Origin of the sequence: Chitinophaga sp. GbtcB8, from assembly GCF_019091455.1 — a bacterium.
GTDB lineage: Bacteria > Bacteroidota > Bacteroidia > Chitinophagales > Chitinophagaceae > Chitinophaga.
Window position 1 is genome coordinate 57672 of the sequence record NZ_JAGXJN010000022.1, and the last position, 57671, is coordinate 115342.

General features: G+C 48.3%; 45 protein-coding genes (2 of these 45 cut by a window edge). 31 read left to right on the forward strand and 14 right to left on the reverse strand.

The window, feature by feature from the left end:
- Nucleotides 1-1672 carry the 5' portion of a TonB-dependent siderophore receptor gene (locus KVT36_RS18925; RefSeq protein WP_217605026.1) on the reverse strand. Its footprint begins 266 nt before the window's first position, so 1672 of the gene's 1938 nt are visible here — the first part of the coding sequence; its start codon is at nucleotides 1670-1672; its stop codon lies beyond the left edge, outside the window.
- A gap of 67 nt (nucleotides 1673-1739) precedes the next feature.
- Nucleotides 1740-2057 carry a DUF6660 family protein gene (locus KVT36_RS18930; protein ID WP_217605027.1) on the reverse strand — a complete coding sequence of 106 codons (318 nt, stop codon included), beginning with the start codon at nucleotides 2055-2057 and terminating at the stop codon, nucleotides 1740-1742.
- Between the two features lie 162 nt (nucleotides 2058-2219).
- Here KVT36_RS18930 and KVT36_RS18935 point away from each other — a divergent pair, with 162 nt between their 5' ends.
- The 4 genes from KVT36_RS18935 (at nucleotide 2220) to KVT36_RS18950 (ending at nucleotide 8285) form a co-directional block, all read left to right on the forward strand.
- Complete coding sequence (locus KVT36_RS18935; RefSeq protein WP_217605028.1) at nucleotides 2220-3731, forward strand: biopolymer transporter TolR; 1512 nt, start codon at nucleotides 2220-2222, stop codon at nucleotides 3729-3731.
- A 21-nt stretch (nucleotides 3732-3752) separates the two neighbouring features.
- Nucleotides 3753-4301: a gluconate 2-dehydrogenase subunit 3 family protein gene (locus KVT36_RS18940; RefSeq protein WP_217605029.1), complete on the forward strand. Its 549-nt coding sequence runs from the start codon at nucleotides 3753-3755 to the stop codon at nucleotides 4299-4301.
- A 7-nt stretch (nucleotides 4302-4308) separates the two neighbouring features.
- Nucleotides 4309-6009, forward strand: coding sequence for a GMC oxidoreductase (locus KVT36_RS18945; RefSeq protein ID WP_217605030.1), 1701 nt, complete (start codon nucleotides 4309-4311; stop codon nucleotides 6007-6009).
- 320 nt (nucleotides 6010-6329) lie between these two features.
- Entirely contained in the window at nucleotides 6330-8285 is a 1956-nt protein-coding gene (locus tag KVT36_RS18950) for a glycoside hydrolase family 19 protein (RefSeq protein WP_217605031.1), read from the forward strand.
- Nucleotides 8286-8334: 49 nt separating this feature from the next.
- Here the strand turns inward: KVT36_RS18950 and KVT36_RS18955 are convergent, their stop codons facing one another.
- The gene (locus KVT36_RS18955; RefSeq protein WP_217605032.1) at nucleotides 8335-9078 is read right to left on the reverse strand and encodes an SDR family oxidoreductase; all 744 of its coding nucleotides are present in this window, start codon (nucleotides 9076-9078) and stop codon (nucleotides 8335-8337) included.
- A gap of 61 nt (nucleotides 9079-9139) precedes the next feature.
- Complete coding sequence (locus KVT36_RS18960; protein WP_217605033.1) at nucleotides 9140-9742, reverse strand: TetR/AcrR family transcriptional regulator; 603 nt, start codon at nucleotides 9740-9742, stop codon at nucleotides 9140-9142.
- 255 nt (nucleotides 9743-9997) lie between these two features.
- Here KVT36_RS18960 and KVT36_RS18965 point away from each other — a divergent pair, with 255 nt between their 5' ends.
- A complete protein-coding gene (locus KVT36_RS18965; RefSeq protein ID WP_217605034.1) occupies nucleotides 9998-10786 on the forward strand; it encodes a DUF4350 domain-containing protein in 789 nt (262 codons plus the stop codon).
- Between the two features lie 109 nt (nucleotides 10787-10895).
- Nucleotides 10896-13442 (forward strand): hypothetical protein, encoded by a 2547-nt coding sequence (locus tag KVT36_RS18970; protein WP_217605035.1) that lies wholly within the window; start codon nucleotides 10896-10898, stop codon nucleotides 13440-13442.
- Between the two features lie 303 nt (nucleotides 13443-13745).
- On the opposite strand, the gene KVT36_RS18975 is transcribed toward KVT36_RS18970, so the two are convergent.
- Nucleotides 13746-13982 (reverse strand): hypothetical protein, encoded by a 237-nt coding sequence (locus tag KVT36_RS18975; RefSeq protein WP_217605036.1) that lies wholly within the window; start codon nucleotides 13980-13982, stop codon nucleotides 13746-13748.
- 144 nt (nucleotides 13983-14126) lie between these two features.
- Here KVT36_RS18975 and KVT36_RS18980 point away from each other — a divergent pair, with 144 nt between their 5' ends.
- The 12 genes from KVT36_RS18980 to KVT36_RS19035 all read left to right on the forward strand — a co-directional run bounded on the left by KVT36_RS18980 (nucleotide 14127) and on the right by KVT36_RS19035 (nucleotide 30000).
- Entirely contained in the window at nucleotides 14127-16112 is a 1986-nt protein-coding gene (locus KVT36_RS18980; RefSeq protein WP_217605037.1) for a hypothetical protein, read from the forward strand.
- Between the two features lie 11 nt (nucleotides 16113-16123).
- On the forward strand, nucleotides 16124-16366 hold the full coding sequence (locus KVT36_RS18985) for an SxtJ family membrane protein (protein ID WP_217605038.1): 243 nt from the start codon (nucleotides 16124-16126) through the stop codon (nucleotides 16364-16366).
- A 107-nt stretch (nucleotides 16367-16473) separates the two neighbouring features.
- Nucleotides 16474-16623: a DUF5989 family protein gene (locus KVT36_RS18990; protein WP_217605039.1), complete on the forward strand. Its 150-nt coding sequence runs from the start codon at nucleotides 16474-16476 to the stop codon at nucleotides 16621-16623.
- 6 nt (nucleotides 16624-16629) lie between these two features.
- On the forward strand, nucleotides 16630-18483 hold the full coding sequence (locus tag KVT36_RS18995; protein WP_217605040.1) for a carbamoyltransferase: 1854 nt from the start codon (nucleotides 16630-16632) through the stop codon (nucleotides 18481-18483).
- Between the two features lie 179 nt (nucleotides 18484-18662).
- Nucleotides 18663-21656, forward strand: a complete 2994-nt coding sequence (locus KVT36_RS19000; protein WP_217605041.1) for a TonB-dependent receptor — start codon at nucleotides 18663-18665, stop codon at nucleotides 21654-21656.
- Between the two features lie 114 nt (nucleotides 21657-21770).
- Nucleotides 21771-23312, forward strand: a complete 1542-nt coding sequence (locus KVT36_RS19005; protein ID WP_217605042.1) for a RagB/SusD family nutrient uptake outer membrane protein — start codon at nucleotides 21771-21773, stop codon at nucleotides 23310-23312.
- Between the two features lie 181 nt (nucleotides 23313-23493).
- Nucleotides 23494-24669, forward strand: coding sequence for a glycoside hydrolase family 71/99-like protein (locus KVT36_RS19010; protein ID WP_217605043.1), 1176 nt, complete (start codon nucleotides 23494-23496; stop codon nucleotides 24667-24669).
- Between the two features lie 207 nt (nucleotides 24670-24876).
- Nucleotides 24877-26607, forward strand: a complete 1731-nt coding sequence (locus tag KVT36_RS19015; RefSeq protein WP_254640089.1) for a lectin — start codon at nucleotides 24877-24879, stop codon at nucleotides 26605-26607.
- A gap of 304 nt (nucleotides 26608-26911) precedes the next feature.
- Nucleotides 26912-27241 carry a circadian clock KaiB family protein gene (locus KVT36_RS19020; RefSeq protein WP_217605044.1) on the forward strand — a complete coding sequence of 110 codons (330 nt, stop codon included), beginning with the start codon at nucleotides 26912-26914 and terminating at the stop codon, nucleotides 27239-27241.
- A 16-nt stretch (nucleotides 27242-27257) separates the two neighbouring features.
- The gene (locus KVT36_RS19025) at nucleotides 27258-28541 is read left to right on the forward strand and encodes an ATP-binding protein (RefSeq protein ID WP_217605045.1); all 1284 of its coding nucleotides are present in this window, start codon (nucleotides 27258-27260) and stop codon (nucleotides 28539-28541) included.
- A 117-nt stretch (nucleotides 28542-28658) separates the two neighbouring features.
- Nucleotides 28659-29048, forward strand: a complete 390-nt coding sequence (locus KVT36_RS19030) for a DUF2809 domain-containing protein (protein WP_217605046.1) — start codon at nucleotides 28659-28661, stop codon at nucleotides 29046-29048.
- Between the two features lie 43 nt (nucleotides 29049-29091).
- Entirely contained in the window at nucleotides 29092-30000 is a 909-nt protein-coding gene (locus KVT36_RS19035; RefSeq protein ID WP_217605047.1) for a glycoside hydrolase family 43 protein, read from the forward strand.
- Nucleotides 30001-30008: 8 nt separating this feature from the next.
- Here KVT36_RS19035 and KVT36_RS19040 read toward each other — a convergent pair whose 3' ends face one another.
- The gene (locus tag KVT36_RS19040) at nucleotides 30009-31133 is read right to left on the reverse strand and encodes an ankyrin repeat domain-containing protein (protein ID WP_217605048.1); all 1125 of its coding nucleotides are present in this window, start codon (nucleotides 31131-31133) and stop codon (nucleotides 30009-30011) included.
- Between the two features lie 148 nt (nucleotides 31134-31281).
- On the opposite strand from KVT36_RS19040, the gene KVT36_RS19045 reads away from it, so the two are divergent.
- Together KVT36_RS19045 and KVT36_RS19050 are read left to right on the forward strand one after the other, a co-directional pair.
- Nucleotides 31282-33123 (forward strand): cytochrome c peroxidase, encoded by a 1842-nt coding sequence (locus KVT36_RS19045; protein WP_217605049.1) that lies wholly within the window; start codon nucleotides 31282-31284, stop codon nucleotides 33121-33123.
- A 24-nt stretch (nucleotides 33124-33147) separates the two neighbouring features.
- Nucleotides 33148-34725 (forward strand): metallophosphoesterase family protein, encoded by a 1578-nt coding sequence (locus tag KVT36_RS19050; protein ID WP_217605050.1) that lies wholly within the window; start codon nucleotides 33148-33150, stop codon nucleotides 34723-34725.
- A 37-nt stretch (nucleotides 34726-34762) separates the two neighbouring features.
- On the opposite strand, the gene KVT36_RS19055 is transcribed toward KVT36_RS19050, so the two are convergent.
- Together KVT36_RS19055 and KVT36_RS19060 are read right to left on the reverse strand one after the other, a co-directional pair.
- Nucleotides 34763-34903, reverse strand: coding sequence for a hypothetical protein (locus KVT36_RS19055; RefSeq protein WP_217605051.1), 141 nt, complete (start codon nucleotides 34901-34903; stop codon nucleotides 34763-34765).
- 24 nt (nucleotides 34904-34927) lie between these two features.
- Nucleotides 34928-35338: a hypothetical protein gene (locus tag KVT36_RS19060; protein ID WP_217605052.1), complete on the reverse strand. Its 411-nt coding sequence runs from the start codon at nucleotides 35336-35338 to the stop codon at nucleotides 34928-34930.
- Nucleotides 35339-35570: 232 nt separating this feature from the next.
- Between KVT36_RS19060 and KVT36_RS19065 the strand changes: the two genes are divergently transcribed.
- The gene (locus KVT36_RS19065; protein ID WP_217605053.1) at nucleotides 35571-37943 is read left to right on the forward strand and encodes an ABC transporter permease; all 2373 of its coding nucleotides are present in this window, start codon (nucleotides 35571-35573) and stop codon (nucleotides 37941-37943) included.
- Nucleotides 37944-38086: 143 nt separating this feature from the next.
- On the opposite strand, the gene KVT36_RS19070 is transcribed toward KVT36_RS19065, so the two are convergent.
- Nucleotides 38087-38473: a VOC family protein gene (locus tag KVT36_RS19070; protein ID WP_217605054.1), complete on the reverse strand. Its 387-nt coding sequence runs from the start codon at nucleotides 38471-38473 to the stop codon at nucleotides 38087-38089.
- Between the two features lie 374 nt (nucleotides 38474-38847).
- Between KVT36_RS19070 and KVT36_RS19075 the strand changes: the two genes are divergently transcribed.
- Nucleotides 38848-40257, forward strand: coding sequence for a sorbosone dehydrogenase family protein (locus KVT36_RS19075; RefSeq protein WP_217605055.1), 1410 nt, complete (start codon nucleotides 38848-38850; stop codon nucleotides 40255-40257).
- Between the two features lie 138 nt (nucleotides 40258-40395).
- Here the strand turns inward: KVT36_RS19075 and KVT36_RS19080 are convergent, their stop codons facing one another.
- Complete coding sequence (locus tag KVT36_RS19080; RefSeq protein ID WP_217605056.1) at nucleotides 40396-42282, reverse strand: T9SS type A sorting domain-containing protein; 1887 nt, start codon at nucleotides 42280-42282, stop codon at nucleotides 40396-40398.
- Nucleotides 42283-42551: 269 nt separating this feature from the next.
- Between KVT36_RS19080 and KVT36_RS19085 the strand changes: the two genes are divergently transcribed.
- From KVT36_RS19085 to KVT36_RS19095, 3 genes are all read left to right on the forward strand, one after another.
- Complete coding sequence (locus KVT36_RS19085) at nucleotides 42552-42950, forward strand: ACT domain-containing protein (protein ID WP_217605057.1); 399 nt, start codon at nucleotides 42552-42554, stop codon at nucleotides 42948-42950.
- Between the two features lie 28 nt (nucleotides 42951-42978).
- Complete coding sequence (locus tag KVT36_RS19090) at nucleotides 42979-43881, forward strand: AraC family transcriptional regulator (RefSeq protein ID WP_217605058.1); 903 nt, start codon at nucleotides 42979-42981, stop codon at nucleotides 43879-43881.
- A gap of 72 nt (nucleotides 43882-43953) precedes the next feature.
- The gene (locus KVT36_RS19095; RefSeq protein WP_217605059.1) at nucleotides 43954-44739 is read left to right on the forward strand and encodes an SDR family NAD(P)-dependent oxidoreductase; all 786 of its coding nucleotides are present in this window, start codon (nucleotides 43954-43956) and stop codon (nucleotides 44737-44739) included.
- A 113-nt stretch (nucleotides 44740-44852) separates the two neighbouring features.
- On the opposite strand, the gene KVT36_RS19100 is transcribed toward KVT36_RS19095, so the two are convergent.
- The gene (locus KVT36_RS19100; protein WP_217605060.1) at nucleotides 44853-45575 is read right to left on the reverse strand and encodes a DUF4197 domain-containing protein; all 723 of its coding nucleotides are present in this window, start codon (nucleotides 45573-45575) and stop codon (nucleotides 44853-44855) included.
- Between the two features lie 436 nt (nucleotides 45576-46011).
- Here KVT36_RS19100 and KVT36_RS19105 point away from each other — a divergent pair, with 436 nt between their 5' ends.
- The 5 genes from KVT36_RS19105 (at nucleotide 46012) to KVT36_RS19125 (ending at nucleotide 54203) form a co-directional block, all read left to right on the forward strand.
- The gene (locus tag KVT36_RS19105; RefSeq protein ID WP_217605061.1) at nucleotides 46012-46602 is read left to right on the forward strand and encodes an RNA polymerase sigma factor; all 591 of its coding nucleotides are present in this window, start codon (nucleotides 46012-46014) and stop codon (nucleotides 46600-46602) included.
- A gap of 204 nt (nucleotides 46603-46806) precedes the next feature.
- On the forward strand, nucleotides 46807-47733 hold the full coding sequence (locus tag KVT36_RS19110) for a FecR family protein (RefSeq protein ID WP_217605062.1): 927 nt from the start codon (nucleotides 46807-46809) through the stop codon (nucleotides 47731-47733).
- Between the two features lie 108 nt (nucleotides 47734-47841).
- Entirely contained in the window at nucleotides 47842-51234 is a 3393-nt protein-coding gene (locus KVT36_RS19115) for a TonB-dependent receptor (protein ID WP_217605063.1), read from the forward strand.
- Nucleotides 51235-51256: 22 nt separating this feature from the next.
- A complete protein-coding gene (locus tag KVT36_RS19120; RefSeq protein ID WP_217605064.1) occupies nucleotides 51257-53053 on the forward strand; it encodes a RagB/SusD family nutrient uptake outer membrane protein in 1797 nt (598 codons plus the stop codon).
- A gap of 31 nt (nucleotides 53054-53084) precedes the next feature.
- A complete protein-coding gene (locus tag KVT36_RS19125) occupies nucleotides 53085-54203 on the forward strand; it encodes a glycoside hydrolase family 76 protein (RefSeq protein ID WP_217605065.1) in 1119 nt (372 codons plus the stop codon).
- Nucleotides 54204-54246: 43 nt separating this feature from the next.
- On the opposite strand, the gene KVT36_RS19130 is transcribed toward KVT36_RS19125, so the two are convergent.
- Together KVT36_RS19130 and KVT36_RS19135 are read right to left on the reverse strand one after the other, a co-directional pair.
- Complete coding sequence (locus tag KVT36_RS19130; protein ID WP_217605066.1) at nucleotides 54247-55212, reverse strand: MBL fold metallo-hydrolase; 966 nt, start codon at nucleotides 55210-55212, stop codon at nucleotides 54247-54249.
- Between the two features lie 194 nt (nucleotides 55213-55406).
- Nucleotides 55407-56015, reverse strand: coding sequence for a dihydrofolate reductase family protein (locus tag KVT36_RS19135; RefSeq protein ID WP_217605067.1), 609 nt, complete (start codon nucleotides 56013-56015; stop codon nucleotides 55407-55409).
- A 243-nt stretch (nucleotides 56016-56258) separates the two neighbouring features.
- Here KVT36_RS19135 and KVT36_RS19140 point away from each other — a divergent pair, with 243 nt between their 5' ends.
- Entirely contained in the window at nucleotides 56259-57239 is a 981-nt protein-coding gene (locus tag KVT36_RS19140) for a GlxA family transcriptional regulator (RefSeq protein WP_217605068.1), read from the forward strand.
- Between the two features lie 113 nt (nucleotides 57240-57352).
- Here KVT36_RS19140 and KVT36_RS19145 read toward each other — a convergent pair whose 3' ends face one another.
- A protein-coding gene (locus KVT36_RS19145; RefSeq protein WP_217605069.1) for a hypothetical protein crosses the window boundary here: on the reverse strand, nucleotides 57353-57671 show its 3' portion. The gene runs 782 nt beyond the window's last position; the window shows 319 of its 1101 coding nt (coding positions 783-1101); its start codon lies beyond the right edge, outside the window — the gene reads right to left on this strand; the stop codon is at nucleotides 57353-57355.

Consider the following 57671-nt stretch of genomic DNA (forward strand, 5'->3'; position numbering starts at 1 on the left):
AGCTATCCTCAATTTCATACATCAGCACATTATTCAGGCGGTGCCGTGCCGTTAAGGGATTCTCTTTTTTAATGCCGCCTTCAAGCAGCCGGGCATCTGTAAAGGTGTATCCAATAAACAGTTTAAAATTCCCGTAACTTGCTTTTACATTGGTTTCCCATCCTTTGGTATCCACGTAGCCAGCTGCGTTTTTAAGCTGCTGCAAGCCGCCGGTTGCGTTTTCCAGTATTAAAGGGTTGTTGATACGGGTGTAAAAGAAAAGCTGGTTTATACTTATACTCAGCTTATTGAATAAAGCAATACGGTAGTTTACATCAAAGTTAACACCGTAAGATCTTTCCAGCTTATTCACATCCGGGTTAACAGGTAGTACAGACCGGAATTGTATGCGCTCTGTTTCTTCGGTAAAAATGGTGGGCGTTTTATAACCAAGTCCGCCGCCCAACCGGGAAGTAAGCCGGGGTGATATTTTAAAGAGGGCAGAGATGCGCGGCAGCCATACAAGCCCATAATCTGTTACATAATCGCAGCGCAGGCCGGTTTCCATTTGCAGCCACTCAGCAGCGCTGAAAGTGTTTTGTACAAACCCGCCAATAGTTTGCTGATCATAGTTCCTTTTAGGAAAGCTGTCTTTAGGCAGCTCTTTAAAATGATCTGTATATAAATTAATACCGCCCACCCAATCTGACCGCTCCCGGTTATTATTAAAGGTGATCTCTGAATAGGTAGACCATTGTTGACCATCAAAGGTATAATCAGGAATGGTGATGGTTCTGTTGAAATGACTGATGGAATTTTTTACAGCCAGGCTGCTTTTTTCGCTGAGCTGGTGTTCCAGTAAGAATTGTGTGGAGAACCGGCTACTCTTATTTTTTTCAAAATAGCGGTGGGTGCTGTCGCCCTTTCCTTTAATATACTGAATATCTCCGCCCGTGCGGTCTTCAAAGGTGGTATTTACCCCAAGGTTCATTTTTGTACGGGGGCTGAAATAAAGGAACAGCCTGGGATTAAATACATAACGCGCGGTTTGTGGAATAGCAGTAAAACCTGTATTGGACGGATCATAGGGTTTGCTGCTGTTGCGGGACACAAAGAGGGTTACTCCTGCCTTTTCAAACTTCTGACCATAGAAGCCGCTTAGATCCAGGCCGCCGGCAGAGGTGCCATTTACTAAGAACCGCAATTCCCTTTCTTCCGTTGGCACTTTGGAGATCAGGTTCACCAAACCGGCAATGGCGCCCCCACCGTATAAGGTGGAGGATGCGCCTTTAATTACTTCCACCTGCTTCAGATCTAAAGGGACTGTTTGCAGCAGGCCCAGGCCGCCGGAAAATCCTGCATACATGGGAAAACCATCTTTGAGCATTTGCGTATAACGCCCGTCCAGCCCCTGAATGCGGATGCTTGAATTTGCGGAAGTGGCGGATACCTGCTGCGTTTGTATACCGGTGCTTTCATTGAGCAGCATGCGTATATCCCCTGGTTTCATATTCCCTTTTTCTTCCAGCTCTTCGCCACCTATAAATTCAACGCGGGTAGGAATGTTCTGGATAGTGCGGCTGCTGCGGGTGGTGGAGATGATCACTTCGTCCAGCTCTTTCACCGTGCTGTCTTGCGCCATGCATAGCTTACCCATGCAAAGCAATAGCATGAAGCCCATAATTCTTTTCATTATAGTGTAGGATGTATGAATAAATAAGGTTGTAACCTGCTACCGGCTGGCAGCAGTTATGAGGTGCTTATGCTAATTGGGGCGGCTGCCAGATGGAGGCGGGGAAATCAGGCAGGGAAGGCGTTATATAAAAAAAATGCAGGTTTTCAACTGTGGGTAATTGCCTGGGCAGCTTTATCTGCACGGTTGGTATTATAATACTATGGCAGGAGCCGCAGGCAAAAAAGGGAGAGCAGGGGCAGGCCGGCTGATGGTCATGCTCCCCGGTGGTACGGTTGGATGTTGTTTGTGTTATCTCATCTGCACAGCAGTCGCTATCCGTATCGCAGGGGACACCGGATAAAAGCAGTACGTATAATGAGAACAGGTAAACAAGAAATTTCATCCTTACAAAGATATTCAATTTTTAAAAGGATCAGGGTAAGGGCCGGGAAAGCCAGCACCGGTGGTTTTAGGATTATGATGTGGTGTTGATGTGGTGAAAAATAACCTCCCTAAGCCCGCAGCCGCTAAATTCGTTCCGCATCCATTACCATAATATATACAAATGAAAAAACTGATCATCCACGTCCTGCTCACCATTTTAGCTTTTAACACAAACGCGCAAAACGGGCCTTTAGGCATTTTTGAAGGCCACGGGGATGTGGGCAACCACGTAAAACCCGGCGCCGCCACCTATATTCCGCAAACGCAGCAATATATTATCTCCGGTGCAGGTTATAATGTATGGTTTGATCACGATGAATTTCATTATGTATACAAACGCCTGAAAGGTGATTTTATCCTCTACACCCGCGCCGCCTTTGTTGGCGCAAAAGGGGTGGAGGAACACCGCAAGGTAGGCTGGATGGTGCGTAAAAGCCTGGACAGCAATGCCGCCCATGTGAATGTGGTGGAGCATGGCGATGGCCTTACTTCCCTGCAATACCGCAAAACAGCCGGCGCCACCACAGAGGAAGTACGCTCCACCCTTACCCATGCCGATGTGCTGCAGCTGGAACGTAAAGGCAATACCTACACCATGCGGGTAGCCAGGTTCGGAGAGCCGTTTGTAACCGCGCATGTAGCAGACCTGGACCTGGGAGAGGAAGTATATGTGGGCCTGTTTGTAGGTTCCCACAATGCTGATGTGCTGGAAACCGGCGTGTTCCGTGATGTACGTATCACCGTGCCCTTTAACGGGGAATCAGACCAGAACACCCGTATGACCCTGGGCAGCCACCTGGAGCTGCTGGAAGTGGCTACCGGCAACCGGGAGATCATTTATACCGTACCCTACTCCATACAAGCCCCTAACTGGATGACCAACGGGAAATCGCTTGTTTTTAATGATAACAAAGGGCTGATGTACACCTTTGACCTGGCCACCCGGCAGCCGGTGCAGCTAAATACCGGGGATATAAAAAACAATAATAACGATCATGTGCTTTCCTTTGATGGCGCCATGCTGGGGCTAAGCAGTAATGTACGGGAGCTGGGTGGATCAATCATTTACACGGTACCCGTAACCGGCGGCACGCCAAAACAGGTAACGCCCAAAGGGCCATCGTACCTGCATGGCTGGTCGCCGGACGGGAAATACCTGGTTTTCTGCGGGCAGCGGGATGGGGAATTTGATGTGTACCGCGTGCCGGCAGCCGGGGGAAAGGAAGAAAAGCTTACTAACACAAAAGGTTTGGATGATGGGCCTGAATATTCGCCGGATGGGAAGTATATTTACTTTAATTCCGTACGCTCCGGCACCATGCAGATCTGGCGTATGCAGCCAGATGGCAGCGGGCAGGAGCAGGTTACAAATGATGATTTCAATAACTGGTTTGCGCACATTTCGCCGGATGGGAAGTGGATGGTATTCCTCTCTTTCCTGAAAGAAGAAGTGCAGCCAGGTATACACCCGCCTTACAAGCATGTATACCTGCGCCTGATGCCGGTTGCCGGGGGCACACCCAAAGTGATCGGGTATGTGTATGGCGGGCAGGGCTCTATTAATACGCCCTCCTGGTCGCCGGACAGCAAACGTATTGCCTTCATCAGTAATTCGGATATGAGCAGTAAATAAACAGACCTTTAGCTAATGAACATGAACAGACGTTCGGCCCTCCGCACCCTGATGGTAGTAACCGCAGGCGTTACGCTGCTGCCTTCATGCGTGCAGCGGCCGCGAAAAGCGGCAGTGGCCTACAAACACTTACAGCTGAATGGGGAAGAGGAAGATATGCTGGCTGCCATGGCCGCTATCATTATCCCCACCACCACAACGCCCGGTGCAAAGGAAACCGGGGCGCACCGTTTTGCCCTTACTATGATAGATGATTGCTGCAGCGCCAAAGACCAGGAGCAATTCCAGGACGGGCTGCACAAATTTCAGGTTATGGTAAAGGAAAAGGATGGCAGCGCCTTTGGGAAATGTACCCCTGCACAGCAGCAGCAATGGGTAGCCGCGCTGAATGATGGTAAAAGCTTACCGCATAATGTGGATGCCTTTTACCATATGCTGAAAAGGTATACCATTGAAGGTTTTACGGGCTCTCAATATTTTTTAACCAAAGTAAGGGTGTATGAGCTGGTGCCCAGCCGTTTTCATGGCTGTATAGCAGTGAATAAAGTATCGCCCTCCATAGATAACTGATAGTAGTATGAGTAATAGTAAGCAGGCCAATACTTTTGACGCCATTGTAATAGGTGCAGGCATGAGCGGCGGATGGGCAGCAAAAGAGCTGTGCGACAAAGGATATAAAACATTGCTGCTGGAACGCGGCCGTAATGTGCAGCATTTAAAGGATTACCCCACTACCAACATGTATCCCTGGGAGTTTCGCCACCATGGCGAGGTACCGGCGGAGATCCAGGCAGCCAATCCTTCCATTAGCCGCTGTTATGCCTACCGGGAAGATGCCATGCATTTTTTTGTAAAGGATACGGAGCACCCGTATGTGCAGGATAAACCGTTTGACTGGATCCGCGGTTACCAGGTAGGCGGCAAATCCATTATGTGGGCGCGGCAAACGCAGCGCTGGAGCGATTATGATTTTGAAGGCCCGCAGCGGGATGGGTTTGCAGTAGACTGGCCTATCCGTTATAAAGACCTGGCGCCCTGGTACAGCTATGTTGAGAAATTTGTGGGCATCAGCGGTAATAAAGACGGCATTCCCAACCTGCCGGATGGCGAATTCCTGCCTCCCTGGGAGCTGACCTGTGTGGAAGATTATTTTAAAGGTGTGGTAGCAAAAAATTATGAGAACCGCCACGTGATCTATGCACGCTGCGCGCACCTCACCAAACCGCAGGATATTCATAAGGAGCAGGGCCGCAATCAATGCCAGGGCCGCAGCCTTTGCCAGCGTGGCTGCCCGTTTGGCGGTTACTTTAACAGTAATTCCACCACCATTCCCTGGGCACAAAAAACAGGTAATCTTACTTTGCAGCCATTTTCAGTGGTGCATAGTATTATATACGATGAGCACAAGGGCAAAGCCGGTGGCGTACGTGTGATTGACGCTAACACCAAAGCAGTAACAGAGTACTACGCCCCGGTTATTTTTTTAAATGCAGGTGCTTTAAACACCAATCTTATCCTTATGCATTCCACCTCATCCCGCTTCCCGGATGGTTTGGGAAATGAGAATGGTTTGCTGGGTAAGCATGTAGCCTTTCACAATTACCGCGCACGCATTTCCGGCACGCATGATGGGTTTAAGGAATTTACAACAGACGGGCGCCGCCCTACCAGCGCGTATGTGCCGCGCTTCCGGAATGTATTTAAACAGGAAACGGATTTCCTGCGCGGGTATGCCGCCTCCTTTTACTCCGGCCGTTTTCCGCAGCGGGATACCTCCGGTTTTGGAGAAGCGCTAAAACAACAGCTGGGCAATGCCACATTAGGCCCCTGGTATGTATCCTCCCAAATGATGGGCGAAACCATTCCAAAGGAAAGTAATACCGTAAGCCTGCATGCGCAGCAGAAAGATGAATGGGGCATTCCCTTGTTACGCATCAATATTGATTATGATGATAATGATGAGAAGATGATCAGGGATTTCTTTGAGCAGTTCAAAGATATGTTCGGCAAAGCAGGTTTTGCCAATATAGAAACCTACGATAGCAAACAGGCGCCGGGCCTGGATATTCATGAAATGGGCGGCGTACGTATGGGGCACGATCCTAAAACATCGCTGTTAAATAAATGGATCCAGCTGCATGCCTGCAAAAATGTGTTTATTACAGATGGCGCCTGCATGACCTCTACTTCAACACAGAACCCATCGCTCACTTATATGGCATTAACTGCCAGGGCAGTGGATTATGCGGTGTCTGAAATGAAGAAAGGGAATTTGTAAAGCGCTTATCAGCATGTTTATAAAGCCATGGCAGGTACGGTAACCTGCCGGGGCTTTTTTATTTTCTGAAACGGGTAGTACTATTTCCCTCCTGATCCGTCTTAGCCTGTACCTAAAATGCACACATCACAATTATGATTAACTATATAATTGATCTCAAAGCCATTAAACCATGATCGCCACACATTAGATCTGTCAGCATTAATCATTGAAAACCTAAATTGAAAAGACCTATGAGAAGCCTGTCCTGTACAAAAGGACGCATGAACCTTATGCAAAGGTGCAAGCGAAGTTTTATTGTTGTTTTATTCCTGTGCTGTATGACCACAGCATTTAAAGGCGCTGCCCAAAACCTGGCAGATGTAATGACCAGCGCAGACTGGAGCACTTTTTTTCCACACCGTTTTAACCCTGATGACCGTACCGGGGCTGGCACACCGCCTGCTACGCCCGCAAAAGATTTTTATTCCTACGCAAATTTTGCAGAAGCCGTGCGCCGCATGGGCAACATTAAAATTATAGTAGAACGCCGCTGTGCTACCAACGCTTACCGCCTTACCCGTGTGGATAAAACCACCGGTGCCTCCGTAGTGTTCCGCACAGATGCAGATTTCAATATCAGCCCTAACATGATCCTCACAGAAACAGTGGATTATGCTTCCTTTGCCGGGGAAGGCGACCTGGCAGCACGTAAACGTGAGCTCATGGCTTTCCTGGCCAATATTTCCCAGGAAACTACCGGTGGCTGGCCTACGGCGCCGGGCGGCCCTTACGCCTGGGGACTGTACTTCCGGGAAGAAGTAGGCTTTGAAGGCACCAATAATATTGGCTACCGCGATGAAAGTAATGCGCAGTATCCGCCTGCGCCGGGTAAATCATACCATGGCCGCGGTCCTATACAACTCAGCTATAATTATAACTACGGGCAGGCAAGTGAGTTTATTTTTGGCGATAAGAACGTGCTGCTGGCTAACCCGGAAAAAGTGATCCAGGATGGAGTGGTCGCATTTGAAACGGGTATATGGTTCTGGATGACGCAGCAATATCCCAAACCTTCCTGCCATGAAGTAATGATCCCCGGCAAATGGACGCCCAGCGCCGAACAAGCCGCCCTTAACCTGAAACCGGGTTTTGGCGCAACAGTAAATATTATTAACGGTGGGGTAGAGTGCGGTGGCAGCATAGAGAATGCAAAGGTATTAAGCCGTATTGGCCATTACCAGCGCTACACCGGCCTTAAGCAGGTAAGCCTGGAATTAAATGGCGGTAACAATGCGGTGAGCTGCGGCTGTGCCAACATGGGCCGTTTTGCTATTGATGCTGCAGAGTGCAGCAAAGTAACCTCTCTTTCCTTCACTGCGCCTGCCAATGGTATTTTGAATGTAACCAGCTTATCGCCGGTAACATTAACCGTTGCTAAGAATGATCCGCGCAGCGAGATCACGCAGGTGTTCATTAAAATAGATGGTCAGCGCCTGGCCGGTACATCTGTGCAATGGACGCCATCTGCATATAAAGCCTATACTGCAACAGCCGTAGGCATCAGAAGCGGAAAAGATTCTGTGGTAACCACCACTACCTTCGCTATCTGGAACAGCCAAACCCTTGACGGCTGCAGCGGCCTGCCTTTGTGGGATGCCAATAAGGTATACGATAAACCCAACAACATAGTACGTTATAACAATACTATTTACCGCAACCAGTGGTGGGCCGGTGCTGCAGATGTACCGGGCAGCAATACCACCTGGGGGGTGGTAGGCACCTGTAATGGCACTACGCCTAATGATCCGCCGCCATCTAACCCGCCTGCCAATGTGCCGGTAGGCCAAATCGTATGGCTGCGTGGTTTTAACGGGCAGTATGTAAGCTCCAAGAACGGCGTTGGCCCCATGTGGTGTAATGCTCAGGCTATGACCTGCAACCGCGCTACTGCCCAGGGCTGGGAAGCCTTTAACGCAGGCATCGCAGGCCAGGCAGCAACGGTTGCTAAAATTACCGCTACGCCGGTTGTGAAAGCAGCAGATGCTGCAACGGAAACAACCGTGTATCCTAACCCGTTAGTAAAAGGTGGCACGCTGTCTGTCAAGGTGGCAAAGTATGATGCGGCCAAACCGGTACAGGTAAGCATCCTGGATATCAACAAAAAAGTAGTAGCCTTCCATAAAGGCAATGCTAAAGTGCTGAACTTTTCCACAGCTAACCTGCCCGCCGGGTTTTATATTCTCGTGATCACAAACGGTAATAACACAATTACTAAAAAGATTGTAATACAATAAGAGAGCACTTGTATTACGGGGGCCTCCTCATTTATTGAGGGGGCCTTTTTTATGCGGTAATGCCATTCAGTGCATTCAAAGCAGCGGTGGGCGATACTTTCAGTAATTCATAAATAGCAGCTGTGTTACCGGTGTGTATGTTATATACATCCTGCTCCATGCAGTTCACCAGGTCAGCAGCTACTACTTCCGGTGCAATACCATTGGCGCCGCCTATACCGGCAGAAAAATCAGTGTTCACCAGGGGCGGCATCAGCTCAAATACTTTAATGTTGGTATCCTGCAGGGATAAACGCAGTATTTTGGAATAGGAATTCAGGGCTGCTTTGCTGGCGCTGTAAGTAGGGGTTTTTAAACCCGGCGCATAGGCAACAATAGACGATACATTCACCACTGCTGCTGCAGGTTGCTGGTGTAAAACAGGCAGCAATTTTTCCGTGAGGCGCACTACAGAGATATAGTTGGTATCCATTTCTTTTTCCGCTTCTTTCCAGGTTTCCTGGCCTACGGTTAAGCTGTGTAAAGCAGCATAACCGGCATTGTTGATCAGCACATTCAGACGGGGAAATTTTGTACGGATGGTTTGTACCAGCTCATCTACTGCTGCTTCGCTGCTTACATCACTCACCAGGGTGTGCACGCCGGGAAGCTGGGTGGCAGCCTGTTCCAGGCGTTTGGCATCGCGCCCGGTAATAATCACTTCATTACCTTTTTCAAGAAAAGCTTTAGCTGTTTCAAAGCCAATGCCGGCACTGCCGCCGGTTATCAGGATGGTGTTGTTACTTGTTTTCATGTTGTTTATTTTTATTTATGTGGATAGATACCGATCGGTATCTGACAAAGCAAAAAAAATGTCAGCTCAATGAGATGCTGTTTACCAGGTCTGCAATAGCGTCTGATACCAGCTCTATATCTTTATTCTTTTTAGTAATGCCGGAAAGCATAATACCGCCTTCTACCATGGCCAGCAGGCCGGTAGCAAACCGGCGGGCATTTATACCAGGCAGGAACTCACCGGCAGCAATGCCTTTGCTAACAAAATCTTCCAGTAATTTGCGGGAGCTTTCCAGGGCCTGTGCAGCTTTTTCGCGCAGCAGCTCATGGGTATCATCCGCCTCTATACCGGTATTCTGCATGGGGCAGCCGCCTTCCGGGAATGGTGTTTTTTTTGCCGGGCGAAAGATCTCCGCGTATACCAGCAGCTTTTCCTTATAGGTAGGCGCACTGTCCATGGCTTTGCGGAAAATGCTGCTGCGGTTTTTCAGGTTGTACTCAAACGCAGCCAGGGCAATGTCTTCCTTGTTTTCAAAGTTGCCATAGATCGCGCCTTTCGTCATGCCGGTAGCTTCCGTCAGGTCAGAGATGGATGTGCCGGCATATCCCTTTTTGTTAAAAATGGGAGCCGTTGTTTCAATGATCCACAAACGCGTCTTTTCCGATTTAGGCTCAAACTTCATGATACAAAGATAGATACCAATCGGTATCTGACCAAATATTTTTTTTAAATCGCGTCATTGCGGGGAGCAAAGTAAAGCCAGGGCGCGTGGGGCGACGAAGCAATCCCCCGAATGGCTGGAGATTGCTTCGTCGCCTCCCGGCTCCTCGCAATGACGCGATTGGTAAAAACCTTACCCTGCCTCCTTTACCGGGTTTCTGTCAGCAGCCTGGTAAAAACAGCTGAAATATTCCGGTATAATTTCTAAATTGGAAGAATGAAAATGGTTTACACCTGCATGGCTTTAGCCTGCTTCCACGCTGCTGTGCTGCATGCACAGGAAAAAACGGTTACCCTGGATTCCTATTTCAATAATGAGCACCGTAAAAATGCTGCGGGTGAAATGGAATCTTTCCACTATAAATGGGAGGAAACAGGCAATAACGGCTACTCTAAACTGGGAGACGCGTTTAAAGCGCAGGGCGCCACCCTGAATACCTTACATGAAGCGCCGGCTGCCGCTAACCTGAAAAGTTCCGCTGTTTATATTATTGTAGACCCTGATAATGCAAAAGAATCGCCCGCACCTAATTATATCGGCAAAAAAGATATTACCGCCATTAGCCAATGGGTAAAAGCAGGGGGCGTGTTGCTGCTGCTGGCCAATGACAGCGCCAATACAGAGCTGGCGCATTTTAATGAGCTGGCCGCAGTTTTTGGTTTGCATTTTAATGATGAACGTATTAACTACGTGAAGGACGATGCGCATTTTGAGAACGGCGCCATTGCCGTAAAAGATCATCCGGTATTCCGTACTACCAAAAAGATCTTTATGAAAGATGCCTGCTCCATTCGCGTACAGCCACCGGGCAAACCTTTACTCACTTCAGGCGGCGCTGCCATTATAGCCACTACTGCTTATGGTAAGGGCACAGTAGTAGCCGTAGGGGATCCCTGGCTGTATAATGAATATGTGAACGGGCGCCTGCCTGCCGGTTATGAGAATGATAAGGCCATGACGGACCTGGTAAGCTGGCTGATGACGAAAATACCCGCCAAAAAATAGTAAGGCATTGGATCACAGCTCTCTGCTAAAACAACAGGGAGGGGCAATAGAAAATTTGCAGGCCAGGGAAAACTTGACTAAATTGTATCTCCTTTAGCTGCATAGCGTTATGAAATTTTGTGCCTTTATAGTTTTTTTAGTTTTGCTGCTGAATGAGGCCGGTTTTGCACAATCATACGGTTTACAATTCCAGAGCCACGAAGTAGTGCCGGAAAAAAGGACCGCCCTTAACCTGACGCCAACAGCACCTCTGTGCCTGGATGGGACTACGGAAATTTCCTTCGATCTCAACTTTGTTCCTTATCATGATATTTATTTCGGTTACGTACTGCGCGTAATTTTTGATAACCGGGAAAACATTGACCTGGTATATAACCAGAAAACACTGCGTTTTGATTTCCTGATAGGAGAAAAATATTCCACTGTATTTACCATCGATCCCGCTACGCTCTATAATAAATGGAGCAGCTGCAAATTAAGGATCGATCCTGCAACACAGGAAGCCGCCTTGTTTGTGAACAATACACAGGTAGCAAAAGGCAAAGGCAATTTCGGGAAAAAGGCCTGTTGCCGCCTGCTGTTCGGCGCCAATAACTTTGAAGGTTTCCAGATGCTGGACATTCCGCCCATGAACATAAAGGACGTGGCTATCCGCGAAGGCAGCAAAACAAAATACTACTGGCCTTTATCGGAAAGTAGCGGCAATCAATGCCGGGACACCATTCGCGGCAAAATAGCAGAAGTGCGCAATGCCAATTGGATAAGGCCCCAGCACCAGCAATGGGCTTTAATGAGCGAATTGAAAATGAATGGTATGCCCAGTGTGGCATTTGATAAAAAGAACGAGGTATTGTATGTAGTATCTGCAGATTCTTTATACAGGATCGCTTTTAAGAGCGGCGCTTCCAGCACAGTGGCGCTTGCAGAAAAACATGATTCGCTGATGGCCGGCAATCAATCCATTTACGATCCTTTCCTGCAAAAGCTCTATAACTTTTACATTGATGGGCAAACCGTAAGCACCTTTGACTCCAGCGCACATAAGTGGAGCACAGGTTTTGCCCCTGCACCGCTTACCGTGTACTGGCATGCCAATAAATTTATTTCAGCCTACGATAGCTCCCTGTACATTTTAGGCGGTTACGGGCAGCTGGAATACAAGAACCGCGTACAGCGTTATCACCTGCCGGGTAAGGAATGGGATACCATGCTGGCTACGCATGGCGACCGCTTTATGCCGCGTTACCTGGCCGCGCTGGGCACTAATGAAAAAGGCGATACCGCTTACATTATGGGCGGTTATGGCAGCAGCACCGGCAGCCAGGTGGTGAACCCAAAGTATTATTATGATCTGCTTTCCTTTAGTGTAAAGGATCACTCCTTTAAAACTATTTACCGCCTGCCGGAACCGGACCGCCAGTTCTGTTTTGCCAACAGCATGGTGATTGATGCTGCGGCAAAGGAATATTACGCGCTGGTATACCCGAACGATAAATTTAACTCTGAGCTGCAGCTGATCCGCGGTTCTTTACAATCGCCCAAATATCAGCTGCTGGGTACTACCATTCCTTACACCTATCATGATGTGCAGTCTTTCGCAGACCTGTATTATTGTGCAGACAGTAAGAAGCTGGCCGGCGTAACAATTTACACCTCCAAAGAGGGGAGGGCCAGCGTAAAGGTGTATACCATTGCATTTCCGCCTAACCAGCTATTGCCCGCCACACCGGAAAAGAATACGCCGTACTGGTGGTATTACGGGATAGCGCTGGCGCTTGCCGGCGCCGGCATTTTTGCTTACCGCAAGCGGAAGTTTAAGGCCGTGCAGGCACCTGCATCCCCGCTAATAAAAGAACCGGAAACAGTAGCAGAACCCGTAGCCATAGCCGGCTTAACCATGCCACTGCATACGCCGGAAGAGGAAGAAAGCGTGCATGCCAGGGTATTTTTATTCGGGCAGTTTGAAGTGTATGATAAGGATGGGCAGGACGTAACCCGCTCCTTTACCCCGCTGCTGAAAGAGCTGTTCCTGATCATTACCACACACACCCTGTGGACGGGCAAAGGCATCTCCTCAGAAAAATTATACGGCACCCTGTGGCGCGATAAATCCAGTAAGGAAGCGCAGAACAACCGCTCTGTGAACATGGTAAAGCTCAAAGCCATCCTGGATAAGCTGGGCGCCTGCAGCTTTGTAAAAGATGCCGACCGCTGGAGCCTGCACTACGACAAAGAAAGCATCTCCATTGACCTGGAAACCTTTCTGCAGTTATGCCGCCCTGCCGGGAAACATACCAAAAAAGAGATCCAGCAGCTGCTGGCCATTATACAACGCGGCTCTTTACTGGCCGATACAGCTTATCCCTGGCTGGAAGATATGCAGTCGGAGATCTCCGGCATGGCATTGTCTGTACTCTCTGCCACCACGCTGCAATTCAGCCACGATCCTGAATTTTTAATAGAGATCGCCAACGGCATCTTTATTTTTGACCCGGTAAATGAAGAAGCCCTGCGGGTAAAATGCAAAAGCCTGGGGCAGCTGGGCCGCCACTCTATGGCCAAGGCGCTGTTCAATAAATTCGCCAAAGAATACCATCACATGTACGGCGAGGATTTCCAGGGTACTTTTCATGAAGTATTTAATGAGGTGAAGTAGGGGTGGTGTTTAATGGCGTAGCTTGTCGGGGTTTTGCTTGATATTCCAGAAAGATAACAGAACGATTTCTTTTTTGCTTGAATAGTAGCGGTAAAATAAGGTAATATACCTGTTGAGCTTTGCCCTGCGTACTTTTTTATTTTTCAGGGAGGGGCGGTAAAACTCAGGATTTTCCTGTAAGCGGGATATAACGTAGTCAGTTTGTTGAATAAAACGTTTAATTTCTTTTTCTGTCCACTCTTTTATCTTTTAGCAGGTATTCTATATTGTTTTCAAATGTTTTCTTTGCTTCATCTGACCAGCTTACTTCGATAACCATTTCCGGTATTTTTTCATCACGGTTTCATGTGAAGTTACTTTGCCGGCATCAGCGTCCTTCAGGCCTCTTTCTATAGATCTTTGAGCTTCAGGATCCAGTTCATCCCACCAATCATTTTCCTGCTCCACTTCCAGCATGGCGTGGATCATTTTTATGGTTTTTTCGTCGGCCGTATCAATGTATTTTTTTACCTCTCTCCGCAAAGCAGCTACCTCTTTCATAATGTTAGTTTTATAAGTATAAAGTTAACAAATTATTGCCCAATTGATCACTGTACCATTTTTTCTCCCTTTCCCCTTGAAAATCATTACAATTAGTGCATTATTAATGCCGCCGTTAAGCCTCCCCGCCTATATTGCAGGGGTATGAATACTAAAAACAGGCTCCGGTTGTTCAAAGCCATCAGCATTGGCCTGGCATTACTGGCCATTGTGATGCTGGAGCTGTTGCTGCGCGCCTTCCATTACGGCAATGATCTGCGCCTTTTCATAGAAGCCCCTGCTGATAACCGTTACCTGGTGTTAAACCCGGACGCCTCCAAAAAATACTTCCTGAACCAGCGCATTGCCACTACGGGCAACAGCGAATTATTCAAAAAAGAGAAAGATAAAAATACCTGCCGCATTTTTGTGCTGGGGGAATCTACTACCATTGGTTATCCCTACTATCATAACGGCGCTTTTCACCGCTGGCTGCAATACCGGTTAATGCGCAGCTTCCCTGACCGGGATTTTGAGATCATTAACCTGTCGCTGACAGCAGTGAACTCTTTTACCGTATTGGGTTTTGCCAGGGAAGTAGTGCGCTACCAGCCGGATGCCGTGCTTATTTATACCGGCCATAATGAGTTTTACGGCAGCCTGGGCGTAGGCAGTACAGAACGCATTGCCGGCAATCCCCGCCTGGTAAACCTGGTGCTGGCCCTGCGGGAATATAAGATCATGCAGCTGCTTACCAATACTTATGAAAAGATCCTGAGCCGTACCGCCGGTCCGGAGGTCACTGCCGGCAAAGCGCGTATGGAGCTGATGGTAGCCGCGCAGCAAATCCCTTATGGCTCCACGTTATACAAGCGGGGCATAACGCAGTTCCAGGCCAATATGGATGTTACTTTACAGCTCCTGGATAAAAAAGGCATTCCTGTTTTTATCAGCAACCTGGTATCCAATGAAAAAGACTTAATACCTTTTATTAGCCTGAGGCCGGATAGTACACAGGCGCCGGGGTTTCAAAGAACATACACCGCTGCTTTGCAGGCATTGGAAAATAAGAATACTACCGCTGCTTTTACCGGCTTTCAGCAGGCAGAGAAATTATATAACGGCTACGCTGCCACGCACTATTACCTGGGCCGCCTGTTGCTGGTTAAGGGAGATACGGCTGCGGCCCGCCAGGAGCTGTCCACTGCGCGGGACCTGGATGCCCTGCGCTTCCGTGCGCCTGCAGCGCTCAATAACATCATCCCGCAGCTTTGCAGCAAATACAAAAATGCACACCTGGTAAATGCAAAGGCAGCTTTTGAGCAGCTTTCCGTGGATCATATTATTGGCAACGAGCTGTTATTGGAACATGTGCATCCCAACCTGCAGGGATATGCCGTGCTGTCCGATGCGTTTTACAACAGTATGCAGCAGGCAGGCTTTTTTCCAAAAGATACCATGAATCTTGCGCAGCTGCTGCGTACCATGCCCATTACCAGGGTAGATTCCCTGGCAGGTGCTTACCGCATTGCCAACCTGAAAAGGAGCTGGCCTTTTACCACGGTACCGGTAAAGGATACCTTAGCTGTAAACACGGAAGAGGAGCGCCTGGCCTATGGCCTTACTTTCCGGCATACCTGGTGGCCGGCTGTAATGGATACCCTGTATAACTATTACGCCGGTAAAGCAGATTGGGCCGGCGCAGCTGCCGTAGTAGGAACGCTGGTGCTGGAACATCCTGCAGATGCGCCTTTATATGAGCGGGCTGCCAATTTATACGGCAAGCTGAATGATTTCAATAATGCCGCCCTTTACTTCCGTAAAGCTTTTGCGCTGGCCCCCACGTTTGAAATGGCCCGCACGCTGTTTGTGCTGTACCTGAAAATGGATCAGCCTTTGGCAGCCATGCCTTACCTGGATTATGCCATGCAGCATAACAACCGCGGCCTGAACCTGGCGCCGGTAAAACAGCTTACGGCAGAGATCATACAGCTACAGCAAACCACTACCCCCGAGGCACTGAGCCCGGTAGTGAATAAATACAAGCAAATGGGCAATAACGAAGGCGCCGCCAGTTACCTGGAGAAGCTGCTAAAAACCGATCCCGGGAATAAACAGGCCTTGTTGTTATTGGCACAGTTGGGGAAATGAAACAATACACCATGAAAAAATTCTTTCGCGCTCTATACGCTGCATGGGTCAGGTTCGGAACGGTTCTGGGATACATTAATATCCGTATTATTCTCAGCATCCTGTTCTTTATCATCGTTACACCTGTTGGACTGTTGAGAAGGCTCGCCGGTAAGGACAGCCTTCGCATCCGGCAGTTTAAAAAAGGCCGCGGTTCCGTGATGGTGAACCGGGACCATGTATATATAAAGGAGGATCTGCTGCATACGTTTTAGGAACAGGTAAGCACGTTTAAAGCGGAGATCATCACCATTTTAACCGGCACGTAAACGTCTTTTATTAAGAGCATACATGTATTTTAAACCACTGATCAACCACGTTTATGGAATTTTTTAAAGAGCTTTTTCTTTTCCTGCGCACCCGGAAAAAATTCTGGCTGCTGCCGCTGCTCATTATGCTGCTGTTGCTTACCGTGCTGGTAGTGCTTACCAGCGTACCGGCCCTGGCGCCTTTTATTTACACCTTATTTTAATGCGCCTTGGCTACCTGTATATTAGGCATCTCTGCATTTTACCACGACAGCGCCGCTGCCATTATTATAGATGGTAAAATAATAGCCGCTGCACAGGAAGAACGTTTTACCCGTATTAAACACGATGCATCTTTTCCGGAAAATGCCATCCGTTATGTATTACAGGAAGCGGGCATTACCCACAGTCAGCTAACCGCTGTTGCTTTTTATGATAAGCCTTTGCTGAAGTTTGAACGCCTGCTGGAAACGTATCATGCCTTTGCACCAGCTGGGCTGCCCAGCTTTTTAACCGCCATACCGGTATGGCTGCACGAAAAGCTGCAAATGAAAAAACTGCTGCGCAGGCAGTTTAAGAAATTGGAAAATGAAGATGCCAACAACATCCCCATCTACTTCCCGGAACATCACCTATCCCATGCTGCCAGCGCATTTTATCCATCTCCCTTTGAAGAAGCGGCCATTCTTACTATCGATGGCGTAGGGGAGTGGGCTACTGCTACCATTTGCCATGGACAGGGTAACCAAATAAAAATAATACAGGAGCTGCGCTTCCCACATTCCGTAGGCTTGCTGTACTCCGCCTTTACTTATTACCTGGGTTTTAAGGTGAACAGCGGGGAGTATAAGCTCATGGGGCTTGCGCCTTACGGCGATCCGGAGTCGCCGGAAACTATCTTGTTCAAAGAAAAGATCCTCTCTACATTAGTAGATATCAGGGAAGATGGCTCTATCTTATTAAACATGTCATACTTCCGCTTTGCCACTGGCCTGCGCATGACCAATAATAAAAAGTGGGCGGCCCTCTTGGGTATTCCACGGCGGCAGCCGGAATCCGCCATCACCCCATCGCACAGGAATCTGGCCCTGGCCATGCAGCAGGTTACGGAAATGATCGTGGTGGCACTGGCCCGCACAGCGCAGCGTATTACCCAAAGTAAAAACCTGGTAATGGCGGGCGGGGTAGCCCTGAATGGTGTTGCCAATTACCATGTGCTGCTGGCCGGTTGTTTTGATAATATATGGATACAACCCGCTGCTGGTGATGCTGGTGGCGCATTAGGTGCAGCGCTGGCGGTATATCACATTGCGGAGCAAATGCCCAGAACCCCCGTTCCTGACGTTATGCAAGCCGCTCTTTTAGGACCAGCCTATACCCTACAGCAAATCGCCGCCACAATTCACCGTTACAACGCTACCGCAGAATATGTAGCAGACTTTTCCATCCTCAGCGCCCGCGTTAGTGAACTGCTGGCAGCAGGGAAGGTTATTGGCTGGTTCCAGGACCGGATGGAGTTTGGCCCCCGCGCCCTGGGCAACCGCAGCATACTGGCCGATCCCCGCAACCCCTGCATGCAGCAGTACATTAACCTGCAAATAAAAGCAAGGGAAGCTTTCCGCCCATTTGCGCCCAGCGTGCTGGAAGAAGATGCCGCAGTTTATTTTGATATGCAGGTCCCTTCGCCCTACATGTTATTTGTTACACCATTAAAAGCAACGCAGCGTTTTCCTGTGCCGGAAAACTACCAGCAAAATATCTATGAACGTTTAAATGATCCCCGCTCACCCGTGCCCGCTGTTACCCATGTGGATTATTCCGCCCGCATTCAAACCGTTAGTAAAACAACCCATCCAAAATACTGGCAGCTGATCCATGATTTTAAAACGCTCACCGGTTGCCCTATGCTCATTAATACCTCTTTTAATATGCGCGGGGAGCCCATTGTATGCAGCCCGGAAGATGCTTTCCTGGCGTTCATGCATACCGGAATCGATTACCTGGTAATGGGTAATTACCTCTTGGAGCAGGCAAAACAAACAGCGGTACAAAATATTCCTGCACAGGAATATATGCCCGATTAATTAAAAATCACTTCACAACCAATGGGTTGCAAAAAAATAATATAACCGTTAAGGCTTCTGTTAAAGCATTTTCATAAAATTAATTTTTTCGTTAGCCCGTTATTAATGCCCGTGTTAGTGTGCCCCGCCTTACTTGCAGTATTATTTCAATCAAAAATTTAAATCGAAACTGTCCCGTTATGCAAAGATTAGTACTAATGCTTGTCATGGCATTTGTTTTCCTGGATGTGCATGCCCAGCAACATATGGTAAAGGGCACTGTGACCGATGAAGGCAACCTGCCATTACCCGGCGCTACGGTCAGGGTAAAGGCCTCCACGGTTTCCGCTATCACAGATGCTTCAGGAAATTTTCAGATCAACACAGGAGAACAAGCTTCCCCTGTTCTAATTATTTCTTACATCGGCTACGTAGAACAGGAAGTAGCTGTGAATGGCGCCACCATAACAGTACGCCTGAAAACAGATGCACATTCCCTGAATGATGTGGTGGTAGTTGGTTACGGTGTGCAGCGCAAAAGAGATGTTACCGGCGCTACCAGCACCGTTAGGTCGGAAGAAATTGTAAAACGTCCCCTGGTAAGGGTTGAGCAGGCATTGCAGGGTACCACCTCCGGTGTGCAGGTAGCCAGCAACAACGGCCAGCCCGGCGCAGGTTTAAGCGTGCGGATCCGCGGGGTGAATTCCATCACCGGCTCTAATGAACCGCTGTACGTTATTGACGGTTACATTGGCGGCAGCGTGGAATCCCTTAACCCCAATGATATAGAATCCATGGAAATACTGAAAGATGCTTCTGCCACCGCTATTTACGGTTCCAGGGGCTCTAACGGCGTGGTGCTGGTAACTACCAAAAGTGGTAAGGAAGGCAAAACGCGTGTGGATTTCAGCACCTGGTTCAGTAAAGCCAGCGTACCCAAACAGCTGGATCTTATGAACGCGTATGATTTTGCCCGTACGGTAAATACGCAGTTCCAGCTTTCCGGCAATCCCGCTGCATTTACAGATGCGCAGCTGCAGGAGCTGCAGTCTAAAGGCGGTACCAACTGGCAAAAGGAGCTGCAGCAAAGTCCCTGGATCCAGAACTACCAGCTGAGCGTATCCGGCGGTAATACCGGCGTGCGCTACATGTTCTCCTTTAACCACCTGGACCAGCCTGGGCTTATCCTGAACCAGTATTATAAACGCACTACCCTCAGAAGTAATGTAGATGTGAAGCTGAATGATAAAATGGATCTGAAGGTGAATGTAACCGCGTTGTTCCCGCAGAACCGCAATACGCAATACCCCGGCGACCTGATAGATCCATTTGCACAGGCAACCCAGTGGGATCCTACATCGCCCGTGCGCAATGCAGATGGTAAATACATCCTCTCTGCGCAATACGGCTCCATACAGATCAATCCTGTAGCGCAGGCCAGCAACCAGCAGGTAGATAACAGCGCCACCAACCTAACGGGAACGGGCGTATTTACCTGGCGCATACTGCCGGGCCTTAGCTTTACCTCCAACAACACTTACGAGATCCAGTGGGCGCTGAACCAGCAGCTGTTTGGGAAAGAGACCAGCCTGGGAATGTCGGGCCGCGACTTTGCCTCACAGGGCAATACCCGCTACCGCTCTTACCAGAACAGTAACTTCCTGACCTACCGCGGTGATTTTGGCGATCACTCCCTTACTGTAACCGCGTTGTATGAGCAGCAGAACCGCCGCAACATTAATTCCAATGCACAGGGCGTGAACCTCATCAGTTATGTGAATGGCTATTATAATATAGGACTGGGCAGCACCCAGCTGGTATCATCCGGTTACTGGGCAGATGCGTTGCAGTCTTACATGGGCCGTGTGAACTACGCCTATAAAAATAAATACCTGTTAACAGCAGCCGTGCGTGTGGATGGCTCATCGCACCTGCTGGACAAGTACAGCACCTTTCCCTCACTGGCCCTGGGCTGGAATATTGCCAAGGAAGGGTTTATGCAGGATAACCGCATATTCTCTGACCTGAAGCTGCGCGCCAGCTTTGGCGTAACAGGCAACCAGGCTGTAAACCCTTATGCCACTATACCGCAGATCAGCACCGGTGCGCCCTATTATTTTGATGGCAGCAAACCCACGGTAACCACCCCGCTGGGCAGCCCGGTATCCACCTCCCTGAAATGGGAACGCACGGAGCAGTATGATGCCGGTTTGGATGCAGCCTTCCTCAAAGGCCGCCTCACTTTTACGGTAGATGCGTATCACAAAAAGATCAAGGATCTGCTGTATTATTTCCAGGCCCCGTTCTATAACAGTGGCGCCACCTATGCCCGTAACATAGGCAGTGTAGAAAATAAAGGATTGGAGTTTGCCTTAGGCGGTACACCCATCAGCACTAAAAAATTAACCTGGAGCAGTAACCTGATCGCTTCCATTAACCGCAATAAAGTAGTGGACCTGGGGGGGCTGGATAACATTGTGGTGAACAACATCGGCTCCCCGCAAAGCAATGTATCTATCCTGAAGATAGGGCAGCCCCTGGGCGAGTTTTACGGCTATAAGTTCCTGGGCACCTGGAAAGCCAAGGAAGCAGCAGAAGCTGCGCTGTTTGGTATGAAACCCGGCGATGCAAAATATGTGGATGTTGACGGCGATAAAAAATACACCGCAGCAGACCTGCAAACAATTGGTAACGGCACACCCAAATTCACGTTCGGGTTTATCAATGATGTTAAGTACGACAACTTTACGCTGAGCTTTATGTTCCAGGGCGCTACCGGTTACCAGATCTATTCACAAACCCTGGCCTATGTTTGGGGCGGTTTGGGCGATGCGCGTAACGCTACCACACAGGATGCGCTGGACATCTGGACACCCACGCATGAAACAGACAATCCCACCTTCAGTAAAAGCAGCACCAATTTTATTAACAGCAGCCGTTATGTGTACAATGCCAGCTACATGAAGCTGAAGAATTTGTCTATCTCTTATCACATACCGGAATCCCTGTTAAGCAAAGTGAAGCTGCGCAACCTGGAAGTATATGTGAGCGGGCAAAACCTTTTCACCGTAACCAACTATCCGGGTTATGATCCGGAGATCACCAACGCCACCAATGCCATTACACAGGGCCTGGAAATGGGCGTGATCCCCAATCCCCGTACATATACGTTTGGTTTAAGGGCAGGCTTTTAGGAGCAGAAAGCAGAAAGCAAAAAGCCAAAAGCCGAACGCTAAAGGCTAAAGACTAAAGGCTAAAAGCCAAAAGCTAAAAACAGGCTAATTATTGATTCTTAATTATTAATTATAATGAAATTGAGATACATCACTTTTCTGTTAGCCCTCACCCTTTCAGGTGCTGGCTGTCAGAAGCTAACGGAAGATCCGAAGGGTAGCCTTACACCAGGCACTTATTTTAAAACAGCTTCTGACCTGGATGCCGCAGTAGCCTCTATTTACCTGCAGCTGGCGGTAGATGCAGCTTATGCCAACATCAGCAATAGCACGCCCTGTTTTGGTTCCGATGATCTTACCACAGATCCGGGATTGAATAAGCTGGGCTTCCGTTTATTTGACCAGCTAAATGGTAACTCCGATGCAGACGGCCGTTTGAATAACGTATGGCAGGGCCCCTGGACAGCCATTTACCAGGCTAACAATGTCATTGCCAATTATGAAAAGGTAGATGCTGCAGATGATGTAAAACATGCTTACGCAGGACAGGCCTTTTATTTAAGAGCCTTCAGCTACTATATGCTGGTGCGCACTTTTGGCCCTGTACCGGTAATTGATAAACCGCTGGATGTAGATGCACGCCCTGCAAGGGATTCTGTAAGCAGTGTGTACAACCTGATCGTAAACGATCTTAAAACCGCTATCGGTTTTTTACCCGCCTCTTTTCCCGGCGCACCGGGCAAAGCCAATCAGCAGGCAGCCAAAGCCTTGCTGGCAGAGGTGTATTTAACCATGGCAGGATGGCCGCTGAAACAAACTGCTAACTATGCGCTGGCAGCAGAGCAGTCAGATGCAGTAATTAAATCAGGCCAGTACACGCTGGTGCCCGATTATGCAAAAGTGTTCACCACCAATAATAATGCGGAATCTGTATTTTCTTTACAGTTCAATGTAGCAGGCGGTTTGCCACAGCGTACCTTTGGCTCCTCCTGCATGCCGCTGGATGAAGTAGCGCTGAACGGTAACAGTGGCTGGGACGATTTTTACCCGGAGATCAGCTTTTACCAGGCCGCACCCAAATGCGCCCGTACCGATGCTACTTTTTACACCACTATTAAACTGCTGCAGCCTAACAAAACTTTTAAGCTGGTGCCCTGGAGCTCCACAGAAACACATGCCGGGCATCCGTATTACAAGAAATTCCGTTCAGGCGTTGGCGATGGTATCGTGGAAACAGATAACGCCATTATCTCCGCCAATCCCAGCACCAACAAAACGCTGGACATTCTCCGCTATCCAATGGTGCTGCTGAACTATGCAGAAGCATCTGCCATGGCGGCTAATGCACCCACTTCAGAAAGTTATGCAGCCATTAACCAGGTAAGAAGGCGTGCCGGCCTGGCAGACCTTACACCCGGCCTGGCGCTGAATGCCTTCCGCGATTCCGTAGTACAGGAAAGGGCTTATGAGTTTGCAGGTGAATTTGGCATACGCTGGTTTGATATTGTGCGCCTGCAGCTGCTGCCGCAGATCCTGGCCAAGCGCAGCAGCCTGGAAAATCCGATCAACCCCGCAGTAGCGGGTAACCCGGCAGCGCTGGCACAAAAATATTTAACACCCATACCCACGAACGAAATGCTCCGCAACCCGCAGTGGCAGCAAAACCCAGGGTATTGATAAGCGTGGTTAGCGGTGGAGAACTTCCGCCGCTAACCACTTACTTTTAACCGTTTTATGTGAAACCATGCAGAGAATAGTATCTTTTTTTATCAGCCTTTTTTTATGTTATTATTCCACGTCATCAATTGCTCAAAAGCATAGTGAAAAAACGCTCTACCCCAGCTACAAGGGTTTGATTATGGCTGGGTACCAGGGTTGGTTCCGGGCGGCAGGAGACGGCTCCGCTGCCCGGCGCTATGCTTACGGAAACGAAGAGCGCAGCGGCATAGATGCCTGGCCGGATGTAAGTGAATACGAAAAAACTTACGAAACACCCTTTGTTTTAAAAGACGGTAGCAAAGCCCGCTTCTTTAGCTCACTGGATAAAAGTACAGTGGATCTGCATTTTAAATGGATGCAGGAATATGGTGTAGATGGCGTGTTTATGCAGCGCTTCTTTAACGTAACACGCGAAGGCAGCGGTAAAAAAGAAGCCGCCGCCATTCTTGGCAATGCGCTGGAAGCAGCTTCTAAATACAAAAGAGCTATTGCTGTAATGTACGACCTGTCTGGTTTAAAAGGTAAAGGAGAAGATTGTTCCTCTATTATTGAGGACTGGAAATATTTGGTAGACACCCTGAAAGTAACGCGCCAGAGCGGCGCCAATACTTACCTGCATGAGAATGGTAAACCGGTGGTATGCATCTGGGGCATTGGTTTTCCGGACCGGCCTTATGATATCCGCAACATTGGCCTGGAAAGGTTAATAGATTTTTTGAAGAACGATCCTGTATATGGCAACTGCACGGTAATGTTAGGCGTGCCCACTGCCTGGCGGGAGCTGAATGCAGATTGTATTCACGATCCATATTTACACACCATCATCAAAAAGGCGGATATAATTCTGCCCTGGATGGTACAGCGCTTTTCGCCCTTATTGCATAATGATATGGACCGCTACCGCGATATGATAGTAGATGATATGGAATGGTGCCGCCGGAACAATATTGAGTATGTTCCATGCGTTTGTCCTGGGTTCAGCTGGCATAACCTGAGTAAGTATGAGTTCCCGGACGATGTAAAACCCGTAGGCTCCATACCCCGCCAGGGCGGCCGTTTTTACTGGCAGCAGCTGTCAACCGCCATACTGGCCGGTGCAGGCATGATCTACGTAGCCATGTTTGATGAAGTGAATGAAGGCACCGCCATTTTTAAAGTATCGGATAATCCGCCGGTAGCTAAAAATGTATCGTTCATTAATATGGATGGACAACCATCAGATCTGTACTTATGGCTCACCGGAGAAGCCGCAAAAATGCTGCGGAAAGAAAAACCGTTAACTACGGTAATGCCCGTACGGAACGCCCAACGCTGATTGCTAAACAATAAACACTAAACACTAAAAGCCAAAAGCCAAAAGCTGATCATAACAAGCCTTTAAATCCATAAACCATATTAAAAACCTTTTCAGAAACCCTATCTCCATTACGAACTATCAATTCGTATCGACTCACGGTGTACTTCAATCACGCAGTACCCAATTCGTAATTGACAATTCGTAATTAACTCAAAACCCTGTAAAATGAAAACGAGCACCAAAAATGCGTTCGCCGGCAGCATACGGCGGTATTCCACGTTATCCATTAACTGGAGAAATGTACTGTTATTCTTTGCTATTGGACTGCTGGCTGCCTGCTCCAAGCAGGACCTCGAAAAACAATTAAAAGAAGGCGCTACCTTGAACAAAATGGCTGCCACCCCTTTAGCCTCCCCGGTGGGCGACGTAGTGGGAAAGGTGACCGTTGGTTACCAGGGCTGGTTTGCCTGTACCGGCGACGGATCGCCCATTAACGCCTGGTGGCACTGGACCCAGGACTGGGGCCAGTCACCTTCACCCACCAACAAAGGCATGAAATCGTGGCCGGATGTAAGGGATTACACCACCACCTTTGCCACCAGCTTCCCTAACCTGGGCAACGGGCAGCAGGCGCGTTTATTTTCATCGTTCACAGACCAGACTGTGAACGTACAATTTCAATGGATGCAGCAGTACGGTATTGACTGCGCCGCCCTGCAACGCTTCAACCCCACAGGGGGCGAAGGGCCGGTGCGCGATGCCATTACCGCCAAAGTGAAAACGGCCGCAGAAACCTATGGCCGTAAATTTTACATTATGTATGATGTAGGCGGCTGGACCAACATGCAATCGGAAAAAAAAACCGACTGGACCAACAAAATGAAAGCCTACACCTCGTCCAGCGCGTATGCCGTGCAAAATGGCAAGCCGGTTGTATGTATCTGGGGCTTTGGCTTTAACGACAACAACCACAACTTTTCCGCCGCAGCCTGCCTGGATGTAATTAACTGGTTCAAAGGCCAGGGCTGTTATGTAATTGGCGGTGTGCCCACCTGGTGGCGTACTGCACCAGCCAACTCCGATTCCCGTACCGGCTTCCTGGATGTGTATAAGGCATTCAACATGTTATCACCCTGGATGGTAGGCCGCATTGGCAGCGCCGGTGAATCAGACAATTTCTACAACAACGTGAATGTTGGCGATCAGGCTTACTGTAACCAGAACGGTATCGACTACCAGCCCTGCGTGCTGCCTGGTGACCTGCAGGAACGCCAGCGCGCGCATGGCGACTTTATGTGGCGCCAGTTTTACAACATGGTACGTGTAGGCGCCCAGGGCATCTACATTTCTATGTTCGATGAGGATAATGAAGGTAACCAGATCGCCAAAACAGCTGAAAATGCTTCCTTTGTGCCCGCCGGCTCCGGCTTCTGGGCATTAGATGAGGATGGGGTAGCCTGTTCCGCAGATTATTACTTGCGCCTTACCGGCGATGGGGCCCGTATGCTGAAGGGGCAGCTGGGCCTTACCGCCACACGCCCCACCCAGCCCATAGTGGGTAATAATAATGGCAATATACCTTTTGGGCAAACCATTACCCTTAAGGCAGCCAATAACCTCTATGTATGCAGCGAAAATGCCACCCAGGCCATGAACTGTAACCGTACGGCTGTTGGCCCCTGGGAGCAGTTTACCGTGGTAAATGTGGGCAACGGCAAAGTAGCCCTGCAGAACCTGGGGAAATACGTATGCTCTGAGAACGGTACCCAGGCCATAACCTGCAATCGTACTGCCATTGGCGGCTGGGAGCAGTTTGACTGGATAGCCAATGCTGATGGCACCATTTCCCTGAAAGGCAACAATGGGGCATTTATTTCCGGGGAAAACGGTACCCAGCCCATGACCTGTACCCGTACCACTGCCGGCGCCACGGAAAAATTCCGGGTGAACCAGTAAAAAATAAATGCGCAGATACACAGTTTGTGCAAGGCAAATGCCGCCACAGTTTTTATGCTGCAGGCGGCATTGCCTTTTGGTAACCAAGCGGGCACTGCCCCTCATAAGGTAGCTGGTGGCCATTATAACGTCCCGGCAGCCATCGCTTATTTCTTCAGTTTGTGTAGCAATTTCCCCATATATAAAGCAGGTAAGTAACCGGCACTGGCACGGCATTTGCCTTTCCTGTTTAAACCATATCTTTTTTTAATTCTGTCCACCGGGTAAATTCCTATTAGTGATAAGCCCCCTAAAATAACTGAACATGAAAGGAGTACATGTAGAAGACAATACGGTAGGAGTGACAAATGATGATAGTGGCGGCGCAGAGTATTCATTGCGCCTGTTCATTAGCGGAGCGTCCGCTAACTCCGCCAAAGCTGTGCTGAACCTGGTCAGTGTTTGCGACACTTACATTAAAGGCAGGTATGCTTTAGAGGTTATTGATATTTTCCAGGATCATGAGCTGGCGCAAAAAGACCACATTACAGCCGTGCCTTCACTCATTATAAAAACATCCTTATCCGCAAAAACACTGGTTGGTAATATGTCCAACTGCCAGAAGATATTACAGGGATTGAGACTTACAACCTGAGATTTACAACATAAGTATGGAAAAAGGCAAACCGTCATATGAAACGCTGCAGCAAGAGGTGCAGCAATTGCGTGTTGCGTTGGAAGAAGCAAGAGATACAATAGCCGCCATCCGTTCCGGGGAAGTGGATGCATTAATAGTAGAGGGAGAACAGGGCAATGAGATGTACACATTAACCAGTACTGATCTTACCTATCGCCGCTTTATAGAGAAAATGGCACAAGGCGCTGTTACTATCAGCAAAGAGGGTACTATACTTTATAGTAATTCCCGCTTTGCCAATATGATAGATACTCCTCTCTCCGGCGTAATAGGCCTTGCTTTCAGCCAGTTTGTGAAACCAGACTACCAGGGCCACTTTGAACAGCTGCAGGAAAAAGGATGGATGGAAGATACCATTGGGGAAGTGATGCTGAGGAATGCGCAGGAAGGTTTAACCGTACAGCTGTCCCTCACCAAGCTGGAACTGGACGGAGGTTTTGCCATCAGTATCATCATCACAGATCTTACCTCAGAAAAAGAAACACAACGGCAGTTAAAGCAGCAGAACGATAAGCTGGAACAGATCAATCATGCGCTGGAGCTCAGCAATCATGACCTACAGCAGTTTGCATCCGTAGCCTCGCACGACCTGCAGGAGCCGCTGCGTAAGATCCAGATGTTTTCCAGCCTGCTGAAGAAAAAGATCAACGGTCTTTCTGAAGATGCGCATATGTACCTGGGTAAGATCATTAGCTCATCAGAAAGAATGAAGCAGCTGATGGATGATATATTGAACTACTCTATGTTATCCTCTAATCAGATCAAATATGAGCATATTGAGCTGCAGCAGCTGATGAACGATCTGCTGGAAGATTATGAGCTCATCATCCAGGAAAAAGGCGCCAACATTACAATAGAGGATCTGCCTGCCATAGAAGCCAACAGAGGGCAGATCCGGCAGCTGTTCCAGAACATGATCAGTAATGCCATCAAGTTCTCCCGGCAAAATATATCACCCAGCGTTTTTATCAGCGGCCGCCGCATTCACTCCCGCAGCTTTGAAGCGCCGGAACAGCACGATGGGCCTTTTTGCCGCATCTCTATAAAAGATAACGGCATTGGTTTTGATGAGAAATATATGAGTAACATCTTTTCGCTCTTTGGCCGTTTAAACCCGCGGGGTATGTATGAAGGTACCGGCATTGGGTTGGCCATCGCAAAAAAGATTGTAGATAAACACGGTGGTTTAATTACCGCACATAGTATAGAGGGAATAGGTTCAGAATTTATTGTAGTGTTACCACTACAGCAGTTTTAGCGGAAATTTAATGCAAGTCACAGGGAAAAAAAGCAAATGCAGCACCGTAACGGGCGCTGCATTTCGCTTTTATAAATGTTACTGCGCAAATACTATCTTTGCGGCAATCCTTTACCTATGCAATTTCGTTTCAGCTGGAAATTTTTTGTGCTCACCGTATTGTTATTTATTACAGAAGTATTGATTGCCGTGTATGTGCATGATAGTTTTATACGTCCTTATTTTGGCGATTTTTTAGTAGTGATATTGCTGTACTGTTTTGTAAGCACGTTTTTACAGGCGCCGGTGAAACCCTTAGCCATTGGCGTTTTGCTGTTTGCTTATTTAATAGAAACGCTGCAGTACTTTAACCTGGTAAAACATTTGGGCCTGCAGCACTCGCGCCTGGCCAATATTGTAATCGGTAACCATTTTGAATGGACGGATATATTGGCCTATACCCTGGGTGTTTTATTCATCCTTTTGCTTGATAAGTTAAGGCCAGCACCGGTTTCGCAGGTACAATAATTGTTGCCTTCCGGTTATTCTGTACTTTTAAAATAACCGGATAATGAACAACAAGCATCAAACGCCTGCCGGCAACCCGGCGATCAGGCATAAGTTCACCGCAGATCCTGCCGCCATTGTTTTTAATGAAAAGGTATACCTGTATACCGGTCATGATGAAGCGCCGCCCGGCCAGTACAAATATATCATGAATGAGTGGTTGTGTTTTTCTTCAACAGACATGGTTAACTGGACAGAACATCCCATTCCCTTAAAAGCCGCAGATTTCAAATGGGTAAAGGGCGGGGCCTGGGCTTCACAGGTCATTGAGCGCCACGGCAAATTCTTCTGGTATGTGGCGGTGGAACATAATACCATTCCCGGCCGCGCTATAGGCGTAGCAGTGGCAGACCGCCCGGAAGGGCCGTATAAAGATGCCCGCGGATCAGCGCTGGTAAGTAATGATATGACCACCTTTATTGATAGTGATAAAGATGATATAGACCCCACTGTGATCATTGATGATGACGGGCAGGCATACCTGTTCTGGGGCAATGGCATGTGTTATTATGCAAAGCTGAAGGAGAGCATGACGGAGCTGGATGGAGAGATAAAAAAAGTAGACCTGCCTGATTTTTCAGAAGGCGCCTGGATCCATAAACAAGGCGGCTGGTATTACCTGTTATACGGTTACCAGTTTCCGGAAAAGGTGGCCTATGCCATGAGCCGCAGCATTCATGGCCCCTGGGAGTTTAAAGGTATTGTAAATGAAATAGCAGGTAACTGCCAGACCAACTCACCGGCCCTGCTGGAATACAAAGGCCTCACTTACTTTATTTATCACAATGGCGGTTTGCCGCCGCATGGCGATAGTTACCGCCGCTCCGTATGTATCGATTACCTGTTCTATAATGCAGATGGTACGTTGAAACGGGTGCTGATGACCTCAGAGGGTGTAGTGCCGGTAAAGTAAAAGTTGTATTAATCTTGTAACAGCTCTATGATCTCCGTGCGTTTCATAGCCTCCGCTAATGACAACGCGGTATGCTCCATAGCCACTGCATGCCGGTTAGCCCTGTTTTCCAGCAACAGCCTTACCATATGCACATGGCCCATTTCGGCCGCACGGTGTAAGGCGGTAAATCCGCGTGCATCTGCCGCATTCACATCAGCCCCGGCTAGCACCAGCAAGTTAAAATGCCTGGCAGCATTGGATTGTACGGCATTCATAACAGGCGTAGCGCCTTCGGCAGATCGTACATTAGGATCAGCCCCCAGCGCCAGCAGCTTTTCCATAGGCTCCGTAGTTTCACAGGCCAGGCTCCAGTGCAGGGGGGCCAAACCATCCCTGGCCAGGCTGTTTACAGGAAAACCTTCCAGTACATATTTTTCAATATCCGCCATATTACTCCGGGCCACAGCAATATGTAACAGGGAGTGGGAGCGTAAAGGTTTGCTTACAACCGGTACAAAATTCTCATTAAAGGTGCCTATCTGAGCCAGCTTACCGTAAATGGAAAAGGCCCATAACGCCGCATCCCGCGGATAATCTTTTAAAACAGCCGGCAGCGGTGCAGGCACTACTTCGCCAATGGCATAATTCATCAGCAAAAAGCGCACAATGGCCCTGGTAAAAGCAGGAGCTTCATCTTCCAGGAACTTGCCGGTAATGCTTTTAACAGTTAGCTGGTTGTGCTGCTGTACAGTGGTAGCGGTTACCAGCACCTGCCTTAACCAGCTGCGTACAAATACCAGCGTGTTATCCATAAAATAAATGGCCCACTTATGCTCCATGGTTTGCGGAATAAATAATACCCCGGGCGCCAGCTTACCATCTGTAGCTACAGTAATACCGCCTTCAATAGTAGTGGTTTCCGCAGGTGAAATACCGGCAAATGAACTCCCATCTTCCTGGTTATACGAAACCGCATTCATGGCCATTTGCGGGTCGGAAGAGGTAGCGGTCATACGAAGCGTAACCGCGCGCAGGTCAAGCAGTGGAATGCGCCAGGTATTGTTTGCCGCCGGAATAAGTGGAATGGTTTGATCCTGAGGATCAGATGCCGCAGGACTGGTTTTTCGGAACAGGTTACTGAGGAACGACATAATGCTCACAATATAATAGATTTTTATAATGAATGTTATTGCTGCTGCACGCTCATCATACTTAATACTGGCATAACATAAAACGTATTTTCTTTGTTATTTCGTTAATGAATTGAAAATAAACGGGGTTGGCAATCATCTAACAGTTATGCCGGAAAAAAAGGGCTTCAAAAAACAGATCATTATATTATGCATGGCGCTGGGCAGCTGCCTGCCGGCGTTGTTCAGCACGGGTTATCCCACTCATACCAATATAGGGGTAACACCGGCTGTTGCCTGGTTTAAAGCAGGTGCGCAGGATTTTGCCGCCACCACTGCACAGCTGCAAACCGCCCTGCAGGCCATAGATGAAAAGCATCCGCAAACCATTTTGCAGGCACGCCAGGCATTAACCCAATGCCGCCTGCAATATAAACGCATAGAGTTTTTTCTGGAATACTTTTTCCGCAGCGCTGCTATGATCTATAACGGCCCGCCCAAGTACGAAATAGAAGAGCCCTATATGGAATACATGACGCCTATAGGCTTACAGGTAATAGAAAGCCTGCTGTTTGAAAAAGACGCCCCCGCACATCAAAAAGAATTACTACAGCAGGCAGCTGCTATCAATTCCTCCGCACAGGATATGGCTGCTTTGTTATATGGTTTCACCGCCACTGATAACCAGCTGCTGGAAAGCGTGCGCCTGCAGCTGATCCGCGTGTATACCCTTGGCATTACCGGTTATGATGCACCGCTGTTAAAAACCGGCATCACGGAATCATATACTGCCATGCAGGGTCTTCAGCATATTCTTACCCCTTTTTTACAAACGCATGCGCCGCATGCAGATAGTGTTAAATATTATTTGACCGGCTGCCTGCAGCTGTTGCAGGCTAATCAAAACTTTGATACGTTTAACCGTTTGCAGTTCTTAACAGTATATGCCTTACCGTTACAGCATAACCTGGGCTTGCTGATCAAAGAGCTAAACCTGCAGCAGAACACTACAGGTGGAGTGCTTAATTATGACGCCGCACATTTGTTCAGTAAAGATGCCATCAATAGAAATGCATTTCCTGCAGACAGCAGCACACTAAATACCAGCTTAATTACCCTGGGCAAAACACTGTTCACAGAAAGGGCGCTTTCCGGCAACAACAAAATAAGCTGCGCTACCTGTCACCGCCCGGGGCTGCATTTTACAGATGCATTGCCCGCCAGCGTGGCATTTGACGGCCATTCACATATAAGCAGGAACGCCCCCTCTTTATTATACGCAGCTTACCAGTACGCGCAGTTCTGGGACGGGCGGGCTAAAAGCTTGGAGGAGCAGGTAAGCGCAGTAGTAGCTAATCCGCAGGAAATGAATGGCAATGCAGTTAATACCCTGCAGCAGCTGCAAACAAGCAAAATATACCGGCAGCTCTTTAAGCAGGCATTCAATGACAGTGTTATCACTACACCTGGAATAGCCACCGCCATAGCGGCTTACGTGCGCACCCTAAGCCCGTTTAACGCGCCTTTTGACCAATACATGGCTGGTGATACCGCTGCCATGAACAGCGCGCAGCAACGCGGGTTCAACTTATTTATGGGCAAAGGCCAATGCGGCAGCTGCCACTTTGCACCCCTGTTTAACGGGCTGGTGCCACCGCTGTACAACTTTACAGAGCTGGAAGTATTAGGCACTACCCGCACAGATGATCTTAACAAACCGGAAGCAGATACTGACCAGGGGCGCTTTAATATTTTTCCCATTGAATATTACCAGCAGGCATTTAAAACGCCTACTGTGCGCAATGTATCGGCCACCGGGCCATACATGCACAACGGCGCTTTCAGCACCCTGCAAGGCGTAGTGGAGTTTTACAACAAAGGCGGCGGCCGGGGATTAGGCTTACAGGTGCCGCAGCAAACACTGGCTGCCGCACCTTTACAGTTAAGCGGCACAGAGGTGAATGATATTGTGAGCTTCCTGCATGCGCTGGAAGATCCCATAACCAATTAAACCATCAACATTAGCATATAACCAATGAAGCAAACACTTTTTTTACTCGCCTGCATGTGTATTATTATGGCAGGTTCTGCACCCGCAAATGCACAAGAGCAGCGCAACCCAACCGTAGTGCCGGTATTATTAAGAGGCCCTTATTTACAGGTAGCTACCAGCAACAGTATTATTATACGCTGGCGCACTACCACCATGACACGCAGCGTGGTAAATTACGGTACAGCCGCCAATCAGCTGGAAAGTACAGCGCAGGAACCTGCGCTTACCTTTGAGCACCAGGTGAAATTAACAGGGCTTACTCCCCGCACCAGGTATTATTATGCCATTGGCGGCGGCCATGGCGCAATGATACAGGGTGATAGCAATAATCATTTTGTAACCCTGCCCGTACCCGGCACAGAAGGTGCTTACCGTATAGGCGTGTTTGGCGATTGCGGCAACAACTCCACCCGCCAGCGCGATGTACGCGACCAGGTAGAAAAATACATAGCCAATAAACCCATGGATGCCTGGATACTGCTGGGCGATAATGCCTACACTTACGGCCAGGACCCGGAGTTCCAGGAAAAATTCTTTAACATTTATAAAGATGACCTGCTGAAGAAATATGCCGTGTTCCCCTCACCGGGCAACCATGATTACAACGATCTGTACCAGTTTAAAGCCACCGCGCAAACCACGCACGATATTGCGTATTACCACAACTTTTCCATGCCCACAGAAGGCGAAGCAGGCGGCGTACCTTCCCACACCCAGGCATTCTATTCATTTGATATTGGCAACATCCATTTCCTGTCACTGGACTCTTATGGCAAAGAAGATAACGCCACCCGCCTGTACGATACTACCGGCGCACAGGTACAGTGGATCAAGAAAGACCTGGAAGCATTTAAGAACACCAAACGCGGTTGGGTAATTGCTTACTGGCACCACCCGCCCTACACCATGGGATCCCACAACTCAGACCGGGAAGGGGAGCTGGTGCAGATCCGCCAGAACTTCATCCGCATACTGGAACGTTATGGGGTAGACCTGATCCTTTGCGGGCATAGCCATTTGTATGAGCGCTCCCGCTTAATGAAAGGCCACTATGGTATGGAAGCTACCTTTGATTCCAGCAAGCATGTGCTGGACCATTCCACCGCTTTATACGATGGTTCTGAAGATGCCTGTCCTTACATTAAAGATGGCAACAATACCGGCACCGTGTACGTGGTAACAGGTTCCGCAGGCGCCTCCGGCAATAAGCAAATGACCTACCCGCATAATGCCATGTATTATTCCAACTATGAAATAGGCGGCGCCTCTATGTTAGAGGTAGACAGTAACCGTTTGGAATTAAAATGGATCTGTGCCGATGGGCAGATCAGGGATCATTTTGTGATGATGAAAGATGTAAACAAGCACCAGGTTATTCATGCAAAAAAAGGAGAGAAGCTAACGCTCACTGCTTCCTTTATAGGCGAGTATAAATGGAAAGGGCAGAAAAAAGCTACCAGCCGCAGCTTACAGGTAACGCCCAAAGCCGGTAAAACGGTGTATGAGGTAGAGGATGTTTATAATTGCGTGAAAGATGTATTTGAGGTAAATGTAAAGTAAAATACGTGAGCCACATCTCCAAGGTGTGGCTCACATATTATAACGTATACCGCCGAAAGAAATCCCAGATCACATCATTTGCATTGATCACCGTAGAAGGCGTATCTGCTTTAGCCCTTACCTTTTGTGAGCCTGGCCAGGCATGGCCGCCGTCTTTTGTAAGGTACAGCTGCATCATTATGTTATTGGTGCAGGAGGTCCATTAATCGATCAGCTCACGGATGAATTTTACATCATCCACATTTTGCTCCATGGCTGCATCGCAGCAGGTACCTGCATTCCAGGTGCGCAGGCCCAGGGGGCCGTTACTTTGTATGCCATTCGGGTACAGGGCAATAAAACCCGCCGCATTAGCTTTATCAGTAAAATGGTAATCCTTTTCAAACTGCGCAGCGCTGCCGCCGCCACCGTGCAGGCCCAGTACCAGCGCAAAGGAGGCGCTGTCGTTATCGTAATAATGGGGCGGCAGGTTTAGCAAATAGGTACGGGTACGTTCATCCACATTCATACTGCCATTAAACCGGTACTGTTGCCCGTTGCTGCCGTTCTTCTGGCAATAGCTGAAGGTAACCAGTAACAGCAGCACTGAAAGATTTGTCAGAAAACGTTTCATGGTTCATTGATTATTGAGCACAAAGAAAGTTATTCCATCAAAAAACTGCCAGAGCAAAAGGGGGGAAGCTGTAATTTTCCGGGGCCAATTGTTCGACAGCGCACACGCTTGTATCAAAACCGGACATTTTGCTACACATTTTGCTATCTAACACATTGAATCTGAAATACCTGAAAAGGCGGCACCCCTCTTGGGGCAGTAAGCAGTTATCCATCCCCTTATAATACCGTTTATGTTCAAAAATTACTTCAAAACTGCCTGGCGCAGCTTAATGAATAATAAGTTCTACAGCGCGCTGAATATTACTGGCCTTACCGTAGGCCTGGCCGTGGGATTACTAATATTGTTATGGGTAAATGATGAGCGTAGCTTTGACCGGTTTAATACTGATGCCGCTAACATTTACCGGGTAAATACGGCGCTGGGCACAGGATTAAGCAAGGGCGTGTATGATGTAACACAGGCTACCATTGCCTTTCATGCATTAAAGGAGGTGCCCGGCGTAAAAAACGCTGTACGCATTATGGGGAATGGGGACTATGCCTTTTTCAGCTATGGCAACAAAGTAATTAGCGGTAACCAGGGACTGTTCGTGGACTCATCGTTTTTTAAGGTGTTTGATTATAAGCTGTTAAAAGGCAGCCGGGAACAACCTTTCTCCGGCCCACAATCCGTGATCATTACCCAAACTGCCGCACAACGTTTCTTTGGAACAGCAGATCCTATGGGGAAAATACTGGTCGCTAATAATAAAGAGAGTTTTACTGTAAGCGGTATCATGGCAGATTTTCCTGAAAATTCTTCTTTAAAGGCGGATATGCTGTTCCCCACCAGCCTGTGTCAAAAACGCTACCAGGTACAGGGAAGCTACTGGTCCTCGCTGGATGAAGACTGGGGTAATTACGCATGGGGCACCTATTTGCAGCTGCAACCCGGGGTATCCATAACAGCAGTGGCAGATCAGCTTACAAAGATCAATGTTAAACATCAACCCGGCTTTAAACCCATTGAGATAGGTGAATACCGCTTGCAGGCCCTTACAGATATACATCTTCATGCACCGGATGGCAGTGCGGAGGGTAAGCAGCTGGTGAACATTTTTACCATTGTGGCTATGCTTATCCTGGGCATAGCGGTTATTAACTACATTAACCTTTCCACCGCGCGCGCTATGCTGCGGGCTAAGGAAGTAAGCCTGCGCAAGATCATTGGCGCGGGCCGGCAGCAGCTGATCACACAGTTTGTAATAGAAACCTTTTTGTTCTTTGTGATCACCCTTTGCCTGGCCTTTGTATTAATGACGGCCCTGATGCCTTTGTACAACAATATTGCAGGTAAGCAAATGCACCTCAATGTATTGGATGCGGGTTTATGGAAGGTGATCGGGCTTACCGTGCTGGCTACTATGCTGGCATCCGGCATTTACCCGGCGCTGCTGTTATCATCCTTTAAACCCTTAAATGCATTAAAAGGCAAGCTGTCCTGGGGTATTGGCAACATAGCTTTCCGCAAGGTGCTGGTGGTATGCCAGTTCGTATGTTCTATCGGGTTAATTATTGGCACGGTGATCATTCACCGGCAGCTGAGCTTTATAAGGGAAAAAAAGTTAGGCTATGATAAGTCATACGTGTTTTCCTTTAACATGCGTAACATGCTGGGCCACCTGGATGCAGTAGCCGCTACCTTATGCAGCCAGCCTGCCATACAGGGCGTTACAGCAGCCAGCGGTAATATTGTGAGTGTGCCTAATGCTACCGTAGATATAAAGTGGGAAGGCAAGGATCCTAACCTGAGCTTCTTCGTGCATCCATTGGGTATAGATAAGGATTTCCTGGACTTCTTTAAGCTACAGCTGGCAAGCGGCGCCAATTTTACCGGCAGCAAGGCAGATTCCGCACATTTTATTTTGAATGAAACCGCGGTAAAAGAGGCGGGCATTAAAGACCCGCTGGGCAAAAGCCTTACGTTTTACGGGAACACCGGCACTATTATAGGAGTGGTAAAGGATTTTCATTTTGCATCCCTGAAAGAAAAGATCCAGCCCTTTATTTTTTATTACCGGCCGGTAAGTAACCAGCTGTTTGTAAGAACCACTGCCGGACAGTCAGCCGCCGCCATTAAAGCGGTGGAGAAATTATGGCCGCAGTATAATACTGATTTTCCGCTGGAATACAGGTTCATGGATGAAACCTTTGATAACCTCTACCGGTCCGACCGGCAAACCGGCGCATTGTTTGACTATTTTACCATCATTGCTATTTTAATTTCCTGTTTGGGATTGTTTGGCCTGGCTACCTATGCGGCACATGTAAAGGTGAAGGAGATAGGCATCCGCAAGGTATTAGGCGCCAGTGTGCTGAACATTGCTGCTATGTTATCCAGGGATTTTTTAACCCTTATTATCATTGCTATTATTATTGCGATGCCGGTGGCCTGGTGGGCCATGGATCAGTGGCTGGTAAATTTTGCCTACCGCGTAACCATCCGCTGGTGGGTGTTTGTTACAGCCGGAGTGGGGGCATTGTTAATAGCCCTGGGCACGGTAAGCTTCCAGGCTATAAAAGCAGCGCTGGCTAATCCGGTAAAGAGCTTGCGGGCAGAGTGAACAATGTAAAATTTCAAACCGGCGAAGGAGGTTCATAGAGACCATTTAAAAGACTTTATGAACGAGATAAATGTAAAAGTGAATGCAACGGTATGAAAGACTGCATTCACTTTTACATTTAGCATTTAATATTTTACATTTCTTTATTTCTCCATGTTCTGTATCACAGATAAAATATTCCCTGCAGGGTCTTTGAACCAGGCTATCTTGTGAGTGCCATTATCCCGTATACCTTTGTCATTTGTTTCAATGTCGCCGGTATAGTGCTCAAATTCCACACCTTTATCATGCAGCTCATCTACCGCTTTCTCCACGTTATCTACCTGGAAATTTAATACGGTAAAAGTAGCCGGTGTATGATTGGGCTTAGGGTAAAGCATTACATTGCCACTGCCGTTCATGTCCAGTGTTAATACCCCTTCCGGCTGTTGAATAGAAGTTTTGATGCCCAGCGTTTTTTCGTAGAACGTTTGCGCTTCCTGTACGTTATTTACAGAAAAGCTGCTAAAGGAATTTTTTTGACCAACCATAACAAATGTATTTATTGGTGAATAATAGTGTGCTTATATTACCTCACAAATTTACTGCCATTACCCCAGCCCCGGGGGCGGCAATTGCGTCAATAACAGGGGTTATTTTACCACCGGCCGTCAGGCTGCTGCCAATCTCTGCATTTGGCTGGTAGCCGCAAATTGCGGCCACCCTCAAACGCTAAATACTCTCGGGCCTCCAATCTCAACCATAAGAATATTTTCAAAACAACGCAACCTTTCCCGCCACTCCCGCGTAAACATAAAGCTATCGCCGCATCTTCTTCTTTTCCGTAGTAGCAGTAAACACCATATCAAAGAACCATGGCATTCCACATTCCCCCATTTCTTCACCATCTAAACAATTGATTGTTATGAAAAGCAATTGCACGTACCTCTTTCGCCTGCTGCAACGCAGTACAGCAGCCCCTTTCGTGTTAGCCCTGCTAAGTGCTGTATGCTTATTGCAGAGCTGTAAAAAACATGATGACGACAAGCCCCTGAAGGCCGTAGATGTGCAGCTGATCGCAGACAACCTGGTAGCTCCCTTAGGCGTAGTAACAGCGCCGGATTACAGCAAACGCCTGTTTATTATTGACCAGGTAGGTAAAGTATGGATCGTGGATGCAAGCGGTAATAAGCTGGCTACGCCCTTCATTGACCTGAGCAGTAAGCTCGTGCCTTTACAAGCCGGTTATGATGAACGCGGCCTGCTGGGACTGGCGTTTCACCCGGACTATAAGCACAACGGGCGTTTTTATGTGTATTATAACCTGAAGCCCCGCAGTGGCGGCCCGGTTAGCGGCATGCCCTGGGATAACCTGAGCCGTATTGCAGAATTTAAAGTATCGGCTGCTAACCCTAATATGGCGGACATGAGCTCTGAAAAAGTGCTGCTGGACCTGGATGATCCGCAGCTGAACCACAACGGCGGCACCCTGGAATTTGGCCCGGATGGTTACCTGTACATTGCTATTGGCGATGGCGGCGCAGCAGATGATGTGGCCCCCGGCCATGTGAACGACTGGTATGCTACTAATGCAGGCGGTAACGGGCAGGATGTGGAGGCTAACCTGTTTGGCAACATACTGCGTATTGATGTGAATAGCGGCAGTCCTTACGGTATACCTGCCGATAACCCCTTTGTAGGCAAACCCGGCAGGGATGAAATTTATGCCTATGGTTTCCGCAACCCATACCGTTTTTCTTTTGATATGGGCGGCTCCCACTGGTTATATGCAGGCGATGCCGGCCAGTCGTTATACGAAGAAATTGATGTAGTGAAAAAAGGCGGCAACTACGGCTGGAATGTTAAAGAAGGTACCCACTGTTTTGATGCCGCTAATGATAAGGTAGAGTTGCCCGGCTGCCCCGTGCAAGACACTTTCAACAACCCGCTGGTAGACCCGGTAATTGAAATGAACAATGCCTCCAACCCCAAAGGCGGTAAGGCCACCACTATTATTGGCGGTAATGTGTACCGCGGGCATGCCATTCCCGGCCTGCAGGGCAAATACATTTTCGGCATCTTCTCACAACCGGGTAATACGCCTAATGCGGAGCTGTATACCTCTAAACCCGGTGGTACCGGTTTATGGTCTTTTGAAGAGCTTACCTTAAAAGACCGGCCTAATGATATTGGTTATTACCTGAAAGGTTTTGGACAGGATTGGGATGGGGAAATGTACATCACCGTATCCACCATGGCCGGCCCTTCCGGCAATACCGGTAAGGTGTATAAGCTGGTGCCGGAAAAAGATAACAGCGGTCACGGGAATTATTAACTAACGTAAAAAAGAATGTAAAATCATAAATGTAAAATGCTAAATGTAAAAGGGAATGCAGCTGGTAAGTAAACGCCCTGTCTGCTGTATTTCTCTTTTACATTTTACATTTATGATTTTACATTCTACATTCCAAACTTATTGCACCACTAATTTTTGCGTGGTGTCTGTTTTAGAATTGCGGATCCTTACCAGGTACACGCCGCTTTTCAGGGCTTTGGTATCCAGCAGGTGATTTTTGCCGCTGCTTACAGTTTCAAAAGCTATTTCCCCATTCAGCTTAATAACGGAAATAAAAGTTTTTTCCGTAGCTGCATTGGTGAACTCAAGCTTCACAATATTGCCGGGAGCTACCGGGTTGGGGTACATTAAAAATTCAGCAGGGTTGATCATCTTTTTAATGTCCGCTACTTCGCAGGTAGTTGGGTAGGCATGGTTGCAGTACTTAGACCAGTCTATACCTTCTGCGCTGCTGCTTTCCGTGGTAGCGGTACGCGTAGTAGCCAGCGTAGCTGAATTATACCATTTGGTGTTAACATTAGCCGTGCCGGTAACGCCGGTCACTAAACGCAAACGGTAATTGTACTTAGCCTTGCGGGTGCTTTCCCCGTTATAGATATAATCTGTATTGGTAATAACGGCAATGACTACACCGTTTGCCGGCGGAGAAGTAAGCTTCAGGCTGCAGCTGCCGCTGGATACATACTGGCTGTACACCGGTGTGCCGGTAGTGGTGCGGTATACCAGCTGGCAGGTCATGTTAGCGCCAATAGGTTCAAAATTCACCGTTACCATATTACCGGTTACCAGTAAGGGTATCTGGTTACCGCCAGACCATCCCGGCAGGGTAAGCGTATCCGGTGTAAGCAGCCCGGCGTTGTTAGTGGTTTTTACATAGGGTGTAGCTATCCACGGTGCAGGATTTAACCAGGAAGGCTGCCACTCCGCGCCAATGGATTGGCCCATGTGCGCATTCAGCAATGACAGCACAGCATTTTTCCAGGGACCAAAATCCACCAGCGCCTGTTTGGCCCGGTACTCTGTAATTAAGCGCCGCATTTGTGCTGCGCCAATGCCGGATGCAATACCTGCCAGCACACGGGTAGGCGAATTTCTCCATATCCAGGGTACGGAGCCGTTGCCCAGCACATTGCCCAAAAAGGTAGGGAATGAGCTGCTGTATTGGTGTCCGCCCAAATAGGTTTTCCAGGTGCAGATCTGCTGCCCGCCGTTAAACATATTCACGCCTTCGGCAGAGGGCCCTCCGAAAGAGCCATCCTGCAGCCAGCCGGAGTAACATTCAATAGGCATAAAAGGCGCAATAAAATCCGTACCGTTCAGGAAACCCATGGAGCTGTAGTTGTTGTTACGCTGCGCATCGGCAGTTTGCTGCAGCCATACATTACCGCCTTCATGAAACCAGGCAGATTGTTTTACGCCCGGCAGGTCGGCCAGCACGGCATGTATACCTTCATGCACCATGGCGCTGCGCTGGGATTCCCTGTCTGAATAGGGGCAGGCAGGGTCAAAGGAATACACAGGGTAGTAAGAGGCCAGCACCATGGGCCAGCTTTTACCATTATAGTTAATAGCGCTTTGCCAGCCACCCAGGTCGGTGTTGGAAGCATTATCTGTACAAAGCCCGGAACCATACAGGTACACTGCGCTGCGGTAACCGCTTTTTGCGCGCAGGTCCGGAGGCCATCCCATCTGGTCGCGGAAGTAGGCAAATTCACTGTTTAACCGCGCCAGCATAGGCGTTATAGCAGCTGTGGTAACCAGTGAGTTCTTATTAGGGCCCCAGCGGAATGTCCACCATTGGGACGATTGTGTGCCCACCACCTGCGGGCAGTCATTTAATACCTGCGTAGGCGTGGGCAGGGTGGGAAACTCATCCCTGAAATTGTAGCTGATATTGGGGGAGTAGGCCGGCCATGTGTATGGATCTCCTACTGCCTGTGCCTGCAGTAAAATGTTGTTGAAGAGTAAACATAGTATCAGTACAGAAAATTTTAGTTTGTTCATAAAGATAGCGTGACTTGTTAGTTAACAATAGGGTTGATCTATCTACTTTGGGTAGATGGTAATTTTGAGAAAGAAAATACTTAAAGAAGGGTTAGGGCTACATGCATATAGGTTTTTCCGGTAGTATCTTCCAGGCATGAAATTAGGTTAATAGGGAAGACCCCGGTACCTGTTTATTAACCACCTTTAACAGGATTTTATCAGGAAGGCTGGCACTTTAATTGCGCCGTATCCTGTTTTATATTTGCAGCATTTTCAATCAACGTTTTATGCCAGGAGAAACTAGCTTAACGGTATTGCTAAGTTCTATGTCGCCGGTATTACATGAAGGCGAATATGTTTTTTGTACGGTAGATGCGGGCCACGAACCGGATCTGAAGGAAGTGCTTTGTTTTTTCCGGGAAGCAGAAGGGCTCACCCTCATTATGCGTAAAAGCCTGGCTGATGCAAAGGGCCTGGTGTACACCTTTGTGGCCTCCTGGATCACGTTAACGGTGCATTCCTCCCTGGCCGCTGTTGGGTTAACAGCCGCTGTTGCAAAAGCCCTGGCAGAGCAGCACATCAGCTGCAATGTAGTAGCTGCCTTTTACCATGATCATCTTTTTGTGCCGGTACAGGATGCGGAAAAAGCTATGTTAGCTTTGCAGGCCTTAAGCGCCACGGCATAATGTTATTTGAATGGCCTAACTTTAAAGCATGAAAGGAAAGGAAACCATCACGGAGTTTTTTGAACAGTACGGGCAGGTATATGAGCAGCAGCAGTTCATGGTATACCGCCTGCAGGATTTTGGCTGCGACAGTACTTACCTGCCGCCAAACCGCCGTGATTTTTACAAAATATCCCTGATGATAAAAGGGGAGGGGATCTTATCCTATGCAGACAGGTCTATTCATGTAAAGGATGCCAGCCTTTCTTTCACGAACCCGCTGATCCCTTATTCCTGGGAACCTTTAAGCACAGAACAGGAAGGTTATTTTTGCCTGTTTAAGGAAGATTTTGTGGACGCTGGTTTAAAGAACGGCGGCCTGGCGCAGTCGGCTTTATTCAAGGCAGGCGGCCATCACATCTTTTTCCCCGAAGCAGCTAAAATGCAGTTCCTGGGCGGCATTTTTGAGAATATATTCCGCGAGGCGCAATCTGCTTACGCCAATAAATATGAGCTGTTAAAAAGTTACCTGCAGATCGTAATGCATGAAGCGCTGAAAATGCAGCCGGCAGCAACATTCTTTCAGCCCGGCAATGCGGCACAGCGCATCAGCGAATTGTTCCTGGAGCTGCTGGAACGGCAGTTCCCCATTGATTCCCCGCAGCAGGTCATCCGCCTCAAAAACGCGAATGAATTTGCCGCGCAGCTTTCCGTACATACCAACCACCTGAACCGCGCGTTAAAGGATATTACCGGCAAAACCACCACAGAATGGATTGCCGAAAAAATAACCCGGGAAGCCAAAGCCCTGCTGCTGCACAGTGGCTGGGATGTAGCGCAGATAGGGTATTGCCTGGGTTTTGAACACGCCTCCAACTTCAACAGCTTTTTTAAAAAGCATAGCGGGCAAACGCCGAACCAGTTCCGCAAGACCATTGTTTCCATTTCATAATTACCTGTTTGAAACGCATAATTTCTGCGTTCACAGGCGCCCTACCTTTGGATCATCAAAAACAAGATGATCATGTCACAAGCGGATTTAGCAAACAAAGTAGCGCTCATTACCGGTGGTACTACCGGCATAGGATTAGCCACCGCCGCATTATTCCTGCAGCGTGGGGCCAAAGTGGTAATAGCCGGGCGCCGCGTTGCAGAAGGGCAAAAAGCATTACAGCAATTACAAACCATCAGTGAACACGTACATTTTATTGCCGCAGATGTAGCTGACAGCACAGCGGTACAGCAGCTGGTAAGGGAAACCGTAAGATTGTTCGGGCAGCTGGATATAGCTTTTAACAACGCAGGTATAGAAGGCCGTTTTGCGCCTATTGAGGAAGCTTCTGAAGAGGAGTTTGATAACGTGATGCGTATTAACCTCAAGGGCGTATGGCTAAGCTGTAAATATGAAATAGCGCAGTTTAAGAAACAGGGTACCGGTGGCGCAATTGTAAATACCTCTTCCTGGCTGGCAAGGGGGGCTGCTTTTGGCAGCGCAGTATACTCTGCCAGCAAAGCTGCGCTGGATGGTATGGTGCGGGCGCTGGCCATTGAAGGCGCCCCGGCAGGCATCCGCCTTAATAACATTCAGCCTGGTTATATACGCACGCCTATGTTTGACCGTTTTTTCCCGGGTGAAGATGCGGAAGCAGCCATGGAGCCCTTTAAAAAACATGCGCCCATTGGCCGCTTTGCAGAACCGGAGGAAGTAGCTGAATTAGTATTGTGGTTAAGCAGCCCCGCCGCTTCATTTGTTACCGGAGAAAGTATGCTGGTAGATGGCGGTATTGCCATTGGCGGCCAGCGGATGTAATGGAATGTAAAATGTAAAATAATAAATGCTAAATATAAAAGTGGAATGCAGTGATCCGGATCACTGCATTCCACTTTTATATTTTACATTTTACATTTATTATTTTACATTTTTTATTTCCCCGTTTGTGCCACCGGGCTGCCAAATACGGTCTTTAACAGGTCGGTAACCCGCGCTGCAGGATCTTTCCGGATCTTCTGCTCTTCCAGGGATACTTCGTGGAAAATGCCGTCAATAGCGCGTTGCGTTACATAGGCAGAAAGATCGGTATTCACCGGCTCTTTGGAAAAACGGTTGTATACGGTGAACACATCACCCCAGTATTTGGTAGCATCCACCTTTTTCAGTGAGCTGGTAATAACCGGCTGAAAAGCGCTGGTTAAAGCAGCCGTGGTTTTTTGCTTAAAGTAATTGGTAGCCGCAAAATCGCCGCCGCGTAAAATGCCAATAGCATCGGTAATGCTCATTTGTTTAATGGCATTTACAAAAATAGGCGTAGCAGATTTGGCTGCTTCTTCTGCACCCCGGTTCATGGAAAGGATGGCTTTATCCACCACGCTGCCCAATCCTACATTCCGTAAAGTAGATTCTACCTTCTGCGCCTGCGGCGGCATCAGTATTTTCAGGGCCGCATTAGCAAAAAATCCGTTCACGGCAGAAAGGCGGCTGGCGCTGTTCTGTGTGCCAATGGTCAGTGCTTCTTTTAACCCCGCTGCAATTTGTGTGGTATTTACCCCTCCGGTAGATGCAGGCAGGTTATTCAGCACCTGCTGGGCGGTTTCACAGCCGGTGGAAAAAGTTAAGAGTGCGCAATAGATAAGCAGGCTTTTTTTCATAGTTAGTTTATATGATATGGCAGCAAATATATAAACCCGGATAGCTATATCAAAATGATTCATCCTGGGGGGCTGGCAAAAGCATTTCCGCAGCCTGCCCGGCAGGTTCCGGCCCCCTGCCGGGCCTTTGTGTTTTTTAGGAGGCGGCCATACTTAACACGGTAGTAATCTTTAATTAAGTTATTAATAACCCATAGATAAGCCATCTCTTATAAGGGATAGCTTATAGATGGCTCAGATATGGCTTACATATAGCTTATATATGGCTTATCCCTTCTCTGCAACCGAATGCAATATGGGATTTCCAACTTTTCACAGTACAATTATGATAGAATATTATTTTTGTCAACGGGGATCGTCTATTGAACAAACAGCCCCGGCTTATAAGGGCAATTAATATTCATTACTAAAAGGGTCTTACGTTTATTTCAGTCATATGCAGGAAAAACTGATCAGTGATGGGGAATTGTTACAAGCCATAAAGGCTGACGATACCGCTGCATTTGAGATTTTGTATGACCGGTATTGGAAAGCTCTTTACCAGAAAGCCTGCCAGCGTGTGAACCAGGATGAGGCCAAGGATATAGTACAGGAAGTAATGATCACCCTGTGGAAGCGCCGCAAGCAGGTAGTGGCAAAGGGCGGCGAAATAGGGGCTTATCTCTTTACCGCCATCAGGTACCGCGTTATCAGCCATTATGCCTTTAGCGAAGCAGAAATTAAACAAGCCGCTTTTTTTGATATACTGGATGAGGTGCACACCGACGGGCTGGAAACCAAGGAGCTGAAACGGCTGATTGATGCTGCCGTAAGCCAGCTGCCCACCCGCATGCAGCAAATTTTCCGGATGAGCCGGGAGGATGATTACTCCATAGCAGAAATAGCCCGGCAGCTGAATTTATCTGAGCAAACTGTAAAAAACCAGCTGACAGAAGCGCTGAAAAGGCTGCGTGTTGCCCTGCAGTCCCATGTACCCGGGGGCTGGGCCCTGCTGCTGCTGTACCTGTTCTGTTATTACAACAAATAAGCGCCGTTGCTATTTGGGTGCAATTCTCCGTTGTTCCTCAATCAATTACATCCGTTTATCCCATTCTGTGAGTAGCCCGGAAGGTTAAATACCTGCCCGGTCAATGCTATTTTTTTCCCTCGCCAAAAAAAAGTTTTAAAAAAGTTGAATTTGGTCTGGTACCAAACAGCCGGTTTTGATATAAGCAATTTAAAACGCACCCTTTTGGAAGCAGGAAAGATTAAACAATTGTTGCAACGTTATTTACTGGGCCGGGTTACTACCTCTGAAACCACCGCCGTAGATGAATGGTATGCAGCCTTTGACCAGGAAACCCTGCCGGAGCTCTCCGCCCCGGAAGAACAACAGCTGCGCATGGAGATCTGGCAAAAGGTGCAGCCGCAAATTGTGGTTACTAAAACGTTTTATCAGCAAACCTGGGTAAAAGTGGCCGCCATGCTTGTAGTACTGCTGGGTGCAGCGCTGGCCTATTATCTCTTACAACACACATCGCATCCTGTTGAATATACTGAGATCCGCACCGGGAACCGGGAAAGAAGAACCCTGCAGCTGGCGGACGGTACGGAGCTTACCCTGAATGCCGGTTCCACGCTGCTGATAGCCAAAGACCTCTCCCAGGAAAGAAGGTTACAGCTGGTAGACGGTGAAGTTTTCTTTAACGTAGGCACAGATCCCCGCCGTCCCTTTATAGTAGAAAGCGGGCCGCTGGTAACCACCGTATTAGGCACCTCCTTTAACATAGCCGCTTATAAAGCCATTCACCAGCTAAGCATAGCCGTGGTAAGCGGTAAAGTAAGCGTAGCCGGTAAGGGCAGCAACATTCTGGAAAAAGGGCAGGCCCTGGTATACGACAGAACAAAAGGCAGCAGCACCCTGCAGGCGCTGGATACCACGCAGCTGCAATGGCAGCAGGGCCGCCTGGTGCTGAACGATGTAACATTTGATGAAATGACCGTGCTGATAGAAAAGAATTTTGGGATACACATTTCCACCGCTACACCACAGGTAAAACAGAGCAGGTATACCACGGAGCTGAATACAGATATGGAGCCTGCACAGGCAATAGAAGTGCTGGCCGCCATTCACGGGCTGAAGATCAAACACGTAAACAACCAGATCATTTTATACTAAAGAACTGCACGGCTGCCCGGTACCGGCAGCAGGTGCTTTGGAACGAAAACGAAAAACTGTAAATCCGTTGCATCATTAATGCACCAATCTATTAATGTAGAACTACGTATGAAAAAATTGAACACAAAGCTGCGAAAAGGCTCCCTGGCCTTTGTACTGCTGCTTACCTATGCCCTTACCATTTTACCTGCCTACGCGGGACAGGGGCAGGTGCTTACAGATACACAGGTCACAGTAACATTCAAAGGCGGTTCACTGGAAGCTGCCATCAAACAATTACAACAGCTCACTAAAGTAACTTTTGCATATGATAAACAACTGTTACTCACTTATCCTGTAGATAGTTATCATTTCTCCAAAGAGCGCCTGGACCGTGTGTTACAGGTATTGTTGAAAAATAAGTCGCTGGGTTTTAAAGAGGTGAATAATATTGTAGTCATCACAAAGGAAGCCGCGCCGCAGCTGACACAAAACACCGCAGGCCGTGCAGACATTGTGTTATCCGGCAGGGTGGTGGATGAAAAAGGGCAGCCTATGCCCGGTGTAAGCGTAGCCGTTAGGGGCGCCAGCACCATGACCTCCACAGACAACGACGGCCGTTTTAAGATCATTGTAAAATCGCCGGAAGATGTGCTGGCCTTCAGCTTCATAGGTTATGAAACCGCTGTTGTAACAGTAGGCAGCCAAACCAACATTGGCGTGCAGCTGAAAATAGCCAGCAAAGCGCTGAACGAAGTAGCGGTAGTAGGCTTTGGCACCCAGCGTAAAGTGAGCCTGGTAGGCGCGCAAAGCACCATTAAACCGGCAGAGTTCAAGCAGCCTGCCGCAGACATCTCTACCATGCTGGCCGGCCGTATAGCCGGTGTAGTAGGCGTGCAGCGTTCCGGTGAGCCGGGCAAAAGCGCCGCAGATATATGGATCCGTGGTATTGCCACATTCGGGAATGGTAACAAAGCCACCCCGCTGGTACTGGTAGATGGGGTGGAACGTTCTATCAACAATATATCACCCGAAGACATTGAATCCTTTACCATCCTGAAAGATGCTGCCGGTACAGCCGTATACGGCGTACGCGGCGCCAATGGCGTAATACTGTTAAAAACAAAAACCGGTAAAGTAGGTAAGCCGCAGATCTATTTTGACTACAACGAAGGCGTGAACACGTTTACCAAACGTCCTGAAATGTTGGATGGTATTACCTACATGAACCTGGCTAACGAAGCTAAGACCACCCGCAACCAAAGCCCGCGTTATGCACAGGAAACCATTGATAAAACAAAATCCGGCGCAGATCCTTTGCTGTACCCGGATGTGGACTGGATGGATGCTGTGTTCAATAAAATAGGACATACCCGCATCGCTAACCTGAATGCCAGCGGTGGCGTGGAAAATGCGCAGTATTACGTTTCCCTGGGTTATTTTAATGAAAGCGGTTTTCTGAAAACAGACGACCTGGCCCGTTATAATTCATCCTTAAAATATAACCGGTACAACTTTACCAGCAATTTAAACCTGCGTTTAACCAAAACCACTAAGCTGGATGTTGGCCTGCAGGGATATTTTTCCAATGGTAATTATCCCGGTATTAACACGCACGATATTTTCCAGAGTGCCATGGATGCCTCACCAGTGGCTTATCCCATCATGTACCCCGGTAACCTGGTACCCGGCCAGTCATCCAACGGCGGGTTCCGTAACCCTTATGCCGACTTAACACGCCGCGGTTACCGCAATGAGTTTAAGAACCAGCTCTATTCTAACCTGCGCGCCACGCAGGAGCTGGATTTTTTAACGCGGGGCCTGAGCGCTACCGCTATGTTCTCATTTGATACTTATAACCAGAACTATATTACCCGCTCTAAAAGAGAGGATACATACTTCCCCGACCAGGCCAATCCTTACAACCCGGACGGTTCCCTGAACCTGGTGAAAACCTTTACCGGCAATGAGTACCTGGGATTTGACCGCAATGATGGCGACCGGCAGACCACCCGTCAGTTCTATACAGAAGCCGCCATTAATTACGACCGTGCTTTTGATAAGCACCGCGTAACCGGCCTGGGATTATTTTACTCCAGCGACCGTACTAACACGCTGGCCAATGATTTCATAAACTCTATTCCTGAGAGATATTTAGGATATGCCGGTAAAGCCGCCTACTCATATGACGATCGTTATTTTGCAGAATTTAACTTTGGCTATAACGGATCAGAGCTGTTTGCACCCGGCCACCGCTTTGGCTTTTTCCCGGCAGTAGGTGTAGGCTGGTTAGTATCTAATGAGAAATTCTTTGAGCCCTTAAAGAATGCAGTCACTTTCCTGAAATTCCGCTACTCCAATGGTAGCACAGGTTTGGGAAGCACCAATGAGCGCTTCCTGTATATTACCAAGCTGAATACGGATGTAAGCGGTTACCTGTTTGGGCAAAACCCAACCGGGCCCCGTGGCGATAACCGGGACAATGGTATAAACATTAACCGGTATGCTACGGATGTAAGATGGTCTGTATCCAACAAACAGGACCTGGGTATGGAGCTGCATACTTTAAAAGACCGTTTGATCCTGATCGTAGACCTGTTTAAGGAACACCGCAAGGGCATTTTCCTGCAAAGAGCCTCCAACGTAGCTTTTATGGGATTGGAAACCCAGCAGTATGGCAACCTGGGGGTAGTGGATAATAAAGGTATTGACGCCAGCCTGGAATACAGCGCCAGGATAGGGCAGGTAGATGTATCCGTACGCGGTAACCTCACCTATAATAAAGACAAGGTGATAGAAGATGACCGCCCGCCGCAGAACTATCCCTGGATGGAGCACCGCGGCAACAACATACTGGCCCGTTATGGTTATGTAGCAGAGGGATTATTTGCCAGCGATGATGAGATCAGCAAGAGCGCCGTACCCGGCGACCGGTCAAAAGTAAAACCCGGAGATATTAAGTACAGGGATCTGAATGGCGATGGCCTTATTAATAACTATGACATAGCTAAAATAGGCCGCGGCGATGTACCGGGAATGGTATATGGTTTTGGCTTTAATGTAGCCTATAAGGGATTTAGTGTAGGCGTATTGTTCCAGGGCATATCTGATGTAGACCGTATGCTGTCCGGTTCTGCCATTATACCGTTTAACGGTGGTGGTGGTGAAACCAATGCCTATGCTATTGCAACAGACCGCTGGACAGTAGAGAATCCTAACCCGAATGCATTTTATCCGCGTTTGGCATATGGAGAGGCAGAGAATAAGAACAACACCCAGGCCAGCTCCTGGTGGATAAAGGATGTAAGCTTTATGCGCCTGAAATCCGCGCAGATCGCGTATAACCTGCCTGACCATTTATTAAAGCGCATTGGCATCCGCAACTCCTCCGTATACCTGCAGGGCATTAACCTGCTTACCTTCAGCAAATTCAAGCTGTGGGACCCTGAGCTGAATACGGATAACGGCTCCACCTACCCGAACATACGCACCATTTCACTGGGCATGAACTTAAGATTTTAAATCACGTAATGAAGAAACGGATATGAAAAAGCTATTGATATATATACTGGTGCTGGGAGCATTTACTTCCTGTAAAAAATACCTGGACCAGGTACCGGATGACCGCCTGACCATTGATGAAACTTTCCGCACCTGGAATACCGCTTCAAAATTCCTGGCTAACGTGTACGCACGTATCCCGGATGAATTTGGGCAGCGTAACCCCGGTGATAATGAGAACCGTGGCCTGTGGACCGGCGGTTGTGATGAAGCGGATTTTGTATGGGGCTTTGTACAGTCAAACGATGTGAACATAGGCAACTGGGACGCTAATTCCGGTTTTGTGCGCGACTACTGGACCAACTTTTACAAAGGCATACGCGCAGCCAGCGTATTTATTCAGAATGCAGATAAGATCACAGACCGTTCCCCGCAGCAGAAAGAGCAGTATAAGGCAGAAGCGCGGGCGCTGCGGGCCATGTACTATTTTTACCTGATGCGTATATACGGCCCCGTAGTAATACTGGGCGAAACACCCACTGCGGTAGATACCAACCTGCAGATACCGCGTAATTCCATTGACGAATGTGTAAGCTATATTTCGGCGGAATTAACAGCCGCAGCCAGCGTGCTGCCGGCCAAACCAGCTACTGCACAGGATTATGGGCGCATTACCAAAGGCATAGCCCTGGCTTTCCGCGCCAATGCAATGATGTACGCCGCCAGCCCTTTGTATAACGGTAATGCGGAACTGGCTAACCTGAAGAATAAAGATGGCAAGCAGCTCATTAGCCAAAGCTTTGATGTGAATAAATGGAAAACAGCTGCAGATGCCTACAAGGAATTTATTACACAGTTTGTACCCGGCACGTATAATTTATTTAAGAAGAACAATAGCAGCGGGGCATTTGATCCTTATCTTTCCTGCCGGGATGTGATCCTGACGGATTGGAATGAGGAAGTGATCTTTGCCCGTACCCGTGGTTCCCTGGATTCGCGCCAGTATGAGCTAACGCCTTACCATGGCGGCGCCCCCTCCGGCGAGCTAAAAGGCAGCGGCGGCTTAGGCGCTACGCAAAATATGGTGGATGCATTTTTTATGAAGAACGGCAGAAGCATTACAGATCCTTTATCACAATATGTATCGTCCGGCTATTCTGATTTTCAGGCCCCGAACACTACCCATACATCCAACATTTATAATCAATGGGTGAACAGGGAGCCGCGTTTTTATGTGAATATTACCTACGATGGCAGCACCTGGCTGAATACTGATTTTGGTGAGATCGTTACCCGCCTGTATAATACCGGTAACTCCGGCCGCAAAACCGGCGGCGGCGACTATTCACCTACCGGTTATATTGTGCGTAAAGCCATGGGCCTGGGCAGGTGGAATGTGAACGACCGCACCCTGATCCTGATACGCCTGGCTGAAATTTATTTAAGTTATGCAGAGTGTTTGAATGAGGCTACGCCTAATGACCCGGACATTCTGAAATACCTTAACCTGATCCGCGAAAGGGCTGGTATTCCGCTTTACGGTTCGTCGGAATTGCCGGCCCCCGCAGGTCAGGCCGCTATGCGCGATGCCATCCGCAAGGAGCGCCGTGTAGAGCTGGCCTTTGAGAACAACCGTTTCTTTGACGTGCGCCGCTGGAAAATAGCGGAGCAAACGGAGAACGGGCCTATGTACGGCTTAAACATTAATGCCGATATGCCGGAGTTCCTGAATGTAGTATCTTTCGAAACCCGCGTATTTAACAAACGCCATTACTTTTTCCCGCTGCCCTCCGATGATATTAATAATGATAAGGAGCTGGTGCAGAACCCGGGGTGGTAGGGGCTTTGCACTTTCAGCTAAAAAAAAACAAATGGGAAAACTCTTTTTAGTCCTCTTCGCCGGCCTGGTGTTACACACCGCCTGCAGCAAAAGTAACAGCAAGGCAGTGACACCGGTAGATTCCGTGCACCTGCCTGCCGTATCATTTACAGATAAAGACGCTACTGCGGCCTTTAATAATTTTAATACGTATTTCTATAACCCAGCGGAGCAGCTATATTACGCCACTACGGAAAAAAACTCCACCGGCGCTATCTGGACGCAGGCTGTTTACTGGGACCTGGTCATGAACGCTTACAAGCGCACCAATGATCCTGCGCAGCTGCAAATGATCAAAGACATGTACCAGGGCGGTTATAAAAAATACGACCGTTATAACTGGAACAACAAAACCGTATGGTTCATTTATGATGATATGATGTGGTGGATCATATCACTGGCACGCGCCTACGAGATCACGAAAGACAGCAGCTACCTTACTACCTCCATAGCGGGTTTTCAGCGGGTATGGAATGATTCATATGATGCTGCCAATGGCGGTATGTGGTGGGATTTTAACCACAGTGGTAAGAATGCCTGTATTAACTTCCCCACTGTAATAGGCGCTTTGCTGCTGTATAAGATCACCGGCGATAATGCTTACCTGCAAAAAGCAAAAGATGTGTACAGCTGGGCCCTTACCAATTTAACAGATCCCAATACCGGCCGCGTGGCAGATAATAACATTAAAGGTAATAAAGGCTGGTCTGACTACACCTATAACCAGGGTACCTTTATTGGCGCCGCCACCATGTTATACAAGATCACCAACGATGCAGCTTACCTGAACCAGGCTAAGCTGGGCGCCGATTATACGCAAAAATCCATGTGCGATAAGGACGGTATTTTACCGGCAGAAGGCGACTGGAATGAACAGGGTGTATTAAAAGCCATTTTGGGTCATTACTTGCTGATGCTGGTACAGGATGCCAACCAGCCGCAGTACCTGTCCTGGATCCGCAAAAATATTAATACTGCCTGGGGCAACCGGGATGCAACCCGGGGGCTTACCTACCGGAACTATAAGGTTCCCTGCCCCACAGGTACCATACAATCCTATGAAGCCAGCAGCGCGGTAATGCTTATGCAGTTATGCCCGCCGGAAAAATGAGTGTACGTGTGCCATACCTCAAAGGTGTGGCACACTTTTATTATCAGATCCTCTTCTTCAGTCCATAACGTACCATTACGGCGCCTATACCTATCACCAGTAAGGCCATGGCGGCTTTCATCAATACCTCAGAACGTTTGGGAGCCGGTACATATTCCACACCATTTACACCCGCTACCGCCGGATTATCTACATACCTGCCCGAAGCAGGTGCTGCTTCCTGATGAAAGTTGGCGGCTAAGCGTTGTAATTCATCTTGCATGGTTTTGCCTTTCATGGGCTTGCCATGTCCGCTGGCAATGATCTCCGGCTTCAGTGCTGCCAGTTTGTTGACGGAGCTTGCTGCCTCCTGCCAGTCAAATGTAAAATACCGCGGTGGCCCCGACATTTTTTTTGCCTGTGTCATAACAGCGTATAGTGATTCCTGTTGGGTGGTAACCACGGCATCACCAGCCAGCAGCACACCATCCTGCTCACGGAATAAGCTTATGTGACCGGGTGCATGGCCGGGTGTATGAATATAACGCCAGCCAGGCAAACCTGGTACAGAACCATCTTCCGGTAACATTAACAGCCGCCCGTTCATATCTATTGGCTGCCTGGGGAACAGGCAGGATGCCAGGGTCATTATTCCGCCACCAGCTGTTGGATCGGGTGGGGGATAGGCTGAACGGCCGGTTAAATAAGGTGCTTCCAGGTAATGTGCATACACCGGCACATCCCATTCTTCTGCAAGCCTTTTTAATGAACCTATATGGTCAAAATGCCCGTGGGTAAGAATAATGGCGGACGGTGCAGTCTGCGGCCAGAACAGGTGTGAGGATACCTTGCGGATCTTTTCAGCAGTGGTGGCCAGCCCTGCATCCACCAATACCCAATGATTGGCAGCGCCGCTGTGTATGAGGTATACGTTCACAAATATGTCCTTAATACCCCAAACACCGGGTGCTACTGAAAACCATTTGTTGTACAGCTTTTTTTGTACCGGCTTAAATTGCTCATTTCTCATAAAGCAGAATTTTATTGGAATGAATGCCGTTTGTTACACAGGGGTTAGATCAAAAAGCATGCATATACTGCAATAGGATAGGGGCTCCACTATCACAAAGCATTAATGAGGACATTAAGTAACAGTATGGCGATTTAATTTTCAAGGTTAATGAAGTTATCGGTAGCGCCAATGTAGTAATGGCGGTCAGGCTATCATCCCGCTATATACAGGTTATTAACCGCCCCTTGCGGAACAGCCTTATAATACAATACCACTACTCCTGTGCTGAAGGTTTTTGTTCTTAATAATTGCAGCTGGGTACCGGGTCGTTTATCACGGAACAGGGGCATACCGTTTTGCAGGATCACCGGGTGCACCCATAGCCGGTATTCATCCACCAGCCCTAAACGGGTAAGGGTTTGCACAATGCTGCCGCTGCCGAAAATGATCATGTCCCTGCCGGGCTGCTGTTTCATTTCCAGGATCTGCTCTTTAATACGGCTGCGGATAATATGCGTATTTTTCCAGCTGCCTTTGCGCAGCGTACGGGAAAAAACGATCTTGGTATAGTCATTCATGCGGTTGGCAAAGTCCATTTGCGCAGGGCTGGGCATAGTATAACAGTCGGCATAGGGCCAGTACTGCGCCATTACCTGGTAGCTCATGCGCCCCAGTAAAATAGTGTCTACGGTTTGCAGCTGATCAGCTATGTGTCGGGTCATCTCATCATTCCACAGCGGGAAATGCCAGTCAAGCGTACCGTTGGCGCCGGCCATAAAACCATCCAGCGTAACGTTCATGGATACGATCACCTTTCTCATATCCAGGCTTTTTCCAGGCTTAATAATATCGGCTCATGCTGCATCGGTTAGCTTTTATAGTAATTGATCTTCAAAGATACACCCGTACAAAGGGTTGAAAGGTGGGTGAACCGGACTTAGGGCAGGGTAGGTTTCGACTTTTTTCAGTATTTTACAAAAACTAGCTAACCGGTCATGATAAGCTTTTTCGGGGGCTATGTTATGCGAAAGGCTGTCTAAACCGCAACAACAAAATAAGATCAAATGAAACACGTATCCATCCTTGTGCCACACGAGGCTGTTTTAGGCACCATTGCCGATCCACGTTATCTGTTTACCACAGTAAATGACTTTTTAATTGCTGCCGGGCAGCCTGCCTTATTCAATGTGCAGATGGTAGGGCTCACCAAAGAGGTTAAGCTGAATGGCGGTATCTTTTCCGTGCATGCGGACCAGCTGACCACGGAAGTGAAAAAAACAGACCTGATCATTATTCCTGCGCTGGGCAGCGACCTAAAGGTATCCCTGGAGCTGAACAAAGATTTTATACCCTGGATCATTGAGCAGCACAAAAAAGGCGCGGAAGTAGCCAGCCTTTGTATTGGCGCTTTCCTGCTGGCATCTACCGGTTTGCTGAGCGGCAAGGAATGTTCCAGCCACTGGAAAACAGCCAATGAGTTCCGCGAAATGTTCCCCGATGTAACACTGGTGGACGGGCGTGTGATCACGGAAGAAAAAGGCCTGTACTCCAGCGGCGGCGCTAACTCTTACTGGAACCTGCTGTTATATATTGTAGAGAAATATACCAGCCGCGAAATAGCCATTATGGCGGCCAAGCTGTTTGCCCTGGAAATAGACCGCAAAAGCCAGTCGCCCTTTATTATGTTCAACGGGCAAAAGAAACATGAGGATGAACCTATTAAACGTGCACAGGAATTTATTGAAACCAATCTCACAGAACACCTGTCGGTAGATGACCTGGCCGTAAAGTTTGCCATTGGCCGCCGCCACTTTGACCGCCGTTTTAAAAAAGCAACGAACAACACCCCCGCAGAATATATACAGCGCGTTCGCATTGAAGCTGCCAAAAAAATGCTGGAGATCAGTAAAAAGAATGTGAATGAGGTAATGTATGAAGTCGGGTATAACGATACAAAATCTTTCCGCACGGTGTTTAAGAAGATCACCGGGTTATCACCCATCGATTATAGGAACAAGTATAATAATGAGGCGGTGGTAGCATAAGGAATGTAAAATGTAAAATCATAAATGTAAAATGTAAAAGTGGAATGCAGCAACCCGTATCGCTGCATTCCACTTTTACATTTAAAATTTCACATTTATGATTTTACATTCTATTAAAACCTTACAGAAAACCCAACATTCACCACATAATCCGCAAACGCAGCATCACCGTTCACTTTATTGGTGGGAGTGCTTCTTTCTTTATCCGTAACGCTTTGCGTTCTGTTACGTACAAAAGCTACAGGTACAGATGCAAACAGCCGGGTTCTTCCCAGGTTGTAGGAAACAGCCGGTTCAACAGACCATACATAACCGGGCCTTCTGAAATCGCCGCTGCCACCCACCAGGTCATGCACAGGAATACCTTCTATACGGGCGCCTACAGAGCCGGTGAATTGCGCGTTAGCATAACTTACACCGCCCCGGAACATA

What these genes read in the sequence shown, in the direction of transcription:
- KVT36_RS19000 (WP_217605041.1), top strand. Translation starts at nt 18,663, where the DNA reads ATGCAAAGATTAGTACTAATGCTTGTCATGGCATTTGTTTTCCTGGAT.
- KVT36_RS19030 (WP_217605046.1), top strand. Translation starts at nt 28,659, where the DNA reads ATGCAATTTCGTTTCAGCTGGAAATTTTTTGTGCTCACCGTATTGTTA.
- KVT36_RS19080 (WP_217605056.1), bottom strand. Translation starts at nt 42,282, where the DNA reads ATGAACAAACTAAAATTTTCTGTACTGATACTATGTTTACTCTTCAAC.
- KVT36_RS18930 (WP_217605027.1), bottom strand. Translation starts at nt 2,057, where the DNA reads ATGAAATTTCTTGTTTACCTGTTCTCATTATACGTACTGCTTTTATCC.
- KVT36_RS19090 (WP_217605058.1), top strand. Translation starts at nt 42,979, where the DNA reads ATGAAAGGAAAGGAAACCATCACGGAGTTTTTTGAACAGTACGGGCAG.
- KVT36_RS19140 (WP_217605068.1), top strand. Translation starts at nt 56,259, where the DNA reads ATGAAACACGTATCCATCCTTGTGCCACACGAGGCTGTTTTAGGCACC.
- KVT36_RS19100 (WP_217605060.1), bottom strand. Translation starts at nt 45,575, where the DNA reads ATGAAAAAAAGCCTGCTTATCTATTGCGCACTCTTAACTTTTTCCACC.
- KVT36_RS19120 (WP_217605064.1), top strand. Translation starts at nt 51,257, where the DNA reads ATGAAAAAGCTATTGATATATATACTGGTGCTGGGAGCATTTACTTCC.
- KVT36_RS19060 (WP_217605052.1), bottom strand. Translation starts at nt 35,338, where the DNA reads ATGAAACGTTTTCTGACAAATCTTTCAGTGCTGCTGTTACTGGTTACC.
- KVT36_RS18975 (WP_217605036.1), bottom strand. Translation starts at nt 13,982, where the DNA reads ATGAAAGAGGTAGCTGCTTTGCGGAGAGAGGTAAAAAAATACATTGAT.
- KVT36_RS18945 (WP_217605030.1), top strand. Translation starts at nt 4,309, where the DNA reads ATGAGTAATAGTAAGCAGGCCAATACTTTTGACGCCATTGTAATAGGT.
- KVT36_RS19020 (WP_217605044.1), top strand. Translation starts at nt 26,912, where the DNA reads ATGAAAGGAGTACATGTAGAAGACAATACGGTAGGAGTGACAAATGAT.
- KVT36_RS19010 (WP_217605043.1), top strand. Translation starts at nt 23,494, where the DNA reads ATGGCTGGGTACCAGGGTTGGTTCCGGGCGGCAGGAGACGGCTCCGCT.
- KVT36_RS19035 (WP_217605047.1), top strand. Translation starts at nt 29,092, where the DNA reads ATGAACAACAAGCATCAAACGCCTGCCGGCAACCCGGCGATCAGGCAT.
- KVT36_RS19130 (WP_217605066.1), bottom strand. Translation starts at nt 55,212, where the DNA reads ATGAGAAATGAGCAATTTAAGCCGGTACAAAAAAAGCTGTACAACAAA.
- KVT36_RS19005 (WP_217605042.1), top strand. Translation starts at nt 21,771, where the DNA reads ATGAAATTGAGATACATCACTTTTCTGTTAGCCCTCACCCTTTCAGGT.
- KVT36_RS19040 (WP_217605048.1), bottom strand. Translation starts at nt 31,133, where the DNA reads ATGTCGTTCCTCAGTAACCTGTTCCGAAAAACCAGTCCTGCGGCATCT.
- KVT36_RS19045 (WP_217605049.1), top strand. Translation starts at nt 31,282, where the DNA reads ATGCCGGAAAAAAAGGGCTTCAAAAAACAGATCATTATATTATGCATG.
- KVT36_RS18965 (WP_217605034.1), top strand. Translation starts at nt 9,998, where the DNA reads ATGAAAATGGTTTACACCTGCATGGCTTTAGCCTGCTTCCACGCTGCT.
- KVT36_RS19065 (WP_217605053.1), top strand. Translation starts at nt 35,571, where the DNA reads ATGTTCAAAAATTACTTCAAAACTGCCTGGCGCAGCTTAATGAATAAT.
- KVT36_RS18960 (WP_217605033.1), bottom strand. Translation starts at nt 9,742, where the DNA reads ATGAAGTTTGAGCCTAAATCGGAAAAGACGCGTTTGTGGATCATTGAA.
- KVT36_RS18990 (WP_217605039.1), top strand. Translation starts at nt 16,474, where the DNA reads ATGGAATTTTTTAAAGAGCTTTTTCTTTTCCTGCGCACCCGGAAAAAA.
- KVT36_RS19025 (WP_217605045.1), top strand. Translation starts at nt 27,258, where the DNA reads ATGGAAAAAGGCAAACCGTCATATGAAACGCTGCAGCAAGAGGTGCAG.
- KVT36_RS19115 (WP_217605063.1), top strand. Translation starts at nt 47,842, where the DNA reads ATGAAAAAATTGAACACAAAGCTGCGAAAAGGCTCCCTGGCCTTTGTA.
- KVT36_RS19135 (WP_217605067.1), bottom strand. Translation starts at nt 56,015, where the DNA reads ATGAGAAAGGTGATCGTATCCATGAACGTTACGCTGGATGGTTTTATG.
- KVT36_RS19015 (WP_254640089.1), top strand. Translation starts at nt 24,877, where the DNA reads ATGAAAACGAGCACCAAAAATGCGTTCGCCGGCAGCATACGGCGGTAT.
- KVT36_RS18935 (WP_217605028.1), top strand. Translation starts at nt 2,220, where the DNA reads ATGAAAAAACTGATCATCCACGTCCTGCTCACCATTTTAGCTTTTAAC.
- KVT36_RS18970 (WP_217605035.1), top strand. Translation starts at nt 10,896, where the DNA reads ATGAAATTTTGTGCCTTTATAGTTTTTTTAGTTTTGCTGCTGAATGAG.
- KVT36_RS19055 (WP_217605051.1), bottom strand. Translation starts at nt 34,903, where the DNA reads ATGATGCAGCTGTACCTTACAAAAGACGGCGGCCATGCCTGGCCAGGC.
- KVT36_RS19125 (WP_217605065.1), top strand. Translation starts at nt 53,085, where the DNA reads ATGGGAAAACTCTTTTTAGTCCTCTTCGCCGGCCTGGTGTTACACACC.
- KVT36_RS18955 (WP_217605032.1), bottom strand. Translation starts at nt 9,078, where the DNA reads ATGAAAACAAGTAACAACACCATCCTGATAACCGGCGGCAGTGCCGGC.
- KVT36_RS19050 (WP_217605050.1), top strand. Translation starts at nt 33,148, where the DNA reads ATGAAGCAAACACTTTTTTTACTCGCCTGCATGTGTATTATTATGGCA.
- KVT36_RS18985 (WP_217605038.1), top strand. Translation starts at nt 16,124, where the DNA reads ATGAAAAAATTCTTTCGCGCTCTATACGCTGCATGGGTCAGGTTCGGA.
- KVT36_RS18940 (WP_217605029.1), top strand. Translation starts at nt 3,753, where the DNA reads ATGAACAGACGTTCGGCCCTCCGCACCCTGATGGTAGTAACCGCAGGC.
- KVT36_RS19070 (WP_217605054.1), bottom strand. Translation starts at nt 38,473, where the DNA reads ATGGTTGGTCAAAAAAATTCCTTTAGCAGCTTTTCTGTAAATAACGTA.
- KVT36_RS19085 (WP_217605057.1), top strand. Translation starts at nt 42,552, where the DNA reads ATGCCAGGAGAAACTAGCTTAACGGTATTGCTAAGTTCTATGTCGCCG.
- KVT36_RS18950 (WP_217605031.1), top strand. Translation starts at nt 6,330, where the DNA reads ATGACCACAGCATTTAAAGGCGCTGCCCAAAACCTGGCAGATGTAATG.
- KVT36_RS19095 (WP_217605059.1), top strand. Translation starts at nt 43,954, where the DNA reads ATGTCACAAGCGGATTTAGCAAACAAAGTAGCGCTCATTACCGGTGGT.
- KVT36_RS19105 (WP_217605061.1), top strand. Translation starts at nt 46,012, where the DNA reads ATGCAGGAAAAACTGATCAGTGATGGGGAATTGTTACAAGCCATAAAG.
- KVT36_RS19075 (WP_217605055.1), top strand. Translation starts at nt 38,848, where the DNA reads ATGAAAAGCAATTGCACGTACCTCTTTCGCCTGCTGCAACGCAGTACA.
- KVT36_RS18980 (WP_217605037.1), top strand. Translation starts at nt 14,127, where the DNA reads ATGAATACTAAAAACAGGCTCCGGTTGTTCAAAGCCATCAGCATTGGC.